This window comes from Vibrio sp. TRT 1302, from assembly GCF_050113875.1.
In the GTDB taxonomy this organism is placed as follows: domain Bacteria; phylum Pseudomonadota; class Gammaproteobacteria; order Enterobacterales; family Vibrionaceae; genus Vibrio.
The window spans coordinates 1-55,926 of the sequence record NZ_JBNJOF010000021.1; the positions used below are offsets into that span (position 1 = coordinate 1).

The window sequence follows — 55,926 nt, forward strand, 5'->3', positions numbered from 1 at the left end:
TACGCGCTGCACCAACACTTGGTTGCGGTACATACGCAGCTCGACCTGTCGATCCACCACTTGGTCTGCGGTTAAGTCATGCCGGCGGCTGGCTAAGGTGATTTGATAACAAAACCCGTAACAAGGTCGATGATGAAACACGCTGGCAGACAAGGACTCTTGCCCTTCGAACTGAGTCACAACCAAGGCATCATCGCCAAGTCCTTCTACATTTATGGTGTACGCTAAAGTGGCCATTTTTTCTCCTAGGGGAAAGGGAGAAAGCCATAACGTTAACGCACAGCACCACTCATGGCGGTTAAAGATTAAGGCTTCCTAGATACCCAACATAGCGAGGGGGACGTGTGAGCACTTTCCCTTGAACGCTTGTCATTTGAATCACACTGATTTTTCATCTTTATGCTGTTGGTTGAGTATCAGGATTGTTTCAATATCAAACAATTTGATCTAAGTCCTATTGCTTGATGAGAAGATAATGGCAATTTAGGAGCGAGTGGTTAACGTAGAAGTGGGTCAACTTACCTTGTTTGGTTGGTTAAGGTACGAATTTTTTACTCTTTCGCGCCAGTAAAACGAATATCTTGTAAGTTAAAACCAAGCTCTATATCCGTTTTCAGAGCGGCTATTTGTTTGCATCGGCGCGCTGACTCTATATGTTCATCGAGTTTTTTTCTGTACTTAGCGGGGAGCTCTTCACTGGCGTAAGCTTGTTCGATATCTTCAAATTGATTCAAGATCTCTTTTGCGGCTTTGGGACCAATGCCTGGTACACCCGGTACCTGACTTGAGCTAATCCCGGTCAATCCCCAGTAATCCGCCAATTGCTTAGATTTAACGCCAAACTCATTCTCAATAAATGGTTCATCTAACCAACGATGTTGGAAGTAGTCACGGATTTGCAGAGTCGGTGAGAGCAACTGACAGTAGCCCTTATCTGTCGATACAATAGTGACTTTCTCATTGTGGTTAGCGACTTTCATGGCGAGTGTCGCTACTAGGTCGTCAGCTTCATCACCATCAGAAAGTAACGAATCGATTCCAATCTTCCACCATGCATCTTGGATCGACTCTAACCCTTTTAGTAAAGGGTCTGGCATTGGTTTCCTATTTTGTTTGTATTCTGGAAGTATTTCCGCTCGCCATCCTCGCTCTTGCAAGTGGTGGTCAAACACAGCGATGATATGCGTCGGTTTGGACTCAGACAATATCCTATGCAGGGTACGAGACGTGGTTGAGATCGTTCTTGCTATATCGTTGGGATCAGGTTGGGCTGAATGGACTCGGCGGATCAGGTTTAGCGCGTCGATAATAACAAGATGAATAGACATACAAATCAAAAAAATAAGGGCACAGGGCCCTTATTGTATCGGATGAAGCTAAGAATGCCAGTCACTAACTACTGGTCTTAATCTGATAGCAAGGTTCGTATGCGGTGCCCCCTGGCAGTTTCATACGGTCTTGCTCAACGAAGTCTCTAAGCAACTTATCCATTTTTTTCATCAGAGTCGCATCGCCATCCAATATAAATGGACCGTGTCGTTCAATCTCTCTGATCCCTTCTGCTTTTACGTTACCAGCCACGATTCCAGAGAAGGCTTGACGCAAGGCTGCGGCGAGATTTTCTGGGCGTTGATTGAGGTGCAGATCAAGGCTCGACATATTGTCATGTGTTGGGTCAAACGGTAACTGAAACTCTGGCTCAATTTTTAGTGACCAGTTGAAGCTGTAGGCGTCACCGGTGTCTTTACGGTGTTGACGGACTTCTGCCATGCTCTGTTTCATGATTTGAGCGACTTTGGCAGGGTCGTCGACAACAATCTGGTAATGCTTTTGAGCATCTGGACCGAGCGTATCCCCAATGAAGCGGTCGATAGAGTTAAAGTATTCTGCGCTCTCTTTTGGCCCTGTGAGTACGATACGCAGAGGTTGATCTGCGTTTTCTGGGTGCATCATGATACCCAAAATGTATAGCAACTCTTCTGCGGTACCTGCGCCTCCAGGGAAGATAACAATACCATGCGCCATTCGTACAAACGCTTCTAAACGTTTTTCGATATCTGGCATGATAACCAGTTCGTTAACGATCGGGTTTGGCGGCTCTGCGGCAATGATCGATGGTTCAGTGAGACCAAGATAGCGTTGATCATAGTAACGTTGTTTGGCGTGTCCAATTGCCGCACCTTTCATCGGCCCTTCCATTGCGCCGGGACCACAACCTGTACAGATATTCAACTCACGTAGACCCAGTTCGTTACCGACTTCACGTGTGTATTGGTACTCTGTTGCATTAATCGAGTGGCCACCCCAGCAGACAACAAGGTTAGGTTCGATACCCGGAGTGAGTGCCCCCGCATTGCGCAGGATACCAAAAACAAGGTTGGTGATATGGCTAGCATTGGTTAAGTTGAGACGCTGATTGTCCGCAAGGTGCATGTTAACGTAGACGATATCACGCAGAACCGAGAACAGATGTTCTTGGATACCTTTGATGATTTCTCCATCTACGAACGCATGTTCTGGAGCGTTACTTAGCTCTAGTTTGATACCACGCTCACGGCGCACCACGTTTACATCAAATGATTTGTACTTATCCAGCAGCTCTTTTGAGTTGTCAGTATGACTACCTGAGTTAAGTACCGCTAGAGTACAGTTACGGTAGAGTTGGTAAAGATCACTCGCAGCAGTTTTCTTAAGGCGCTCAACTTCAAGTTGAGATAGTAAGTCCATACTGCCAGCTGGACTGATATGCGTGATCATAGTGACCTCCTTGAACAGCACTCTAGTTGAGTACATTATCGTTGTTATTCTTGTCCTTATGAGTCGCCAACAAGTCGTTATTGTTCAGCAACGGTCTTTTAAGCTTAGCAGGTTTTTGATGATATGAAAGCTAACTGTTTGATATATATAGATCAATCACAGTTTCATTGTGGCAGGAGAGTTGGAGACAGAAGGTTTAACGCCAAACGAGCTGGTTTTTACCGATGCTTTTCGCTTCGTTCAGGCACAAGTTGATTCGTTCTAGTACTTCTTCTGGAGTGTCAGAATCTTTGAAAGCTGTGCTTGCTGCGGAAAGTGTAATGGTCAAATTACGGTCACGGAATTTGAATGGCAGTTTAGAGACTTGTGTCTGTATCGTCTGAATAAGATTAAATGCGTCAGTGTCTGTGACTTCTGGCAGCAAAAGAATGAACTCTTCGCCAGAAAAACGTGCAACTGTGTCGGTATCTTGCAGCTCTTTCTTGATGGTACGAGCGATGATCTTAAGGGCTTTGTCTCCCGCCGCATAACCAAAACTGTCGTTGATCGACTTAAAGCCATCAATATCCAGCAGTACCACTCGTAAGCAGTGTTGGGCGCGAATCCAGCGTCGATACTCGAGTTCTAATCGATCTGTGAAGGCTGCACGGTTGTACACCTTTGTTAGTGGGTCCAACAGCATGCGTTGAGCTTGATCTTCTAGGCGACGTCGGTAGTCTTGAGTGACTTCAAACAGCGCTTCCAGCTGATTCTTGCCATAGTTCATTCTATCGATTAACGCTTGCTCACGCTGTTCTGCGTGCTTTAGGCGTTCCGTCAAAGAATTGAGTTGAACAAGTAGCGGTGTAACTTGTGATTTCAGCGACTCCAGATTGGTTGCCGACGTCACTTTCGCTTGAGTATCGCTCAGCAGATCGGTTAGTTCACCGTTCATTTCTTGGCGATGTTCAAAATAACTGTGTGATTGCTGGACGTTTTGCGCTGAACTTTTCAGTGTGGATGACAGAGACGCATTGACTTGTTCTAGGAACTGTTCAGAGGTTTTACGCTCATAATGGGTGCCATCAATGACCAACTTGAGAGTTTGAAGCGTCATCTCAAGTAATACGTGGCTATTAACGCCAATAAGCAGTTTAGCTCGGATATCGGCCAGCAGTTCGCCTGATTCACCCTCAAAGTCCAGTTCAGTAATAAGGTGCTGTAACTCTTCAGACAACCTCAGCAGCAATTCACGGTCGGAGCTGCTGGAGATTTTATTAATGCTGAAATCAGGATTAGAAGTGATGATTTTAACAGAGCGTTCATAGAGACTGAGAAGACGCAGAGCTTGTTCTGCTTTTGAGTGCTCAAGACCGCTGGAGTAACTCAGTAGATCACGTAGATCGCGTTTTATCTTAGCGGGTAGCCCAGTAAGACGCAGCAGGGTTTCACCGCTGTGTTTAATTTGCGTGTCTAAGTGCTCTGTTTGTTTTTCCATAGCCAAGCCTTGTTGTTTAAGCAAGCGTTCTAATACCGCGAGTTTCGGTATTAGTGTACTGACGTCTTGTTGTTGCTCGATAGCTTGTTTTAGTTCTATTAGACCCGTCTGAAGTCGAGGGTTTTCACTTTTATAGGCGGCACTGAGCGACGCAATAATGCGTTGGAGTACCTTTTGTTCTCTTTTAAATTTGAACGAGGTATCCCTTTGTGTCAATCGAACCTGTTCCAATTGAGATTTCAGGTTGTGCAGCTGTGACTGAAGATCTTGTTCGAGAACGCCCATGAAAATCTAAACTTAAAGATAGAATCTATATTTATTTATTAATCTGTCGATAATATCAAATAAAACGAGGGCGTCACGACTTACCACGTTTGATTGACGAGCTTTTACTCATCTTTTAGTAGTTTTTTGATGCTGTCCTCATTCTTGAACGAAGAGTGTACTTTTATTAGCCCTTGGTTGATGGAATGCTTGCAAGCCTTGCGGATATTACCAGTGGCTAAACTTGCAGCAGGTGCGTTTTCAATGGCTTTTAAATAGACCCACTGACTTGAATGTTCTTTCATACTCAGTGTGCGAGCGGTACTGGTTGACATCAGTAGCACATCAATTAGTTCCTTATCATTAACCGCAGTGTACGCTCTTGGAAGGAATGGATAGTCTGCCATACCAATACGAATGACGCGGTTAAGAATTCGATCTGGCTTGAATTCCATGATCCATTGTTGGATCTTTTCGAACATGGCCTCTGGATCGGTACTGTCTTTACTATTTGGTTCGATATAAAGCAGATTGGCATCGGAAAAATGGTAAATACGCGCTGGGTGCTCCACTTTTTGTTGTAGATAATCGCCAAAAGCACGTTCTAATTTGAGTCCTTCCTGATAACCATGTTGAAGGTACATATTGCGCAGGAAAGGAACATCAATCATCACAAAACGTAAACGATCATTAAGTGGCTCATGTATCAGTTCCCCGACATGCCATTTTTCAAATTTGTGACTGCTTTCTTCTAGTGAAGCGGGCAATTTCGCATTGAGCATCCGTAGGTTTTTCAGCCCTGAACGAGAATGGGTATAAAGGTCTTCATTAAGTTCATCGAGCTCTTCTTTCTGGACATTGATTACGTGACCACGGCGCAGCAGGAAGATAAACAGTAAGGCGCAGAGAAGAAACAGCGTAAAGGTAATGTTTTGGAACTTACGATATTCGTTGTGTGTTTTCTCCAACTGCTCTTTTTGCCCGTTGAGATGAAGAGTTTGTTCGACGAACTCCTTCTGTTGACGAAATGCGTCTTCGCTGATCAGATCGAGTTGCTGCTGCTCAATGGTCGCCAAGGAGTTGTATTGAACCAGGTATTCGAGAGCAAGCTTATACTCTTTATTGAGTTCGTAGCCGAGGTAAAGCAACTGATACGCTGATTTTTGCGTGCCGATATCCTGCTGCTGTTTGGCAATCTCCAGAGCTTTACGCGCTTTAGTAATTACCTTTTGTGGCTCCTGCTTATGAAGCGCTAAACCGGATTCAAGGAGATACGCATAGGATTTTAAACGTGGAATATCCGCATAAGTCAGTAACTCTTGGGCTCGGTCTAAATACTGCTCAGCCAATGTGTAGTTGACTAGATGCAGGTAGGTAGCCGCAAGAGAGATGCGAATTTCAATCACACTCTCAATATTGTTCTGCATACGTTCATGATCCATTGCATTGAAGTAATGAACTAATGCGAGATTATATTTTGCCTGCTGGAAATAGATGTCCCCCATGCTTTTGAGAATGGGAGCAAGGGCAGGGGAGTTCTGATAGTTGTCAAAAAAGTCTGCCGCCTGTGAATAGTGGTCGTTGGCCTTATCTAATACCTTTCGTTCGTAGAAGAGCTTGCCCAGAGTTCGGTTGACCTCTGCTAGCTGTCGGGCTGAGTCTGTTTCAATCGATTTCCAGTAACTGATGAGGAGTTCAGAGAGTGCTCGATTGTACTTCTTGTTAGCAAGCAGGTGTTGACCTACAGTCGTGTGATACTCGATCCATGTGTGGATTGACTTCGCACTTTCGACATACGGCTTAGCTTCAAGGTAATACTCATCTGCGATGGCAATTTCACCTTCTTTTGACGCAATGGCGGCTTTAAGCATGATGATGTTGTATTTCAATCCACGAGCGAGCTGTTGTGAATTGTCAATCTGGTCAAACTCTTGTTCAACCTTTGATAGCGCGTCTCTTGCTTTGATTGCGTTACCATCAATAAGCCAGTTGAGCCTAAGTTCGTCGAGCTTGGTTTCGATAAGTAAATAAGGTAATCGATAGGTTTGAGCTAAGGTTTTCGCTTCTTGCAGATATTTGAGAGCGCCGTGGACATTACCGATATTAAAGTCTGCTTGAGCCAGTATTCTTAACGCATCGATAGTGCTACCCGGAGTGCGAGTCCGACTGTCGGTTTCATCTCGAGAAATGCCTGAAGGGCTCTGCTCAGTTTTATCAGATAAGGTACGCTGGTTTAGATAATCCGTCGCTAATTGTTTCGCCTGTTTGGGAACAATATTGACCAGACTATTGGCTTCGTTTAGTGATGGAGAAGAATACATCGTACTCGCCATCAGGGGTGAAGACACCATCAGCATCAAAGCGCAGATGCAGTGTTTCCAGCGTATTCTTATCATTCTGAGTATTTCCTATTGGCGAGCCATACGTTGATTATGATTTGGCTGGCTGTTCACATTTGAACGATATGGGTTGATATCCAAACCTCCGCGACGCGTGTAGCGCGCGTAAACGGTCAAGGTTTCAGGCTGACAAAATTCCATTATGTCAGTGAAAATACGTTCAACACACTGTTCATGGAACTCATTGTGTTCACGGAATGAAACGATATAGCGTAGCAGTGCTTCACGATCTATCTGCTTACCCTTGTATTGAATTTCAACGCTGCCCCAGTCTGGCTGGTTGGTGATTAGGCAGTTTGATTTAAGCAGGTGGCTGTGTAGGCTCTCTTCTACCACTTCGCCTGTTGCAGCACCTTGAATCAGTGTTCTGTCGAAGTCATAGCTAGTTATTTCGATGTCCTGCTCATCAATACACTCTCCATCCATAGTGACGATGAGTGAATCAGTGTAGTCGACAACAGAGCGAACGGTGACGGAAACCTCTTCACCAGCGCATTGAGACAGATCTTTGACCAATACACGCTCCACCTCGTCCCAAGATGAAAATTGGGTTTGATTGAAACTATTTAGGTAGAGCTTAAAAGATTTGGATTCGATTAGGTTTGCACTGGTCGCAGGGATTGAAACCTCGCCAATCGCAACTTGTGGCAACCCTTTGTCATTTAACCAAGAGAGTTCGTACAAAGTCCAAATATCACAGCCTTGGAACGGCAGGCTATCGCCAAGCTCAAGATCATCTCGGTTGAGGCTGCGAGGAACCGGTTGCAGTAGGCTCGGGTCATACTGGTTAGAATACTCAGTCTTTTGGCCTAAGGTTAGACCGGCAAGTTCTTTGGCGTCAGAATATTTGCTCATACTTTTGTTCATTTTCTATTAGAATGTCGAGAATTTTACGCAATCCCGCTGTTAAAAGCGAATATTCATGTTGGAGAATCTAATGGCTGATAATGCCTTACAAGCGTTACTCTCATTCAGTGAAAAATATCGTCAGGCACACTTAGATGTATCAGGTCAGTTACCGACGAGCACTGAGCTGGTGGATCTCGTCTCGCCATGCGTTGAGAGAAAGAGCGATGAGGCGGTAGAGTGGCAAGCTTGTCAGCGAGACACTCCTGCGGATTTTACCAATGTTGAAAGCGCGATAGAGCTAAGCCTGCATCAAGATATCAAGACCTTTTACGGTTCTCAATATAGCGCAGATATGGAGGCGACTTGGCAAGGCAACGAACTGACTTTGCTCCAAGTTTGGAGTGACGACGATTTTGTTCGACTACAAGAAAACATCTTAGGGCACCTTGTTACTCAACGCCGCCTAAAACTTAAACCTACGGTATTTATTGCTGCAACGGATGCCGAACTGGACGTGATTTCGATCTGCAACCTTTCGGGTAATGTCATCCTCGAACGCTTAGGGACGGATAAGCGAGATATCTTAGCGCAAGATATCGCTCAGTTTTTAGCGAATCTAGAGCCAGTGGTGTAAGTATGTATGTTGTAGAACTTCAGTTCGAGTGCTTCGATAACACGACCATCTCGGCAGTGGATAAAGCAATTAATGGTTTGATGGATGCGTTTCGTTATAACGGTCAAGTGCTAGGCCGTGAATTTCCAATTGTGATGGGGGATGGCGAGTTTTATGTTCGCGTCGTCTGTCCAGAGCAAGATAGTTTGCACCCTAACTACCACTCTGATTTTGTCAAAGTGTGCCTTAATCGCTTAACTGAAGCTTGTCTGCTGGCACCCAAAATGCGTTTACTTGGACGCGACCTAAACTCGGAAGAGGCGGCGGAACAAGAAGCGCCAAGCTGGCAAGTTTTGTATACCACGTATGTTCATACATGTTCTCCACTGCGTAGTGGTGAAACCCTGCTACCAATCCCACTTTATCGCAATGATCCGACGCTGAATGGTGACCATAAAGCCGTGATTAAGTGGCAGACAGAGTGGCAGGCATGTGACGAAATCCAGATGGCAGGTGGCTGCCGAGCAGAACATGCCGCTTTGCATGAGATTTGCGATACTGACAGCGTTCTATTTAAGCGTGGTTGGGATTTACGTGGTCGGATTGAGTACATCACTAAGATACCCACGTATTACTACCAATACCGTGTGGGTGGAAAAAGTCTTGCGGATGAGCAAGCGCGTAAGTGTCCAAAGTGTGGTGGAGAATGGCTTTTGGACCAACCCTTACACGATATCTTCTATTTCAAGTGCGACGCTTGTCGTATCGTTTCCAATATCTCTTGGGATCACATCAAGTAGTAAGAGACATGATAATAAAAGACCCGCAACTATTGCGGGTCTTTTTCGTTGTGGCTATCGGTTTTACTCTCTGACTCTTTTGTGGAATCAGGCTTCTTGTCCATCTGACCAAACTTCATCTTGGCTGTATATTTTAGTGCGGCAATGTTACCAATGATGACACTCAGAACAATAAAGATGATAACCCAAGGGTTGGTGAGGAGTTCCATCACAATACCTACTGACAAATATTACTAATAAACTGATTGTAGATCGTTTCTAGCTGCGCTAACACCGCTTGCTGACCCAAAATTGGCGCTCTCTCAAGCTGTTGCTTAAGAGTCGAGGGCGTCAATAGTCGCAAGCACTGCTCTGCACTAGAACGATGACTTATGTGCCATGGCTCAAAGGCAACGCCACCAAGGTCTTTTGCATAGGGGAAAAAGAATCCGTGCTGAGCAAGATTCTCTTTCAACCAGAGATAGAACTTAGCTTGATGACCGCTAAGATATTCCCAAGGCTCCAGTTGCAATTGAGTATCGGCTGGCAGGCTGTCTCGGTCAAAAAGATCGAAGTCGGTTCCCCAATGGTGGCGGCTGCCCCCTGGCAGGGCAGACCAGCGTAAAATGGCCATCACTTTTTGCTCTTCAGACAGGCCTCCCACCTCTAAAGGTTGGCTGTTACTGTCTAGAATCATGGTGTTTCCCGACATCTTGTTGTTCCAGATGGTTTTCTGACGCTCAAAGTCGCGAAATCCACTGGCGATGTTGAGATTAAAACCAGCCTGAGCAGCCGACGCTTTGAGGGACAACAGATCATGACTCACCTGTGGATGAACCAAAAAAGCTTTTTGCCCCACCATAGTTTCTACTAAATGGGAGCGGGTTTGTCCGGTTAGCTGCTCAGGTGTCATGATCACGCGAGTAAGTTCTCTAGAGTTTTCTGATACATAGCAGTGAGTTTCTCTAAGTCAGCGATTTTGACGCACTCGTTCACTTTGTGAATAGTCGCATTTACCGGACCTAACTCAACGACCTGACCCCCCATTCTTGCGATAAAACGGCCATCTGACGTACCGCCTGTTGTTAATAGAGCCGGTTTAGTCTGATTAACGGCGTCTACTGCATCAACGACTGCGTCAAGCAGTGCGCCAGTATCAGTCAGGAATGGGTCGCCGTTGAACGTCCATTTAAGCTCGTAATCCAGATCATGTTTATCCAGAGTCTCAGTCACACGCTCAACGATAATCTCGTTGCTAAGTTCAGTACTGAAACGCAAATTAAACTGCACGTTGAATTCACCAGGAATCACATTCGATGCGCCAGTTCCGGCGTGTACGTTAGGGATCTGAAAACTGGTTGGCGGGAAATAAGCATTGCCTTGGTCCCACTCAGTGGTCGCCAATTCATGGATCGCCAGTAGTGATTGATGAACTGGGTTGCGCGCCAAGTGTGGGTAAGCAACGTGACCTTGAATCCCTTTAACCGTGAGATCACCAGTAATAGAACCGCGACGTCCATTCTTGACCACGTCGCCGACCACTTCAGTACTGGATGGTTCGCCCACGATACACATATCGATGGTTTCGCCACGTTCCATGAGAGCTTCAACAACTCTGACCGTGCCGTTAATAAACGGACCTTCTTCATCTGAGGTGATGAGAAAGCCAATTGAACCTTTGTGATTTGGGTTCTCGGCGATGAATTGTTCTACTGCGATAATCATACTCGCTAACGAACCTTTCATATCCGCAGCACCGCGACCATGCAAAAACTCACCTTTAATGGTGGGTTCAAAAGGTGGCGTATCCCAGTGTTCTAGCTTTCCAGCAGGAACAACGTCTGTATGACCAGCAAAGGCAAAGAGTGGCGCTTCGGTGCCACGGCGAGCCCAAAAGTTAGTGGTGTCTTCAAACACCATCACTTCGATATTAAAGCCAAGAGCCTCAAGACGTTTAATCATTACATCTTGGCAGCCTGCATCTTCTGGTGTTACTGATTGACGGCTAATTAAATCTTTTGCGAGAGCCAGAGTCGGGCTGTCTGTCATCCTTGAAATCCTTTACTTATGTTATGAAAAAATAGCGGCGTACTGGTCGGCTTTAAAACCTAGGTGGTAGGTGCCATTGGCTACCAGAATAGGGCGCTTGATCATTGCTGGTTGTTCTACCAACAGTTCAATCGCACTGTGTTGGTCAAGATTGTCTTTTTGCTCTTGAGAGAGTTGGCGAAAGGTTGTGCCGCGTTTATTGACGACGTTCTCCCAGCCAAGTTGCTGACAGAATGTCTCAACCATCGCTTTGTCGATACCTTGTTTGCGGTAATCGTGAAAATGGTATTCCACTCCCTCTGCCTCAAGCCATTTTCTTGCTTTTTTGATGGTGTCGCAGTTAGGGATGCCATACATGGTGATTGTCATACTAGAACCTTCGAAAGTGACTTTTTTAATATGTTTTCTGCATCCTAGCAGGAACTACACAGCGAGACAAAAGTGTGATGGATATATTTCATTGAGCTAAAAAAAGATGTTTCAAACGATGACGATCGTAGAGTTTTTGATCGAACGCAACACACGCCGAGACAAAACAGAAATAATGACTCTAGAAATTTATAGGAGGTATCAATGGAATTGAGTCCTGTCTTTGCAAGGCGCTTGTATCTTGCACTGCTTGTTGAAAACTTAGAGCGCCCAAATGTGCCCAAGCTGATTGAGCAAACAGGCTGGCCGCGTCGTACCATTCAAGACGTGATTAAAGCATTACCGGGGATTGGCATTGAGCTGATGTTTGTCCAAGATGGGAGGCGTCACAACGATGGCTATTATCAATTATCGGATTGGGGACCGTTCGATAGCCAATGGGTTACCGATCGAAGATCGGATATTGCCGCCAGTTTAGGTTTCAGTGCTTAAACGAGGATTATCAACCTAGCGAGTTAATCGCTAGGTTTTTTTATTTCTCAGCATTACTAATCGGGCATATATACGCGTTGCCCATGACGGTGAACGAGGTCACAAAGTCTTGAGGGTGAACTAAGTAAACGGTATTCGCTCCCAGCTCTGAAGCGCGATTTTTGACATCATTTAGCGCTCCTTTAACCATTACGTCATTAGGATAAAACAGGTAACTATACCAGTGCCCTTCGCTGCCAGTGACTTCACCAAGCCAATGACACTCAGCCGCATTGAATTGGCTATCTAGCCTCAAATGCACCGCTGACGCGTCACCATTAATCTGAGTCACTGGCGTTGTACAGCCTGCAAGAAGTAGCGTGGCGAGTGAGGCAAGCAGCCCTTTATTTCTGAGTAACATAAATAAAAAATCCTATCCAACTTACGATGAGTAACAACCACGGAAGTATTGATGATTTAGCCGAAACTGGTTCTTGATCCCTTTGTGGCAATGGCTCTGATTGCTGAGTCGGTTGTTTGGCTTTCTGAACTCTTTTCTTCGCCTTATCTGCCTGACGAGAACGCTCTTTTTGTTGCTTTTTATACTGCGCAATGCCTTTTTCGATCCCTTGAGCAATCAGTTTAGTTTGCTCTTTGGTTTGACCGGGCTTTTGCGTAGCCTTGGCAATTTTCATTGCTTCTTGTTGTGTTTCCTGAGAGGGAACAACTTTGTTTTTCATGTTGATAGGTCTAGCTAGATCAAAGATGCAGATATCCTAACACGTTATAGTTATCAAATGATGATCAAAAGCTTGGGTATGCCAATGAAACGAACCTTGATTGCGAGTTTAATGCTGGCAATACCTTTGTCTTTGTGGTGGCAGGGAGACAAACCATCCCCCTCTGAGCCGATCGAACAAATCACTTCCTCTGATTGGATGAGCTCGTTACAGCAGCAGCTCAAGCAAGATCCCAACCAAGCGGAATTGTGGTTCCAGCTTGGTCATGGTTACATGAACAAGCAGGAGTTTCTATCCGCTCTTACCTGCTTTGACTACACGATACGGCTAAGCGACACACCGTCAGCGAGTCAGTTAGCAGCCAAAGCCAGTGCGCTTTATTATTTAGAAAAACAAGTGATGACTGACGAAGTGGATGCTTTGCTTGCTCAGGCCCTAAACCTTGAACCCAACAATCTCACAGCATTAGCTCTGATAGCGGGCGACCACTTTATTAGTTTGCGTTATCAACAAGCGATCGATATTTGGACACAAATGCTGGATTCTAACAGCACAGATTTAGATCGCGTGTCGATTATTCACTCTTTGAACCAAGCGAAAGCGATGCTCTAAATAGCCCGAATTGAGAGAGTGTTTGAGCCGTGTGAAAGGCTTATAAAAAAACCGGCGTATTTCGCCGGTTTTTTATTTTCATGCTTTAGTTAGTATTTTGATTCACGTGCTTCTGCCGCTTTTTCCCAGTCTGGAACGACGGTTTTGAGGAAGTTTTCTTTCTCAGCATTCATCTTATCCATATCCATACCAAGTGCTTTTTGAGCAGCCGCTTTAGTTGAAATGTCAGGGAGTTCAACTGGCTCTGTGATGCCTTTCTTCGCTAGGAGGCGGACGATCTTAGTACGAGCATCCGCAGCGCGGTCTACCGCAGTACCGAGTACTTCAAGTGCCACTTCAGGTGCGTGCATATGAACACCGTGAGAGGCGATAGCGTAGTCCCAGCGCCACTGAGCATGACGGATATCTTGAAGGATGTCTTTCATTTCCTCTTCGGTTGCACCAGCATCCCACGCAGCGCCTGCTTCAAAGTGAGCCGCGACAATTTGTTTTTCGGCAGTCAGTTTCATGTTTAGTACTTGTGCCTTACGGGTTGAAACGATGTCACGTAGCTGATCTTTAGATTGAGTGTGGCAGTTTGCACAGGTATCTTCAAAGCGGTCAAATGGGTTACCCACTTTGTGGTCTGTGTAGACGGTACCGTCTTCCTTGGTCACTTTAGGCATATGACAATCGACACAAGCGACTTTGTTCTTACCGTGAATACCATCACGCCAAGTTTCGTAACCAGGGTGCTGCGCTTTTAGCATTGGGGCTTTAGATACTTTGTGTGTCCAGTCTTTAAAGCCAAGTGCGTCGTAGTACTCTTCCATTTCGCCAACAGTGGTGCCACGATCCCATGGGAACTTCACAGACTTGTTCGGGCCAGTAAAGTAGTACTCTACGTGACACTGTCCACATACCGAAGCTTGCTGATCCAGGCGAGATTGTTTTTCAAATGGTTTATCGATGGCCTGGAATGCACGTTCAACGTATGGTTTGGCTAATGCAAGCGCAGGTTCACCATTTTTGAACGCTTCGCTACGAGTGTCGTGACAGTCGGCACAACCAATTGGGTTAGCAATCTGATCACCTAGACGCGCCCATTTACCTTGGAAGTAACCATCTTCACCACGCTCGTCAATCACACGACCGACGTCAGGGCTTTTACAGCTCCAACATGCCATTGGCATTGGACCGGAGTTTTCGTCTTGTGGCGCACCCGTACGCAGAGTCTGACGAACATCGTCTAATGCGTAAAAGTGACCACGAGCTTTGTTGTAATCTTTAGCAAAGCCATAACCAGCCCACATGATAACCATGTTGGGGTCTTCTGCTAGCGCGTCTTCAATATGTTCGCTTTCTGACGTCGCTTTCCAAGACTCGTACTGGTCTGGGTGCTGTTGTTGGTAGGCGTCATTACGAGGATCAATTAAGCCTTTTTCGTCGGACGCAGCAAAGCTAGTGACGCTCATTAGTGAGCTAACCACAATTGCTAATGCTGCAGCGGATTTTGGTATCCAATGCAATTTATTCACAGTGCTATCTCCGTATTCTGTTTTTTATTAGCAGCGTTGTGAACTGGCTATATTCCAAACTAAGAACTGGAGAAACTGAAATACATTGTAATAAATAGAAATAAATTAAATAACTTATTAATAATCCATCATTGTTCAAGATCAATTTTGGACAGTGATCCAGTTCAAATTAGTGTTTCCATACCTCTTTAGGGGTATCTATTTGATTGTCTTTACTTAATGAAACTTATTATCATCAATAACTTAGTGCGGGTTGGTGAAAATATATTCGGTGATTCAGATCGAATTTTGAACAGTTTGATGTACCTCTTTAGTGTAGGAAGAGTACTATATTCTTAATAGCGTTGTGGCTTATCCAAAATAAGAATTGATCTCATTTGGTGTGTTTTTTATCGCACATCGAAAGACTTTAATTTTAAACCGTATATCAACTTATTGTTTAATCAGTAAATGGTACGGGAATAAGGAAAGGATAATATGGGCAATATAAAGTTGGCCATAGTCATAATGCTTAAGTCCCTTCTAGCATTTTGCCTCTATGGTTATTCTCTTCATGCCGTTGCCGACACTTCAACTGTGCAGTCTGAAGGAACATCAGCACGTCATGAAGTCACGCTTATCCGTGACAAAGATTACAAATGTATTCAATGTCATAAGGATTCTAAACAAACACTCGCGGGTTCTCATGGCGAAGACGCACTTAAAAAACTGGGACGAGAAGTCAACTGTACTGAGTGCCACAACAATATAGGACCAGACCACCGAGAGGGTGCGCCGCAAGTTACTAAATATTCTAGTGCTCAATCTGCATCGGGAACCGATAAAGTCTTCCTTGATCCAAAAGAGATTCTGAAAGCGAATAGTCAGTGCACCGATTGTCACACACCAGAAAGACTGCGTGATGACAGCTGGACTCATGATGTTCATGCAAAAAATCTCACCTGTTCAAATTGTCATGATGTTCATGCAAACAAAACTAAAGTGTTGGCTCTTGAGAAGAAAGAGCGCATCAAGCTTTGTGTGGATTGTCACGCCGATTTTAACCAGTTGAAGAAGGAGAAGTAGTATGAGTTGTTCTAGACGAAACTTCTTAACCGGCGCAGGCGCTGTGATCTTCACTACAGGTGTGGCAGGAACCGCGGTGTTCAATAGCCGAAAAACGTTGGCGAATGTTGAGCAGGATGGCAACAAGTTATACGGCATGATTCACGATGAAACCGCTTGTATCGGATGTACTGCGTGTACTGAAGCGTGTCGTGAAGTAAACAAGGTTCCGGAAGGTGTATCTCGCCTTGAGATTATTCGCAGTGAACCACAGGGTGAGTTTCCTGATGTTGATTACCGTTTTACTCGCAAATCTTGTCAACATTGTGAAAACCCACCGTGTGTTTATGTTTGTCCAACTGGGGCGGCATACAAAGATGAGAAGACTGGCATTGTTGATGTACACAAAGAGAAGTGTGTCGGTTGTGGCTACTGCTTAGCGGCCTGTCCTTATCAAGTTCGCTTCTTTAATCCTGTAGACCATTCCGCTGATAAGTGTAACTTCTGTCGTGACACAAACTTAGCACAAGGCAAGCTTCCTGCTTGTGTTGAGTCTTGCCCGACGAAGGCGTTGACCTTTGGTGATCTCAATGATCCAAACAGTGAGATAAATCAGGTATTGAACAGTGAAGTTGTGTATCGCGATAAGGTACATCTTGGCACTAAGCCTAAGCTATACAAAGTGCCTCACCAGAAAGGGGAGATCTGATAATGAATGGTTTTGAAAGTGCATTCCACTTTGACTCTCTGGTGTGGGATTGGATCATCGCAATCTATCTATTCCTCGCTGGTATGTCTGCTGGTGCGGTAATGATTTCACTTTATCTAAAACGTAAAGTGATCGAAGGCGATCCGGCTAATAATGGCATTATGAAGGCGATGGCTTGGCTGGCACCATTTGGCATTATCTCGGGACTGACAATTTTGATTTTCCACTTAACCAAGCCTTTGTCGTTTTGGAAAATCATGATTTTCTATAACCCAAGTTCGGTAATGTCGATGGGTGTTATTCTCTTCCAGGTCTACATGATCGTATTGTTCATCTGGATTGGAATCTTATTCCGTCACCAAGTTATCCAATTCTGTGATGGTAAGCTACCGAGTAAATTGCTTGATTTTGCCGATGGCTTCTTGATTAAATCAGGTAAGTTCTCTAACGCTATTGAGCTATTTTTGGGCTTCCTAGCGATTGTTCTAGCGGCGTACACAGGCTTCCTGTTGTCTGCTCTGAAAACCTATCCAATGCTTAATAACCCTGTGTTGCCGATACTATTCTTGTTCTCAAGTTTGTCATCTGGTGCTGCGGCGTGTTTGATGTTTGGCATCTTAGTCTTTAAAGAGTCTGCAACAAGCCCAAGTGTTTCTTGGGTACATAGCTTTGAGCGTCCCGTTGTGATGTTTGAGCTTTTTGTACTGGTCACTTTCTTTACTGGCCTAATTTTTAGCGGTGGTCAAAATGAAGTGGCGGCTTGGAATGCAATTGGAGGCGGTTTTTGGTCCAACTGGTTCTGGTTCGGTGTCGTGCTGATTGGTATGGTGCTGCCGCTAACTCTTAATGCAGTGACACCAAAAGAAACACGTCACAATGGTGGTTATATCTTGATGGTAACCACATTGAGTTTGGTTGGCGTACTGATGTTACGTACTTTTATTCTCTATGCTGGTCAAATGACGGTTGTATAAATATGGTAGGAGAGTTGGGCCATTTGGCACTGGTTTTGGTAACGCTTTCCAGCACGGCTGCTAGTGTTCAATATGCATTGCAAAAGTGGCTTCGCCATGGCAACACACTCTCTTTATCATTCCTTGCAAGGTTCAATGGCGTGGCTGCGTCATTGAGCCTTGTTTTGTTAGCTTACTTATTTATTAGCGACCAGTTTCAGTTTCAGTATGTCGCGTCTCACTCAAATACCGCGCTCCCGCAGTTTTTCAAGGTTGCGGCGGTTTGGGGTGGTCATGAAGGGTCAATGCTGTTTTGGGTGTTCACCTTAGCGGTATGGGCTGGATGTATTTCCTTTATTCGTTCCGCCCCCCATGCGTATCTACAGGATGTACTGTGGATTATGGGGTTGTTTGTTGCCGCTTTTGGTTGGTTTACTCTGATAGCGTCTAACCCATTTAGCTATGCGGAGATCTGGCTTGAACAGGGACGAGATTTGAACCCAATGTTGCAAGATATTGGGCTTATTTTTCATCCCCCTTTGCTCTATTTGGGCTATATCGGATTTTCGACGGTTCTCGCGTTTGCACTTGCCGCTTTGATGCAGCCAAGCTTTTTCCAAAACTGGGTTGAGTTGGCAAAACCTTGGGTTATCTCGGCGTGGGCATTTTTAACCCTTGGCATTGTGGTCGGCTCTTGGTGGGCTTATAACGAATTGGGGTGGGGCGGCTGGTGGTTCTGGGATCCCGTCGAAAATGCTTCTCTACTGCCATGGTTAACTGGGACTGGTTTACTCCACGCTATGTTAGCGGCGCGTCGTTATGAACAGCAGAAACGCGCCGCCTTGATTCTTGCGCTTATCACTTTTAGTCTCAGTATCCTCGGAACGTTTATTGTTCGTTCTGGGGTGCTGACTTCTGTTCATGCATTTGCGGTCGATCCGAGTAAAGGTATCGCTTTACTGGCTATTTTGGCCGTGACATTAATTTGCTCATTCTCACTGCTGTTTGAACGCGGTGAGGTGGTCAAAAGCAAAACTATCAAAGCGATATTCAGCCGTAGCTACTTGGCTACTGCCTCGGTAGGGTTGTTAGCTGTTGCAAGTTTCACCGTGTTTCTCGGTACCTTTTACCCAATGATTTATGAGTTGATTGGCTTAGGTTCCGTTTCGGTAGGTGCACCTTATTTTAATACTTTGTTTCTCCCACTGACGGTCATTGCATTGTTGCTCATGGGTTTTGTTCCGGTTTTGAAATGGCACCATGGCGCCTACTACTCTGTTACTCAGTTGCTGTTAATGCTGACAGGGGCAATGTTGGTTGGCTGTGTGGCGTATTGGGTGCAGGTCGATCAACCTTCACCTTTGCTGTTCCTTATATGGGGACTTGGCGTTTGGGTCGTATTGAGTCATGTGCTTTTTTGGCTGCAACAATCTCGCAGTCTCTTTATGGTACTTGCCCATATCGGACTTGCGATAAGTGCGGTCGGTGCGGTCATGAATGCTGAGCACTCCTATGAAGCGAGTTTTAAGATGGCGGATGGTTCATCAATAACATTTTCCGATTGGAAGGTTGATTACATAGAAACTCGTTGGGCTATTGGCCCCAATTATACGGCGGAGCAGGCATGGCTGCGCTTTTCTAATCAGGACAACAGCTTCGATTTGATTCCGGAGCGTCGCCATTATCCCGTTCGCGTAATGAATATGAGTGAGCCTGCTATTCGGTCTTTTTGGTATGGCGACTACTATGTTACGCTCGGTAGCAAAGTAGATTCTCGCGCCTATGCGGTGAAAATTCAGTACAAAGCTTACATTGGTTGGATATGGGGTGGGGCTTTGATGGCAATGTTGGGGGCGGTTTTCCCATTGTTATCTCTAAGACGCAAAGAGGCAGTACATGGCGTTATCAAGCAGGCATAAAATCGCCGTATTCATTGCAGTTTTAGTTGGTTTTATCGGCTTTCTTATCGCTGGGCTAAACTCACAGCAGCTTGGCTCACAAACCAACCCTGTTGTGCGTGCGTTTCCCAGTATGCCAGTGGAACTGTTGATCAGTGAACAAATCAAACAGAGTCCTGAGCTGTTTACCGACGAATATCAACTGGTGAATGTCTGGGCCTCATGGTGTGGGATATGTCGTCAAGAACATGACTATCTCAATCAGTTGCAAAAGCAAGGTATTCCGATTGTTGGGCTTAACTATCGAGACAATCGTTCGGGAGCCGTTAACTATCTGGCTCAACTCGGCAATCCATACACTGATATTATTTTTGATCCAAAGGGAAAATTATCCTTGGATCTTGGTGTGATAGGCACACCAGAGACGTACCTTGTCACACGCCGCGGTGAGATTGTTTACAAGCATTCCGGACTATTAAGCGAACAAGCTTGGCGCAAACATTTTTCCCTTTATTTCGATCAGAGTAAGAGTTAATGCCCGTTCGGTATCTGCCACTATTTCGTCTGTTATGTTTAACGTTGTGCTCAATGCTGAGTTTTCACGCGTCTGCTGAAGAGCAAGCCCTTTTTGTAGCAGCGACTCATGAGCAAAATGTTCAGGTTGAGCTGTTTGAGTTCGAGACACCTCAATTGCAAAAGACCGCCATTGAGCTAGCGAAATCACTGCGCTGTCCACAGTGTCAGAATCAGAATTTGATAGAGTCTAATTCACCAATTGCCAAAGATTTAAGGCTGATTGTGTTTCAAAAAATCAACCAAGGGGAGAGTGAGCAGGAAGTAGTGAACTTTATGACTGCCCGCTACGGTGAGTTTGTTTTATATAAACCATCATTCAGTTCGTCGAACGCACTCTTGTGGCTTGCGCCAGTCCTACTGCTGGTTCTATTTCTTGTTGTATCTATGATGCGTGTCCGCCGTTCATCAGCGAGCGGTGAGAGTTAGAGCGGATCTCTGGTGTAAGACGACGAGTAAAGATGACAATTTACTGATAGAAAATTCTGCTCATTGGTATAGAGTGGGGTTTGTATTCATAGCAGTAGTTAGATATCAGTGCGTTACGCAATAGAACAATATGACCAACACGGTTTTCTCAAAGCCCCAAGACTTCTTTGGTTAGGCTGGTTGTTTATGGCCAAGGCTTGGGTAGTATTTGTTGTAGCCGGAGCCAGTCGTGACAGTGGGAGTAAGATTCTATCCATCGTTTATCCTGATCACAGCATGCTTTATCTCGGGCTGGCGATGGGAGTGCCTAGCATAGCCCTGATGTGGATGATTAGCTTACGCAGTCCGGAGCGGAGTTGGATCAACCAAATCGTCTCATGGGGAAGAAGTGTGACTCTGGTGACAGCAAGCGCGCAGTTGGCACAAACGTTCTATCATGTCTACCTCACTCACGGGGCCTTCAGCTGGGCTAATGGTGCAGTGATGCTACTCCTGCTATGGTTTATTCTCTACGTAGCGAAAAGTCGTAGTGTAAGAGACTGCTTTCACAACCCTGCTACACAGTGATCGTTCGAAGCGATGATCGTTGTCAATATATTGAAATCAAAACGAAATACACTGAGCAAAAAATAATAGTGAGGAAATAAAAATGTCATACCCTCAAAGTGCAATCCTTCCTGAAGCTGGACCATTCGCACAATACACCTTGCTCAAGGTGACTCAAAATCCACAACACGTTTTAGAACAGTTAAAAGCGCTCCCAGCATTGGTTGAACAGCTTAACGATCAGCAACCTGGTGCGGAACTGACACTCTCCATTGGTTTTACTAAAGCGTTCTGGAGCAAGCTAGATGTTACTGTGCCAGCAGAACTGATCGATTTCCCACAACTGGGTGAAGGGGATGTCGTCGCACCAAGCTCAGACGTTGATGTGTTGATTCATTGCCACTCAAACCGTCATGATTTGCATTTTTACCTACTTCGTAAGTTCTTTGCTGAAGTGTCTGAACAGGTTTCGGTTGTCGATGAGACCTACGGTTACCGCTATCTAGACTCTCGTGATATGACCGAATTTGTTGATGGGACCGAAAACCCGAAAGAGGCCCAGCGAGAAGAAGTGGCTATCATTCCACAAGGTGAGTTTGCGGGTGGTAGTTACGTAATGGTGCAGCGCTTTATCCATAACCTTCCTTCTTGGAATCGCCTCAATGTGTCGGCACAAGAGAAAGTGATTGGCAGAACTAAGCCGGACTCCGTTGAGTTAGATGATGTGCCAGCGGCGTCACACGTTGGTCGTGTCGATATCAAAGAAGAAGGCAAAGGCCTTAAGATTGTTCGCCACAGCTTGCCGTACGGTAGTGTTTCTGGTGAGCATGGATTGCTATTTATTGCCTACTGCAACACCTTACACAACTTCAAAGCGATGCTAGAAAGTATGTATGGCGTAACGGATGGCAAAACAGACCAGCTGCTGCGCTTTACTCATGCCGTGACAGGCGCTTACTTCTTCGCTCCTTCAGCTCAAATGTTGGCAGATCTGAAGTTAAAGTAGTCAGGCATAAGCCGTTATTAGTTAATCAGTTAAAGCCGAACCTAAGGGTTCGGTTTTTTATTTTTTTATTAAAGAAAACCTCAGATTGCCGATAAAGAGAGTAACCCGAAAGAGGACAACGCAACTTTATGACAATCACGGTGAATACGAACGTCTCAGCAATGACAGCGCAACGACACTTGTCGAAGGCGACCGAACTGCTGAATCAATCTCTGGAGAGACTCTCTTCAGGGAATCGTATTAATAGCGCTAAAGATGATGCAGCAGGGTTGCAGATTTCCAATCGCCTTGAGTCACAGATGAGAGGGTTAGATGTCGCGATGCGTAATGCCAATGACGGTATTTCGATTATGCAGACGGCAGAAGGTGCGATGAACGAAACCACCAACTTGCTTCAGCGCATGCGTGACCTCTCCCTTCAATCCGCGAATGGTTCAAATAGTCGAGCTGAGCGAGATGCCTTGCAAGAGGAAATGAGCGCTTTAAACGATGAATTGAACAGAATCGCCGAAACCACCTCTTTTGGTGGTCGAAAATTGCTCAACGGTTCGTTTTCGTCTTCTTCTTTTCAAATTGGTGCCAGTTCAGGTGAAGCGGTACAAGTTTCACTCAAGAATATGCGTTCAGACAGTTTGGACATGGGCGGCTTCAGCTACATTGCTGCGGGTAAAGCAGACCGTAACTGGCAAGTCGCTCAGGGCAATAATAAATTGGTGATGCAATACACCAATGCTCAAGGTCAGCAAGAGACCATCAATATTACCGCTAAAGTGGGTGACGATATCGAAGAACTTGCCACTTATATCAATGGGCAAACCGATAAAGTCTCCGCGTCAGTTAATGAAGAAGGCCAACTGCAAATCTTTATGGCAGGTAAGCAAACTTCAGGAACCGTTTCTTTCTCAGGCAGCTTAGCGAATCAACTCAGCATGAATCTGGCTGGTTATGAAGCGGTTGATAATATTGATATCTCACAAGCTGGCGGTGCCCAACGCGCGGTATCGATTATTGATACCGCTTTAAAGTATGTTGATAGTCACCGTGCCGAACTTGGTGCAATGCAGAACCGTTTTAACCATGCGATTAATAACCTTTCCAACGTCAACGAGAATCTATCGGCTTCCAATAGCCGAATTAAAGATACTGACTACGCGAAAGAGACAACCCAAATGGTTAAGCAACAGATCTTACAACAAGTCAGTACTTCAATACTGGCTCAAGCTAAACAGCAGCCAAACTTGGCGCTGACGCTATTAGGCTAATTCTCAAAAAAGAGAATATTATCGACAGGCCTAAAAGAAGCTTTAGCGAAAAAATGACTTTTTTTACTCTTTTTATCTCTTAGTCACGTTTTTATCGCCAAATGTATTTTTTTTAAGAAAAAACGAAAAAAATACTCAAGGTTTTCGAAACCGCGCCGTTAATAAAAGTAACTTTTGAGAGAACTACAAACTTTGGTTTTCCGAGACGTCGGAAACCGGATACATCGGAAAATCAAACGGAGAAATCACCATGGCAGTGAATGTAAATACTAACGTAGCAGCAATGACAGCACAGCGTTACCTAAACAGCGCAAACAACGCACAACAAGTTTCAATGGAGCGTTTGTCATCTGGCTCAAAGATCAACAGCGCTAAAGACGATGCAGCGGGTCTACAAATCTCGAACCGCTTAAACGTTCAAAGCCGTGGTCTTGATGTTGCAGTACGTAACGCTAACGACGGTATCTCTATCGCGCAAACTGCTGAAGGTGCGATGAACGAGACAACGAACATCCTGCAACGTATGCGTGACCTATCGCTACAATCTGCGAACGGTTCAAACTCGAAATCAGAGCGTGTTGCAATCCAAGAAGAAGTGACAGCACTTAACGATGAACTAAATCGTATCGCTGAAACTACGTCATTCGGTGGTAACAAGCTACTAAACGGCACTTACGCGACTAAGTCATTCCAAATCGGTGCTGACAACGGTGAAGCAGTAATGCTAACTCTGAACGACATGCGTAGTGACAACATCGGCATGGGCGGTACTAGCTACCAAGCTGCGAACAGCAAAGATAAAGACTGGACTGTTCAAGCGGGTGCTAATGACCTAACAATCACACTGACTGAAAAAGACGGTGCTGAGCAGACAATCAACATTTCTGCTAAAGCTGGCGACGACATCGAAGAGCTAGCGACTTACATCAACGGTCAAACTGACATGGTTAAAGCGTCAGTAAACGAAGATGGTCAGCTACAAGTGTTCGCTGGTAACAACAAAGTTGAAGGCGCAGTAAGCTTTGCTGGTGGTCTAGCGGGTGAGCTAAGCATGGGTGAAGGTAAAGCAGTAACTGTTGATACTATTGACGTAACATCTGTAGGTGGCGCGCAAGAATCTGTAGCGATTGTCGATGCAGCACTGAAATACGTAGATAGCCACCGTGCAGAACTTGGTGCGTTCCAAAACCGTTTCAACCACGCGATTAACAACTTAGACAACATCAACGAAAACGTGAATGCGTCTAAGAGCCGTATCAAAGATACAGACTTCGCGAAAGAGACAACTGCACTAACCAAGACTCAAATTCTGTCTCAAGCTTCAAGCTCTATCCTTGCACAGGCAAAACAGGCGCCAAACTCGGCACTAAGCCTACTAGGTTAATTGAGACCTTGATCAAAAAATCCAGCTTCGGCTGGATTTTTTTGTTTCTACTAACCTATTGATCTCTAAGGTAAATGTTACGCCGTGCGTTAAAAGTTTAAAAAAAGGCGAAATTTATTTCTAAAGGTATTTTTTAGCGGGCCGTTAAAGGATTGAGAGAAATGAGATGTATCAAAGCGAGGTGAGAGACGCTGAGATGCATCGCCCTAATGCCTAAGGAGATCAAATATGGCAATTAACGTAAACACGAACGTGTCTGCGATGACTGCTCAGCGCTACCTTAATGGTGCGACTGATGGCATGCAGAAATCGATGGAGCGTCTATCTTCGGGGTACAAAATTAACAGTGCCCGTGATGATGCTGCTGGACTACAAATCTCAAACCGCTTGAACTCGCAAAGCCGTGGCTTAGACATGGCCGTAAAAAATGCGAATGACGGTATCTCTATTGCACAGACAGCTGAAGGTGCAATGAATGAGACGACCAACATTCTGCAACGTATGCGTGATTTGGCACTTCAATCTTCGAATGGTTCTAACTCTCGTTCAGAGCGTATTGCTATTCAAGAAGAAGTAACCGCTCTTAACGACGAATTAAACCGTATTGCAGAAACGACCTCTTTTGGTGGTAATAAACTGCTTAACGGTACATTCGGCAGTCAATCTTTCCAAATTGGTGCGAGCTCAGGTGAAGCTGTTCAACTATCGATGGGGAATATGCGTTCTGACACCATAGATATGGGTGGTAAAGCGTACATTGCTCAAGATGGCAAAGCATCGGATTGGACCGTCTCTTCAGGGGCGACTGATCTTACCCTAGGCTATACTGATGTACATGGTGAGGCAAAAGAGCTCACGATTAATGCTAAAGCTGGCGACGATATGGAGCAGTTGGCAACGTACATTAATGGTCAGAGTGACGATGTAAAAGCTTCGGTAGGTGAAGAAGGTAAACTACAACTGTTTGCGGCTTCAAATAAGGTTGCCACAGACGTCACAATCGGTGGTGGTTTAGGTTCAGAAATCGGTTTCGGTGCTGCTCAAGAGAGAACAGTTGCCGATGTTGACGTTACTTCAGTAGCAGGTTCTCAGCTTGCTGTTTCTGTTATTGATGGCGCTTTGAAAACGGTTGACAGTCAACGTGCTGAACTGGGTGCATTCCAGAACCGTTTTGGACACGCAATCAGTAACCTAGACAACATCAATGAGAACGTTAATGCTTCTCGTAGCCGGATTGTTGATACAGACTATGCGAGAGAAACTACTGCGATGACTAAATCGCAAATTCTTCAGCAAGCGAGTACATCTGTCCTAGCGCAAGCTAAGCAGTCCCCGTCGGCAGCACTTAGCTTATTAGGTTAATCGATAGGTTCGACAGGAGCTTATTGGTACAACATTATGTTGTGACCTGCTAAGGTGGAAGGGAGATCGTTATGGAAATACCATCCTACACATCGAACATCCAGCCTTATGGCTCAGAAAGTGGCACTAAACTTGCTTCTAAGTACGATGGTGTACAGCAAGTTTCCTCGCAAAAGGAGCAGGTCTCTACAACTGAGGTAAGCGAAAAAGCGTCTCAAACTGTTGAAAAAGCAATCGAAGCCTCGCAAGAGAGGGAGAAGCTAAACAGGGCGGAGCGTGAAAGGATTGTTGAGCAGATGAATGATTTCATATCATCTATCAATAAGGGCTTATCCTTCAGGGTGGACGAAGAGTCCGGTAGAGATGTTGTAACGATATATGAAGCGGATACTGGTGATATTATTCGTCAGATACCCGATGAGGAAATGTTAGAGATCTTACGACGCCTGAGGGAACAGACGGCCCGATATTCATCGGGACTTGTTAACCAAACGGTGTAATCGTACTTGAGGTGAGTGAATGAGTTTTGGCCCTATAGGCATGAATTCTGGCATGGATATCAATTCTATGGTCAGCAAAATTGTGGATTCGGAGCGTGTTCCCAAACAGCAACGTATCGACAGTGAGCGCACCCAAATTGATTCCAGTATCAGTGCTTATGGCCGGCTCAGAGAGTCGCTGGATACGATGAAAAACTTGATGGCGAGCTTTCGTCAGGAGAAAGCTTTCGCCGCAAGAACAGTGGCGTCAACAGACGACACTGTCGTATCCGCGACGGCAACCACTGATGCTATCGCTGGTCGATATGCTATCGATGTGTTGCAACTTGCCCAAAGTCACAAAATTGCGTCTGATGTTTTGCCAGAAGACGCGAAATTTGGACCGGGCAAGTTGCAGATTTCACTGGGTGAAAAAAAATTCTCTATTGATGTACAAGAGAATTCTAAGCTCGTTGATATCGTTCGCGGTATCAACGGCAGTAAATCTAATCCGGGTGTCCGAGCGGCAATCATTAACGATGTCGATGGTCCCCGTCTTATTGTTGCCTCGAACGTATCCGGTGGCGACAATGAAATCTCCATGCAAGCGGATGCCCAGCCGGGTAACTCGCTCAAACAACTCGAATACAAAACGCTAGAGCAACGAGTCAAAGATCTTGAACGCGCACGTGCTGCGGCTCAGGAATTGATTGCCCCTCTCACTCCTGCAGAGAAAAAAGTTGCCGATAAAGTCGCTCAAAAAATCATCGACGCGGCAAAGGTTGTCGATCAAGAGATTGCCGATACCTCAAAGCAAGCGGCAATTAATGCAGATCCCAACGCAGCCAAAGAGGCAACGCCCGACAATGAAATGTCTAAAGCTGCAACGACAGCGGCAGCAAATGCGGGGATTGAAGCCAACAAGTATCTTAAACCAGAAGAGCGTATTCCAGGGTGGAGTGAAACCGCTTCGGGCACTTTGCTCGACTCTTACTGGGAACCAGAACCTCAACTAGATGCGAAAGCGAAAGAGAAAGCGCCAGACGTACCAGGCTGGTCAAATACGGCATCGGGAACCCTAACTGATTCGTACGTCACACCAAAAGAAGCGCAAGCTAAACTGGATGCCGAAAAAGCCCGTATCGAGAAAAAAGTGGCCGATGAACAGTCTGCACTGGCTCAGCGTGTTGCTTCTGGTGAGTTGACACCTGAACAAGCCAAACAGATGGAACGCGCCAAGTTGCCGCAGGAAGAGCGTGAGTACCTTGAGCGTATCGATCAAGCGCAAGCTGATCTCGAGGCAGCACAGCGTTCATTTGATACTTATCGTGGTATGACGGAAGTACAGTCTGCGCAAGATGCAAAAGTGTTACTTGATGGCGTTGCTCAACTTTCCAGCAACAACAACATTATCGAAGATGCAATTGATGGTGTTGACCTGACTCTAAAAGGGCGAACTGAAAAAGGTAAGCCGATTTCCGAAATCGATATAGAGTATGACCGACAAGGCGTGCGCGAAGATATTGAACAGTTCGTTGCTGCTTACAATCAGTTCTATCAAGTGACGAAGGAGCTATCGGGTGTTGATCCTCGGACTGGAATGGCAGGGCCGCTGGCCGGCGACAGCATTGTCCGTAGCGCAGATTCGCGTTTAAAAGCCGTATTCTCTTCCCGTGTCGAGCCAGCCCCAGAGGATTTAAAGACCCTTACCGAATTTGGTATTACGACGACCAGACAGGGTAATTTGGAAATCAACTACGAAATGTTAGATCGTCAGTTGAACAATAACTTTAATAAACTCGAAGAATTTTTTGGCGGTAATCAGGGGTTCGCTAAGAAAGTCGAGGATGCGATTCAAGGTCTGACAGGCGTTACTGGTTCGATTCGGAACCGCGAGCGCAGTATGGTCGAGCGTACGTACCGACTACAAGATGACCAAGCGGCACTTGACCGTCGAATGGATAACTTGGAAAAACGCACTCACGCCAAATTTACGGCAATGCAAGACGCGACCAGCAAGATGCAGTCTCAATTAGCGGGGATGATGAATGCCCTCGGATAGAGACTTTGAGCAACGTCTCAATGAATTGTGTGAAGTTGATCAAATAATTAGTGAAACCCTTACAGCGATTGAACTATCGACTGAAGAAATCGTTAAGCTGGTCGATACAAGGGAACAGATATTGCAAAGTTTATTGGCAGCGATTCATTCGTCTCCAGAACTTGCCAAGTTACAACAGTGGCACGACGCGGTTGAAAGAACGCAAACTGTTGTAGAGTTAATGAGTAGTAAAACTGCTGAACTAGGTGTGGCGCTGCAAAAGTATCGTCACGGTAAACGATCAGTTCAGCAGTATCAAAAATTTTTATAAATTTAAGAGGGTTGTTATGCGTGGTTCACTACAGGCTTACAAGAAGGTATCGGTTGATAGCCAGCTCAGTGCGGCCTCCCCGCATAAAATTGTTCAAATGCTAATGGCTGGCGCTATTGAACGTTTGATTCAAGGCAAAGCGGCGATGCAAGCGGGCAATATTCCTGTCAAAGGCGAGCGCCTAGGTAAAGCGCTGGACATTATTATCAGCCTGCGTAGCTGTCTTTCAATGGATGACGGTGGGGACATTGCTCAAAACCTAGATCAGCTCTATGAGTTTATGATCACTCAGATTACAGATGCGAATCATCGCAATGATCCACAGCCGATTGATGATGTAATTGAAATCATAAGAGAAATTAAGTCCGCATGGGATCAGATTCCGAACGAATATCACAACCTCACAGCGGGTGATGTCGGAATCTAGCGTTAAGCGAATGTTTGCATACATTTTGTATAGAAATGTGTGATGAATGAAATAATATGACTTATTAGCTTTTGGCTGAACGTCACATCAAGTAATTGCTTGGTTGCCTTATTTTTTTTATCAAATAGAATAGAAGCCACTAACGGACCAGTGGCTTTTTTTGTTGCTGATATTTGTCAATTGTCTGATGTATCTGATCTATAGTTACAAATGACGTTAGAAATAATTATCCAGCCACAACGTTTTACAATAAAGGCAAACAATCTCACCTATGCAAGGTTTAGCGAAACTACTTGTGATTGAAGATGATGTGCAAGCACGTATCAATCTAAGTAATATTTTAGAATTTGTTGGAGAACAGTGTGAGGCCATCAGTTCTGATCAACTCGATGATCTGGATTGGTCACGAGTGTGGGCCGGCTGTATTCTAGGTTCTCTTAACGACAAGAAGTTATCTACCAAGCTGAGTGACAAGCTATCCAAGGCCAACCATATACCGTTGCTGATTGCAGGAAAGCATTCCTATCCAGTAGAAGATCTGACAAATTATGTCGGCGATCTGGAGTATCCCCTAAATTATCCGCAATTAAGTGAAGCCCTGCGCCACTGTAAAGATTTTCTTGGTCGTAAAGGGGTTAACGTACCTTCTTCGTCACGTAAAAATACACTTTTCCGCAGTTTGGTCGGCCAAAGTCATGGCATCAAAGAAGTTAGACACCTTATAGAGCAAGTCTCAGGTACTGAAGCTAACGTATTGATCCTCGGCGAGTCTGGTACTGGTAAAGAGGTGGTGGCGCGCAATATCCATTACCATTCAGCGCGTAGAAACGGACCATTTGTACCGATTAACTGTGGTGCTATTCCACCAGACTTATTGGAAAGCGAATTATTCGGACATGAGAAAGGGGCATTTACTGGTGCGATTACATCACGTAAAGGCCGTTTTGAACTTGCTGAAGGCGGAACCCTGTTTTTGGATGAAATTGGCGATATGCCAATGCCTATGCAGGTTAAGCTGTTACGTGTACTTCAAGAGCGCTGTTTCGAACGCGTTGGCGGTAACACGACGATTCGTGTGGATGTACGCGTTATTGCTGCAACTCATCGTGATCTCGATACGATGATCAATGATGAGTCTTTCCGTGAAGACCTCTACTACCGTCTCAATGTTTTCCCTATTGAGATGCCAGCGTTACGTGACAGAAAAGATGACATTCCGCTGTTGTTGCAAGAGTTGATGACTCGAATGGAGTCTGAAGGTGCGCAACCTATCTGCTTTACGCCTCGTTCGATTAATTCATTAATGGAACATGAGTGGCCAGGTAACGTACGCGAACTGGCGAATCTGGTTGAACGTATGATTATCCTCTATCCAAATAGTCTGGTTGATGTGAACCATCTTCCAACTAAATATCGATACAGTGATATTCCAGAGTTCCAGCCAGAGTACAACAATATGGATTCGGTTGAAGAGCTAGAACGCGATGCGTTACAGGATATCTTTGCTGAAGATTTTAGTTTTGAATCCAATGACTTATTCCATGACCACGAAAACGCGCCACAGAGTTTGCCGCCAGAAGGTGTGAACTTGAAAGAGATGCTTGCCGACCTTGAAGTTAATATGATTAACCAAGCGCTAGAAGCACAAGGTGGTGTTGTGGCACGAGCTGCGGATATGCTCGGCATGCGTCGCACGACTTTGGTTGAGAAAATGAGAAAGTACAATCTACAGCGTTAGAAACGTTTAACTATTGACTGTCAAATTTTCGACCTGACATTAAGTTTTTGAAAAATAAATAAAATAGCCTGGCTTGCTTTTTGCATGGCAGGCTATTGTAGTTTTTAAGGCAGAAATACGTCATGCATTCAACTTCTTCAACGGATAATCCAATGCCGTTGGGCACATTAGAACAACAAGTCGAACGCTACCAGCAGGTCCTCGATGTTATGCCGGCGGGAGTGATCTTGCTCGATACTCAGGGCGTGGTTCAGGAAGCCAACCCTGAAGCGCAAAGATTGTTAGAGCTTTCACTGGTTGGTGACAAGTGGTTTGAAGTCATTCAACAGGCGTTTGCGCCACGTGAAGATGATGGTCATGAAATATCGCTGCGAAACGGGCGCAAAGTGAGATTAGCGATCTCCGCATCCGCAACGGGGCAGCTTATTCTGATCACTGATTTGACTGAAACGCGTTTATTGCAGTCACGTGTCAGTGATCTGCAACGACTCTCTTCTTTGGGACGTATGGTTGCATCTTTAGCACATCAGGTTCGGACACCACTTTCCAGCGCGATGCTTTATGCCTCTAACCTCGCAGCGCCCAATTTGCCTCCAGCAACCAAAGAACGCTTTCAGAGCAAGCTGATGGACAGGCTCCATGACTTAGAAAAGCAAGTCAATGATATGTTGCTGTTTGCAAAAGGTGGAGACAATAAGGTTGTTAAACCGTTTACGATTGAACAACTTGTTAGCGAGTTCTCACCTATGGTTGAGACTGCACTTAAAAACAACCAAATCGATTATTATCTTGAAGTAGAGCAAGAGCAAACTCAGTTGTTGGGGAATGCGAACGCGATTGCATCGGCGCTGAGCAATTTGGTCATGAATGCGATTCAGATTGCCGGAAAACAGTCACAGGTTGATGTCTTTTTCAGACCTGTGAATGGTGAGCTCAAAATTTCAGTTCAGGACAGTGGTCCTGGAGTGCCGAAAGAGCTGCAAAACAAGATAATGGAACCTTTCTTCACCACTCGTTCTCAGGGAACGGGACTTGGGTTGGCTGTCGTACAAATGGTATGTCGTGCTCATGATGGAAGGTTAGAACTCATTTCAGAACAGGGTGACGGGGCGTGTTTTACTATGTGTATCCCGCTTGACGAAACCTCGAATGCTGACCAACAAGCTATGACTGGAGAAGGATAATGGCTCAAAGTAAGGTACTGATTGTAGAAGATGATGAAGGCCTACGCGAAGCACTGGTCGATACGCTAGCTTTAGCTGGCTATGAGTGGCTTGAAGCGGACAGCGCCGAGGATGCCCTAGTTAAGCTCAAAGCCAATAATGTCGACATTGTTGTGTCTGATGTTCAAATGGCAGGCATGGGTGGCTTGGCTTTGTTAAGAAGCATTAAGCAGCACTGGCCAAATCTTCCTGTGTTGTTGATGACGGCTTATGCCAACATTGAAGATGCCGTTTCAGCGATGAAAGACGGTGCGATCGACTACATGGCGAAACCTTTTGCGCCAGAGGTACTACTTAATATGGTCAGCCGTTACGCGCCGGTTAAATCCGACGATAACGGTGATGCCGTAGTGGCTGACGAGAAAAGTATCAAGCTGCTGGCATTAGCCGATAAAGTGGCTAAAACTGACGCAAGTGTGATGGTTCTGGGGCCAAGTGGCTCAGGTAAAGAAGTCATGTCACGCTATATTCACAATGCTTCTCTTCGCAAAGATGGCCCTTTTGTCGCAATAAACTGTGCGGCTATTCCAGATAACATGCTGGAAGCGACCCTTTTTGGTTATGAAAAAGGCGCGTTTACTGGGGCGGTACAGGCGTGTCCGGGTAAATTCGAACAGGCGCAAGGTGGAACCATTCTACTTGATGAAATTAGTGAGATGGATCTTAGCCTTCAAGCGAAGCTATTGCGTGTCCTTCAAGAAAGAGAAGTTGAACGTCTGGGGAGTCGTAAGAGCATAAAGCTGGATGTTCGTGTGCTGGCAACCAGTAACCGAGATCTTAAAAGCTACGTCCAAGAAGGCAACTTCCGTGAAGATTTATACTACCGCCTTAACGTGTTCCCAATCGCATGGCCAGCACTGTGCGAACGTCCGGGAGATATCGAGCCGTTGTCAAAGCATCTGATTGAGCGACATTGCCAAAAATTGGGTATGCCAGTACCGACTTTGACGGCAAGCGCGACGGATAAATTGATGTCTTATTCATGGCCTGGGAATGTTCGCGAGCTGGATAACGTGATGCAGCGAGCTTTGATATTAAGCGACAACGCAGTCATCGACAGTGAACAAATTCTGTTAGAAGGGCTTGATTGGCAAGATGCGTCGAGTCTGCAAGTGGCCGTTGAAACCGGTGTGTGTCAAGTTCCAGATGTTAAACCGGTTGCAGAAGCGACCAGCAGTTTGGCGTCTGGCTCTGGTTTAGGTGGCGAACTGCGTGATCAGGAATACGCGATTATTCTTGAGACATTAGAAGAGTGTAACGGCCGTCGAAAAGAAATGGCTGAAAAATTAGGCATTAGTCCACGAACTTTGCGCTACAAGTTAGCAAAAATGCGTGATGCCGGGATTGATATTCCGAACTAACGTGCTATTTTTTGTCAGTCGAATTGACGTGGCACGAGGATTGCAGCGTCATAAGTCCAGCACTATGTTTAGTCAAAGAGTTGACTACTGAGGTTTTGATGAGAATTGATGGTTTTCAAAGCGAAATGCAAGCGATGATGTTTGAAGCGGGCGGCACAAAGCCAGCGGCGACAGGGCAAACTGTAAGCGCAGACTTTGGGCAAATGCTAAATAGTGCCATCAATAACGTCAATGGCCTTTCTAAGACATCTAGTGATTTGCAAATGCGATTTGATCGCGGTGACGCAGATGTGTCTTTGTCTGATGTAATGATCGCTAGAAACAAATCTAGCGTTGCATTCGATGCGACAATTCAAGTACGCAACAAGCTGGTTGAAGCGTACAAAGAATTGATGAATATGCCGGTTTAAGTTTTAGGTAAAGTCTGTGGCAGAGCAAAATCAATCAACCGATCTGGCGTTATCTGATAGCAGTGCTGACAGCACTATGTTAAGTACGTCTGATCTCGATACGGGCATTCAAAACCCAGATTTGGATGAGAAAAGCAGTTCTAAATTTGACATGGCTGTCGGTGATTTAGACCTGCTTCGTCAAGTTGTTCTCGTTCTGTCGATATCTATCTGTGTCGCTTTGATTGTGATGCTGTTTTTCTGGGTTAAAGAGCCAGAAATGCGTCCACTAGGCGTTTATGAAACGGAAGAACTGATCCCAATTCTCGACTACCTCGATCAGCAAAAACTCGATTACCAACTAGATGGCAACACCATTTTGGTTCCTGCGAGCGATTTTAACTCGCTTAAACTGGGAATGGTCAGAGCCGGTCTTAACCAAGAGAAACATGCAGGCGATGACATCCTGCTGCAAGACATGGGTTTTGGGGTTTCTCAGCGCTTAGAACAAGAACGCTTAAAGCTAAGCCGTGAACGTCAGCTATCTAAGGCGATAGAAGAGATGAAACAAGTGCGCAAAGCACGAGTTCTATTGGCGTTACCGAAACAAAGCGTATTTGTTCGACACAATCAAGAAGCGTCAGCTTCAGTATTCCTTACTCTCAAAACCGGAGCTAACCTCAAGCAAGAAGAGGTAGACTCTGTGGTAGACATGGTTTCAAGCGCCGTTCCTGGTATGAAACCGAACCGCATTACGGTTACCGATCAACATGGCCGCCTGCTAAGTTCGGGTAGCCAAGACCCAGCATCGTCTGCGCGTCGTAAAGAACATGAACTTGAGCGTAAACAAGAACAGGCTCTGCGCGATAAAATTGATTCGGTTCTTATCCCAATTCTTGGCTTTGGTAACTATACCGCTCAAGTGGATATCGAGCTGGACTTCAGTGCTGTAGAGCAGACTCGTAAGAGCTTTGACCCTAATACCCCATCGACTCGTAGCGAATACACGCTAGAAGACTACAACAATGGCAACGTCGTCGCGGGTGTGCCTGGTGCTTTAAGTAATCAGCCGCCGGCGGATGCATCAATTCCTCAAGATGTTGCCCAGATGAAAGATGGCACAACGCTTGGTCAAGGATCAGTCCACAAAGAAGCAACTCGCAACTTTGAACTGGATACCACCATTAGTCATGAACGTCGTCAGACTGGAGTGGTCAATCGTCAGACAGTTGCTGTTGCGGTTAAAAATCGCTCAGTGGTCAATCCCGAAACAGGGGAAACCAGTTACCAACCAATCTCAGACGCTGAGCTAAACTCTATTAGACAGATGCTGATAGGTACGGTTGGCTATAGCGAGGCTCGTGGAGACTTGCTAAATGTCTTGAGTATGCAGTTTGCTGAACCAGAAACAGAAACCATCGCAGATGTGCCAATTTGGGAACATCCTAACTTTAATGACTGGATTCGTTGGTTCGCAAGTGCGTTGGTTATCATTGTGGTGGTGTTAGTCCTTGTCCGCCCAGCAATGAAAAAACTTCTCAACCCTGCGTCTGATGATGACGATCAACTTTACGGACCGGATGGTCTACCTATTGGGGTTGATGGCGAAACCAGCTTAATCGGCGGTGACTTAGATGGTGGTGAGTTGTTTGAGTTTGGCTCAAGCATAGACTTACCTAACCTACACAAAGATGAAGATGTGCTGAAAGCGGTACGTGCTCTAGTAGCAAACGAGCCTGAGCTAGCGGCACAAGTAGTGAAGAATTGGATGCAGGATGCCTAACGAAATAGTTCCACAGGAAGCGGGCGGTGAGGTAGCAGAAAACACCGTGGATATATCAACAATCCCGGGCGAAGAGCGCGCGGCGATTCTCTTACTCAGTCTGAATGAGGAAGACGCTGCGGGTATTATTCGCCATCTAGAACCAAAGCAAGTTCAACGAGTGGGTAGCGCTATGGCGCGAGCTTCCGACCTAAGTCAAGAGAAGGTGGGTGCCGTTCACCGCGCCTTCTTAGAAGATATTCAGAAGTACACCAACATTGGTATGGGCAGCGAAGACTTTATGCGTAATGCATTAGTGGCCGCCTTAGGTGAAGACAAAGCGAATAACCTTGTTGACCAGATCCTGTTGGGTACCGGTTCTAAAGGTCTTGATTCATTGAAATGGATGGACCCACGTCAGGTGGCGAGCATTATTATCAATGAGCACCCTCAGATTCAAACGATTGTACTTTCATATCTTGAGCCAGATCAGTCCGCTGAGATTCTTTCTCAGTTTGCAGAGCGTGACCGCCTAGACCTAATGATGCGTATCGCCAACCTTGAAGAAGTTCAGCCTTCCGCGCTAGCAGAACTGAACGAAATCATGGAGAAACAGTTCGCAGGTCAAGCGGGTGCTCAAGCTGCCAAGATTGGCGGCCTGAAGGCAGCTGCAGAAATCATGAACTACATGGACAACAACATCGAAGGTATCTTGATGGAGCAAATTCGCGATCAAGACGAAGATATGGCGACTCAGATTCAAGATCTGATGTTTGTCTTCGAGAACCTTATCGAAGTCGACGACCAAGGTATTCAGAAACTATTGCGCGACGTTCCACAGGATGCGCTTCAGCGTGCGCTTAAAGGTGCCGATGATGCCTTGCGTGAGAAGATCTTCAAGAACATGTCTAAGCGTGCTGCTGAGATGATGCGTGATGACCTTGAAGCAATGCCACCAATTAAAGTGTCTGACGTTGAAGCAGCGCAGAAAGAAGTTCTGGCTATCGCCCGACGCATGGCTGACTCTGGTGAGATCATGCTGGGTGGTGGTGCCGACGAGTTCTTATAATTTAAGTAAGTAGGGTGTCTATGTCTGGGGAACGAAAACGCGGCTTTTTACGTCTTGATAACGACGATTTGGTAGAAAAACCAGAGCGATGGGGTATGCCTGATTACACGGCGCAAACCCATAAACAGGCGAAAGAGACAGCGATGAATTACGACCCTAGCTGGATGCCTATTGCTGAGCCTGTTGTCGAAGAAACGCCGAAAGCACTAACCGAAGAAGAGATCGAACTGATCAAGCAGCAAGCTTATCAGGAAGGCCTGCATCAAGGCCAAGAAGCGGGCTTTAAGCAAGGCTATGATAAAGGCAAAGAGCAGGGCTTACAGGAAGGTCATCAGGAAGGTCTTGAATCCGGAAAGATTGAAGGTGTCGCCGCTGGACAAGAGTTTATTCAGCAGCAAGTCGAAACTTTTATTGGCTTAGCCAACCAGTTTGCTCAACCATTGGAGCTGATGAATGCTCAGGTGGAAAAGCAATTGGTCGACATGGTACTTACGCTTGTCAAAGAAGTGGTTCACGTCGAAGTTCAGACTAATCCTCAGGTCATCCTCGATACCATCAAGCAATCGGTAGAATCTCTGCCGATATCTGGCCATGCCATCACCTTAAAGCTCCACCCAGATGATGTTGACATCATTCGTTCTTCTTACGGAGAGGAACAACTGAGTTTTCGCAATTGGACTTTAATGAGCGAACCCGCCCTCAATCGTGGTGATGTTCAGATTGAGGCTGGAGAGTCGAGTGTTAATTATCGTCTTGAAGATCGCATTCGCAGCGTAATCCAAAGCTTCTGTGGGGTGAATCGCCACCAAGGTGGTGAGTAGTGCTGGCTCTTGCAGAACGCTTATCTCAATACAAAACCAAAGGCCTGACTTGCCGCCCGGTTGCATCAGGTAAGTTGGTGCGAGTGGTTGGCCTTACGCTGGAAGCCACGGGATGTAGAGCGCCGATTGGGAGCTTATGTAAAGTTGAGACTATGCACGGCGAAATGGAAGCCGAGGTAGTGGGCTTCTCAGGTGATAATCTCTTCTTGATGCCTAGCGAGCAGATCACAGGTGTGCTACCTGGAGCTAAAGTGACACCGATGACGAGCGAAACGGGTCTGCCTGTAGGGATGGAGTTGCTCGGTCGGGTTATTGACGGCGTAGGTAACCCACTGGATGGTTTAGGGCCAATCTACACCGAAAAACGCGCCTCCTTCAATGCGGATCCCATTAACCCATTAGCACGTAAACCGATTTCTGAACCTCTTGATGTCGGCATCAAAGCCATTAACGGATTACTCACCGTTGGTAAAGGCCAGCGTATCGGTCTATTCGCTGGTTCCGGTGTGGGTAAGTCGGTAACACTAGGCATGATGACGCGAGGCACGACGGCTCAAGTTGTGGTCGTGGGATTGATTGGTGAGCGTGGACGAGAAGTTAAAGAATTCATCGAAGAAATCCTCGGTGTCGATGGTCGACAGCGTTCTGTCGTTGTCGCCGCGCCAGCCGACTCGTCTCCACTAATGCGTTTGAAAGGATGTCAGACCGCGCTAACCATTGCTGAGTATTTTCGTGATCAGGGCTTAGACGTCCTGTTGCTGATGGACTCATTAACTCGTTTTGCGCAGGCACAACGTGAAATCGCGTTATCGGTAGGAGAACCTCCGGCAACCAAAGGTTATCCACCTTCCGTGTTTGCCAAATTGCCTGCTTTGGTCGAGCGAGCGGGTAACGGTAGTCCGGAGCAAGGCTCGATTACCGCATTCTTTACCGTTCTGACCGAAGGGGACGACTTGCAAGATCCAATCGCAGACGCCTCACGAGCCATTTTGGATGGTCACGTGGTGTTGTCGCGTGAGATGGCGGACGCAGGGCACTACCCAGCGATTGACGTTGAAAAATCGGTCAGTCGTGTAATGCCACAGATCACTTCTGAAGAACATGTCCTAATGTCGAAAGCGGTGCGCCAAGTTCTCTCTATCTGTCGTAAGAATCAAGACCTAGTATCGATTGGTGCATACAAGCCGGGTACCGATCCGGCGATTGATGGTGCGTTCACTCTCAAGCCTAAGCTTGATATCTACTTGCAACAAACAATGAAAGAGACCGTACCTTATGACATGTGTATCAATATGCTACGTGGTCTGCTGCAGGGTGATTAACGCTTATGGATAATGCACTGGAGTTTTTGTTAGAGCAGGCCAAAGAGCGCGAAAAACAAGCAGTATTGGCGTTAAACCAAGCTCGCAATGAGCTTGATAGCTACTATCAGCAGCTCGAGCAAATTGAAAAGTATCGCCTTGATTACTGTCAGCAGTTGGTTGACCGTGGACAACAAGGTTTGACCGCTAGTCAGTACTCGCATTTAAACCGTTTTTTAACCACTTTAGATGAGACTTTGTCTAAGCAGAAGCAGGCCGAGTCGCATTTCAAAGGTCAGGTTAATAACTGCGAGCATAACTGGTTAGAGAGTCGAAAGCAGCGTCGTTCATACGAATGGCTTATTGAGAAAAAACAAACCGAAAAGCAGCGTCTGCAAAATATTAGAGAGCAAAAGCAGATGGATGAATTTTCTACCCTTCAGTACTCACGTCGAATTTCGAACTAACCTCTCACTTCTGTGAGCGCAGTCATTCTCTGATTCTCGTTGGCGTGTTTCTTGCAAATATCTATTCCAACTTGTATGCAATGAATCGGCGTCTTTGCCGCGTAGAGCCTTCTCGGCGTGAAGCAACTGAGAGTGAACCTGGTATGAATATCAATTTATCATCGGTATCGGAAAGTCCAAAAGTGACTAAGACCACCACTGACGGTGGTGACGCGAGTGTCGAAAGCTCCGAGTCTGGCGGTTTCTTTGCCAAATTAGCGGCGTTAATAAAAGGTGAGACTAGCACCAAAGAGAGCGCAGGCAAGGTAGAGGGTGGAGAGACTAGTGCTGAGCAAACGTCGGTATCTCAAGGAGAGTCGGGCGTTAGCGATGTCAAAGCGCAAGCGACAGAGAGCCAAAGTGTCGATGAACTTCTCGTGTCTGATGAAAGTGAGGCGGAAGACGCTGACACAGCTGCGGTAACTAAAGACGCTGCTCAAAGTGCCAAGACAGAGATCTCACAACAAGACGAAAACTCTCATTCAGCGGCGAAAATTGTCTCTGAAAATGACGAAGTACTGCAGCGACTTGATACTGCGAATAAAGCGCTACAACCGGCTGACGGCAAAGAGTTGCCACAGGATCAGGTTGATACTCAACACCATGTCTCACAAAAAATCTCGGCAGAGGAAGAGCAACAAAACGTCTCTTCTGACGCCACTAAAGTGATTGCAACTGACAGTCAGTCTAGACAAGAGATAGCCACGAGTGATGAACCCATCTCAAAAGTCAGTGAGAGTGATCGCCTAAAAGAGCAAGTTGTAATGAAGGCGGACGGTGAAGAAGTTATCGTACCCGCTTCAGCACAAAAGTTTATTCAGCAAGACAGTCAGGTAGTTGCTGAAGAAGAGCACAGCAGTCAGTTGGCGCAAGAAGCCACAGTGGTAAGTGCCTCTGTTGCTAAGGTTAACAAAGACAAAGCGTTACCACAGCAATCGGCAGAACTGTCCGCTGTTGCGCTTGATGAGACAGCGCTCAGCGCAGAAGTCACGACGAAACAGAGCCCAGCAGACGGCTCTGAAGAAGAAAATGATGCCTCAGCTAAAGATGTGGGGCTGGCGGCAGGGGCTATTGCCGCTAGCACAGTGGCGGCGGCCAAGGTGACAGATAAGCCAAGTAAATCTTTAGCCACCGCAATAGACAGTGCACAGCCAAGCAACCAAGTGATGATGTCAGCGAGTGATGTGGCCAGTGAAGCGCCGGCGGATGTAACCATTGCTGCTGCGGCTGTTACAGCAGGAGCGATTCCTTGGGCTTCCGCCAATGAACCCGCGTTAACTGATGACGTGTCGATCAAGCCAGATACGCCACCAAAAGCGCAACAAGCGGTGGTGGCTCAGTCGGTTCATCAGGCACTTACCACACAGCAAGCTCAAGCCCAAATGGCCCAGACTGCAGCACAAATGTCGCAACAACAATCCGCGGTTTCTGCCATGCCAACGGACTTGATGGCAAGCCAGATGCAACAAGTGGCAGCAACGCCTCACGCGGCGCTTACACAGGATCAGGCAGTGCTTAAAGCTGCACTGGGTGCAAAAGCAGCAGGTTCGCTCGGTAAGCTAGTCGGCGGTAAAGATGGTGGTCAGCCCGCCTCGGAGTCGAGTTCGGCTTTTGCTCAGCAACTCGCGCAGGCATCAGGGCAGCAAGGCCCTAACTCGTTAGGTCAGATACGCGCAGAGCAAGCGGCGGCACAAGTGCCATTGCAACTGACGCGAGAAATGGCTGGAGAACAAGTGGCAGAACGAGTTCAGATGATGATGTCGAAAAACCTAAAGAACATCGACATTCGCTTAGATCCCCCTGAATTAGGTCGTATGCAAATTCGTATGAATATGAATGGAGATGCCGCCACGGTTCATTTTACCGTCGCCAATCAGCAAGCTCGCGATGTGATTGAACAATCAATGCCAAGATTGCGTGAGATGCTTGCCCAGCAGGGTGTACAATTAGGTGACAGCTCAGTTCAGCAGCAGGCTTCCGGTCAGCAGCAGAGACGCTATGCAGATAACGGACAGGGTAATTCTGGTCAGGGAAGCAGCGGTCAGGGCTTGTTTGGTGAAGAAAACCTTGAACCAGACATCAATCTTGATTTGAATGTCGCTGCAAAGCGTGATGGAATTAGCTATTACGCTTAAACTGTAAAAAACAAAGAGATAGAGAACGTTAAGTTATGGCAGTTGAAGAAATCGAAACGGAAGCGCCCAAAGGCAAAGGTAAGCTGATCATTATCATCATTGCTGCCGTGGTATTACTCGCGGGTGGCGGTGGTGCTGCATTTTTCTTGATGGGTTCGGATGATTCTGCGGAAACCGCTCAGACCACCCAGCAGCAAGTGGCTGCGCCTGTCGATCCTGTCGCTTACGTTAATATTCCCCAACCGTTTTTATTTAATGTCACAGGCGACAAAAAAGATCGCTTAGTACAGATTAAGGTACAGTTGATGGTTCGTGGTTCAGAGAACGAAAATCTCGCCCGCTACCACTCTCCTTTGATTGAAAGTTCATTATTGAGTACGTTTGCGTCGGCGACCGTTGATCAATTACGTACTGCCAATGGCCGTGTCGAACTGCGAGAAAAAGCGACCGACGACATTAAAGCAAGCTTGAATCGCGCGGTAGGTCAACCAGTGATTGAACGTGTGCTATTTACCGATTTTGTAATGCAGTAGGTGATGCGTGACTGATCTATTAAGCCAAGACGAAATTGATGCCCTGCTCCACGGAGTCGATGACGTTGATGATATAGAAGACGAATCGCCCGAGTCGGATGCCAGTGCTGTAGACTTCGACTTCTCCTCGCAAGACCGCATTGTTCGTGGTCGTATGCCAACGCTCGAATTGATCAATGAGCGTTTTGCCCGCCATTTGCGGATTAGCCTGTTTAACATGCTAAGGAAGACGGCAGAAGTCTCTATCAACGGCGTTCAGATGATGAAGTTTGGTGAGTACCAAAATACGCTGTATGTGCCGACCAGTCTTAATATGGTGCGCTTTAGACCGTTAAAAGGTACGGCGCTGATTACCATGGAAGCACGTCTAGTCTTCATTCTAGTAGAAAACTTTTTTGGTGGTGATGGCCGCTTCCATGCCCGTATCGAAGGCCGGGAGTTTACACCGACCGAGCGTCGAATTGTGCAGCTATTGCTGAAGATCGTTTTTGAAGATTACAAAGAAGCTTGGTCTCCAGTCATGGGGGTCGAGTTTGAGTACCTCGATTCGGAAGTGAACCCGAGTATGGCTAACATTGTTAGCCCGACAGAGGTGATCGTCGTCAGTTCATTCCATATTGAGGTTGACGGTGGTGGCGGTGACTTCCACGTGGTTATGCCGTATTCGATGGTTGAGCCAATTCGTGAGTTGCTCGATGCCGGTGTTCAGTCTGACAAAATGGAAACAGACGTTCGTTGGAGCACGGCTCTTCGTGAGGAAATCATGGATGTGCCAGTCAACTTCCGTGTCGATTTACTAGAGCAAGATATCTCATTGCGTGACTTGATGGAGCTACAACCGGGTGACATCATCCCGATCAATATGCCAGAACACGCTGTGATGTTTGTTGAAGAACTGCCAACATTCCGAGTGAAAATGGGGCGCTCAGGTGAGAAATTAGCAGTTCAGGTATCAGAGAAAATTAAACGCCCTGATGTGGTTAAAACGGATATCGCCTTCCTCGGAAAAGATGTTATTTCTGAGTTAGAAGAAGACGATGGCGAAATCGAAGATTAAGAGAATAAATAGGTAACAGGTATGGAACCGAGTGACGACCAAAAACTGGCGGACGAATGGGCTGCGGCATTAGGTGAAGATCCGAATGCGCCAGATATTGATGTAGATGAAGTGATGTCTGCTCAGCTTGATGAGCTAAAGGACACTTCTTCGCCAATCTCAGACGATGAGCGTCGCAAGCTGGATACGATCTTAGATATACCAGTGACGATTTCCATGGAAGTGGGTCGCTCTCAAATCAGTATTCGTAACTTACTCCAGTTAAACCAAGGTTCAGTTGTTGAGCTAGAGCGCTTGGCCGGTGAGTCATTAGATGTATTGGTGAACGGTACTCTAATTGCGCACGGTGAAGTGGTTGTGGTTAACGATAAGTTTGGTATTCGTTTGACCGACGTAATCAGTCAGACAGAGCGTATCAAGAAACTGCGATAATGTTAGGTAACGTATGACTTTCAAAGTTAGAGAGTACTTACTTTACTCTCTCAGTGTACTTTCTCCTTCCGCACTGGCTGCCGCTCCAGGCAGCCAACTAGACTGGGCGACCACTTTTGGGTCGCTCGTGTTCGTTGTGGCCTTTATTTTGTTGCTAGCTTGGCTATTAAAACGCATGCGAGTCCCCGCGTTGATCAATCAGAAAGGTCTAAGCGTTGTGCGCCAAATTGCGGTTGGGCATCGAGAAAGGATTGTGATTGTTCAAGCGGGTGAAGAGCAGTTTTTAGTGGGGGTGACGCCTCAATCGATTCAACTTATCTCAAAGCTGGATAAACCTTTGTCTCAGGAGGAGATGGCTAACGGTCCGTTTGCAAGTCAACTGACTCAGCTGTTGAAGAAGAATGATAAAAACAACTAATTTGGCGACCATTGTTCTGACGTTTGTACTGACCCTTTTTTCTGGGTTAGCGTTAGCGCAGCAAGAGATAGATACCCCGGTTCCTGCCAATATTGCTCCGAGTGACTCGGTGACTGTAACGGCAATGGAAAAAGAGCAGGGCGCGTCTAAAACCATCTCAACCGGCAGTTTTACGGGCGGTGGCGGCGGAATTCCAGCCTTTACCATGACCACCAATGCGGATGGCAGCGAAGACTACTCAATCAACTTGCAAATCTTAGCGTTGATGACCATGCTCGGCTTCCTGCCAGCCATGGTTATTTTGATGACGTCGTTCACGCGTATTGTCGTGGTGATGTCTATTTTGCGTCAGGCCATGGGTTTGCAACAGACCCCATCCAACCAAGTGATCATAGGTATCGCCATCTTCCTAACCTTTTTCATCATGTCTCCAGTATTGAGCAAGATTAATGATGATGCGATTCAGCCTTACATCAATGAGCAGATAACCGCGCGACAAGCGTTTGACTTGGCTCAAACGCCAATGAAAGACTTTATGCTCAAGCAGACTCGGGTAAAGGACTTAGAAACCTTTGTTAATATTTCTGGTTCGACAGCGACAGCGCCGGAAGATGTGTCAATGGCGGTATTAATTCCAGCTTTCATCACCTCTGAGCTCAAAACTGCATTCCAAATTGGTTTTATGCTGTTTTTACCATTCTTAATCATTGACCTTGTGGTGGCTTCGGTTCTCATGGCAATGGGTATGATGATGCTATCGCCAATGATTGTCTCGTTACCTTTTAAATTGATGCTGTTCGTGTTGGTCGACGGCTGGAACCTGATATTGTCGACGTTAGCCGGCAGTTTCGCTTTGTGACGGGAGGAAAACAATGACTCCTGAAATGTTTGTGGAGCTGTTTCGTGAATCGCTATGGATGGTTCTCATCATGGTGTGTGCGATCATTATTCCCAGTCTACTGATTGGTTTAGTGGTCGCTATCTTTCAAGCCGCAACGTCGATTAACGAACAAACACTGAGCTTCTTGCCACGTTTGATTGTGACACTACTCGCTTTGATGCTGTTTGCTCACTGGATGACGCAGATGCTGATGGAGTTTTTCTTTAGCATGATCGAGCGTTTGCCTCAGGTTCTCTACTAGGTCTGACTATGGAGTATCCGACTAGCCTAGTTTTAGATTGGATCGCCAATTACTTTTGGCCCTATACCCGCATTGCTGCCATGCTGATGGTGATGTCGGTGACGGGAGCGCGATTTGTGTCTACTCGGGTACGTCTCTATCTAGGTTTAGCGATCACTTTTGCTGTGATGCCCGCTATCCCCGCGGTACCAGACAATATTGAACTCGTCTCTTTTGCGGGTTTTATGACCTTGCTCGAACAGATCATTATCGGTGTCGCGATGGGGACTGTGACCCAATTTATGATTCAAACCTTTGTTATTCTTGGTCAGATCCTAGGTATGCAGTCGAGTTTGGGTTTTGCCTCAATGGTTGACCCAGCAAACGGTCAAAACACCCCGTTGCTTGGTCAATTGTTTATGTTCCTTGCAACCATGTTTTTCCTCGCGACCGATGGTCATCTTAAAATGATCATGCTGGTGGTGATGAGTTTCAAATCGATCCCAATTGGAACGGGCTCATTAACGACGGTGGATTTTAGAGAACTGGCGTTATGGCTTGGCATCATGTTTAAAGTTGCGCTGAGTATGTCATTGTCTGGAATTATTGCGTTGCTAACGATCAACTTATCCTTCGGCGTAATGACACGTGCCGCCCCGCAGTTGAATATTTTCTCACTCGGCTTCGCCTTTGCTTTGATGGTGGGTTTATTGCTTTGTTGGTACATCATCGCCGGACTCTACAACCACTATGAGCTATTCTGGTTGCAAGGTGAACAGCAGATCTGTTCCTTTATCAGGCTGAATTGTTAGGAGGCTGAATGGCAGAGTCAGACGGTCAAGAACGCACAGAAGACGCCACGCCCAGACGCTTGCAACAGGCTCGAGAAAAAGGGCAGGTTGCAAGGTCTAAAGAGTTGGCGTCGGTTTCAGTACTGGTAATTGGTTCAGTTGCACTGATGTGGTTTGGAGAGAGCTTAGCTCGCGCTCTATTTACTGCAATGGGGCGATTGTTTACTTTGTCACGTGAAGAGATATTTGATCAGGTTAAGCTGTTCGATATTGCGCTCGGATCATTGTCGAATCTGATTCTTCCCCTTCTGTTGATCCTGATAACACTATTTGTGGCTGCGCTGGCTGGAGCCGCAGGGGTCGGTGGCATCAACTTTTCAGTTGAAGCGGCGATGCCCAAGTGGTCGAAGATGAATCCACTGAGTGGTCTCAAACGCATGGTCGGCCTACAAAGCTGGGTAGAACTGATTAAGTCTATTCTCAAAGTGGCTTTAGTGTCTGGGATGGCCTTTTATCTTATTAACGCCGCCAAAGAAGATTTGTTCCAACTCAGTATGGATGTTTACCCACAGAACATCTTTCACGCGCTAGATATCCTGCTTAATTTCATATTGCTGATTAGCTGTACCTTGCTGCTTGTGGTAGCGATAGATATCCCATTCCAGATTTGGCAACACGCCAACCAACTTAAAATGACCAAGCAAGAGGTTAAAGACGAGTACAAGGAAACAGAGGGTAAGCCGGAAGTGAAAGGCCGTATTCGTATGCTCCAGCGTGAAGCAGCCCAACGTCGTATGATGGCCGAAGTGCCTCAGGCCGATGTTATCGTCACCAACCCCGAGCATTTCTCTGTGGCATTGCGATATAAACAAGATAGTGACCGAGCGCCAATCGTTGTCGCGAAAGGTACGGATCACATGGCACTCAAGATTCGTGAAGTGGCACGTGAACACGATATCTACGTGATTCCAGCGCCGCCTCTTGCGCGTGCTCTATACCATTCAACCGAATTAGAGCAGGAAATACCGGATGGCTTGTTTACTGCGGTGGCACAAATTCTTGCCTACGTATTCCAATTAAAACAGTATCGAAAACGCGGTGGACAAAGGCCAAACCTTAAAACCTCCGAGCTACCTATTCCTCCAGAACTGAGAAAGTAGCCGGTTAGAACAACGGACTACTTTTCGGGTATAGAGAGGAGTACCAACAGAGCGCCATCTCCACCGAACTCGAGTGGAGCTTGATGGAAAGCCATCACATCTGGGTGCTGAGCAAGCCACAGTGGTGCTTTTTGTTTGAGTATGTGTTTACCGATGCCGTGTTGAACACACGCACAGGAAATTTCGTTCTTTATACAGTAGGCGATCATAGCCCCCAGTTCGCGTTTGGCTTCCTGTTGATTCATTCCGTGCATATCGAGAAAAACGTCAGGGACATAAACACCTCGACGTAGTCTTTTTACTTCATACTGTGACACGTCATCTCGAGCATAACGCGTTGGTCCTTCTTCATTCAAAAGTGGAACAAACTCGTCAGAGAAATAGAACTCAGCATCGCTCGCTTCTCTAGAAGTTCGCTTAATTTCTTTTTGCTTAGTATTTTTTTTTGGCTGCTGGACTATGGTATCCTGTGACAACTTTTTTACGCCTTGTACTGCATCCCTAAAAAGGGCGAAGTCATCATCCATATCGGTGTCTTTTTTGCTCATGGGATTAATCATTAATACTTTAAAATGTAATGAGCAGTATTGTAGCGCTTTTCGGAGGCAATTTTGGATAAGATTTTTGTAGAAGAAGCGGTGTCAGAACTTCATACGCTTCAAGATATGATTCGTTGGACCGTCAGTCGTTTCAACGCCGCAAACCTATTTTATGGTCACGGTACTGACAACGCATGGGATGAAGCGGTACAGCTAATCCTGCCAACATTGTACCTGCCAATCGATGTGCCTCCGCATGTATTGAACTCGCGCCTGACCACCAGTGAGCGTATGCGTATCGTTGAGCGCGTGGTTAAGCGTATCAATGAGCGTACTCCTACAGCCTACCTAACTAACCGTGCTTGGTTCTGTGGCTTAGAGTTTTTCGTTGATGAACGTGTACTCGTACCTCGTTCGCCAATCGGTGAGTTGATTCAGGCTGAATTCCAACCTTGGTTGATCGAAGAACCGACACGTATCATGGATCTTTGTACGGGTAGCGGCTGTATCGCCATCGCCTGTGCACATGCGTTCCCTGAAGCGGAAGTTGATGCAATCGACATCTCTACTGACGCACTACAAGTTGCTGAGCTTAACGTTCAGGATCATGGTATGGAGCAGCAAGTTTTCCCAATCCGTTCAGATCTGTTCCGTGATCTACCAAAAGAGAAGTACAACCTGATTGTCTCCAACCCACCGTACGTTGACCAAGAAGACATGAATAGTCTGCCAGAAGAGTTTACCCATGAGCCGGAGTTAGGCCTAGCTGCGGGTACTGATGGGCTTAAAATTGTTCGCCGTATCCTAGCGAATGCGCCAGATTACTTAACGGACAACGGTATTCTTATTTGTGAAGTGGGTAACTCTATGGTTCACATGATGGAACAGTACCCACATATTCCATTTACTTGGATTGAGTTCGAGAACGGTGGTCACGGGGTATTCATGCTAACTCGCGAACAGATGCTAGCCGTCAAAGATGAGTTCTCAATCTACCGAGATTAATGCTTAAAATTTAAGCAAAACTTCAATAGCGCCAAGTGGTTTGATCTTTGAGTCACGACTTGGCGTTTTTTTATGCGCGTAAAATGGCCTTTAGGGGTTTACATCAAACCGCAATAAGGCGACTATGAAATAACTAATAATTGAAGTGTAAAGCTCTGTATACAAGGGCGAAACAAATTTGAGGAAGTAATGGCAGGAAACAGTATCGGACAACATTTTCGAGTGACAACATTCGGAGAAAGTCATGGTATCGCACTAGGATGTATTGTCGACGGATGCCCTCCGGGTCTTGAAATCACCGAAGCAGATATTCAAATCGATTTGGACCGCCGTCGACCAGGCACTTCTCGTTATACCACCGCTCGTCGTGAACCAGACGAGGTGAAAATTTTGTCTGGCGTATTTGAAGGTCAAACCACAGGGACTTCTATCGGTCTTTTGATCGAAAATACCGACCAGCGTTCGAAAGATTATTCGGAAATCAAAGATAAGTTCCGCCCAGGGCACGCTGACTACACTTACCATCAAAAATATGGTGTTCGTGATTATCGTGGTGGTGGCCGTTCATCTGCCCGTGAAACCGCGATGCGTGTTGCGGCGGGATCAATCGCTAAGAAATACCTGAAACAAGAATTTGGGGTAGAGATCCGTGCTTATCTATCGCAAATGGGCGATGTGGCGATTGATAAAGTGGATTGGGATGAAATAGAAAACAATCCATTTTTCTGTCCTGATGTTGATAAAGTTGAAGCTTTTGATCAACTGATCCGTGACCTAAAGAAACAAGGCGATTCAATCGGTGCAAAACTGCAAGTAGTCGCAACAAATGTTCCTGTTGGTCTGGGTGAACCTGTATTCGACCGCCTAGATGCGGACATTGCGCATGCACTTATGAGTATTAACGCGGTGAAAGGTGTAGAGATTGGTGATGGCTTTGATGTTGTTCGTCAAAAAGGCAGCCAGCACCGAGATGAACTGACACCAAGTGGCTTTGCGAGTAACCACGCTGGCGGTATCTTAGGTGGCATCTCAACAGGGCAAGATATTGTAGCCAACATTGCTCTCAAGCCAACCTCAAGTATTACTGTGCCTGGTGAAACTATCACTAAGCAAGGTGAACCGACTCAGTTAATTACTAAAGGTCGCCACGATCCATGTGTTGGTATTCGTGCTGTACCGATTGCAGAAGCGATGCTGGCGATTGTTGTACTCGACCATTTGTTGCGCCATAGAGGCCAAAACCACGGCGTGACGACAGAGACGCCGCAGATATAAGCTCTGATTGATAAAAGCCCCGACACGCGAGTCGGGGTTTTTTTATGCCATGAGGAAATGGTAAAAATCGAGCTGGTTACCGTTGTGTCTATCGAGTAGCAGGACACGAATATTGCGTTTAGTGGCGGCATCAATGGCGAGTGCGGCAAGGTCAGTAATCTCAGATTGGCAGTGGCTTTCGAGCTTAACGGTTTGGCCTTGATGCTGGACGGTGATGATTTCTAGCTTTGGGCAGACAAAAGCATAGCGTGGCTGTGTTTGACTCATAAATCTCATTATTAGTGTTATTTTTGTCAATTCCATCATCTCTTGCTTATCAGTACAAAGTTTTGTTGGTAAGCGCATGTAATTATTGAGCTTACATATGCTTACCTTTGCGGCAAAGGGAATCTGCTATAGTGCCGCGACACAAGGAGGTATGCAGTGGAATTAGAGTCGATTTATTCTGCACAGATGGATTCCATTCAGAATTTGGTTCGCTATCAAGCACATGGTTTTGTTTATGGCGTCTATCAGGACAAGACTTTTTACAGTGTATTCCAGCCGATCGTAGATCGTTTTGGTTCTGTCTTAGCGTTTGAAGGATTAGTGCGGATTCATGACCAACAAGGGCGTGTCATCAATCCTGGTGATTACTTTTCTGCGATGATCCCCGGTGATGAAGCGAGCGTCATGACGACGTTGTTGTGTGGTAAGTTACACTCCATCAACCTTGCCCATACCCGTTATCGTCATAGCAAACTGTTTATCAACGTTTCACCTTCTGTGTTTTCGCTGCTCGCTAATCAGCGCCAATCCATTGAACATCTAATGTATCGCCTACGCTGTTTGCGCTTAGTAAGTTCGCAAATCATTTATGAGATTACTGAGTTTGAAGAGTCGGACCTCGCCGGTATTTTGCAAGGCAAAGCCTATTTGGAGCACTACGGTATCAAGACGGCATTAGATGACTATGGGGCATGTTATTCTACTCGTGAGAGAGCAATAAAAATCCGACCAACGTATCTGAAAATTGATCGAAGTTATGTCAGTGATGAAGATTTTGTTGAGCAGGCGGTCGCAGTGGCAAAACAGATTGGTGCGTACACTATCGCTGAAGGGATCGAGACTCGAGAGCAGTTTGAGATGTGTTGTGGTGTTGGTGTGGACTATTTTCAGGGTTATTGGATAGCAAAACCGATGACAAGCCAAAGGTTAGAACAGTATCAACCTTTGGCTATCGAGTCTCTGGCGTGATCAGTGCAATGAGCCTTCAGCTTCAAGGTTGAATGAAGGTAAGCGCCATTTGAAACGCACCGCAGCCATACGAAGTACATAACCAACAACGAGAGTTGAAATGGTCGCAGTCACATCATCAATGCCAAGCTCTAAAAGTCCTAAATACAAACCAGAAGCAACGAGAGCCACAGATGCGTACAGTTCCTCATGCAATACAAGTGGTGTTTGACGACAGATTAGGTCACGCAGTAGGCCACCAAACACGCCAGTGACGAGTGCTGATACCATACAAATCAAGGCATGATGCCCCATACCCATTGCCACTTTGGTACCAATGATACTAAAAACGATCAGTCCTAGCGCATCCAATCGAATGAACAGGCCTTTAAGTTTAATGACCCACTTAGCTAGCCCTGTTGTCAGTACGCCAGCGATACAAGTGATCGCAAGAAACTCGGGATTCTTTACCCAGCCTAGTGGGTAATGACCGAGAAGAATATCGCGCACCGTGCCGCCACCTATGGCCGTAGCACTTGCAACCAGCATGACTCCAAACCAATCCATTTTTCGACGACCCGCACTTAGTGCTCCCGTCATCGCTTCCGCTGTGATACCAATAATATATAAAACACTGAGCAGCATAATGAATTCTCAAGAAGTGGCCGTAAATGCTCGGCAATGAAGATAAAATTTAAGGCGTGAGTGTAGTGGGAAATGTGATCTATGACGAATGAGTTTTTATGAATACGAAAACGTTTTTCAGATTACTATTTCTAATATCAATACATTAAGTAGGGTTTTGCATTTTTCAGCAAAAATGAGAGAATGCAGACCGCGATAGTACCAGCCCGTTAATTTAGCTATGACCCACGAGTATCAAGACTTAATCAATATCTTTAACACGACTTTTTTTCACTCATACAACACCAAGTTGGAGTTAGGGGGAGATGAGCCAATTTACCTTCCTGCTGACGATGACTACCCCTATCATCGCATTATTTTTGCTCGTGGTTTCTATGCGTCAGGAATGCATGAGATTGCCCATTGGTGTGTGGCTGGGCCAGAGCGTCGCTTAGTGGAAGATTTTGGTTATTGGTACGAGCCTGACGGGCGCACTCAAGCCGTGCAAGCTGAATTTGAGAAAGTAGAAATCCGCCCGCAAGCATACGAATGGATTTTATCCGTCAGTGCAGGCTTTCCGTTCACGGTCAGTTGTGACAATCTCAATGGTAGCTTTGAACCGGATCGTCTGGCGTTTATGGCCAAAGTTCACGCTGAGGTGATGTCAATTCTTCAGGTGGGATTACCGCTCAGAGTTCAAATGTTGTCTGATGCGCTACGTGAATTCTACAGTATCGCGGAACTCACGCCTGCGCAGTTTGAAGTTAAGTAGCCTAACGCTACTGAATAAGCCAAGTATTCTCTTTCTGGCCGCTGTAGTCGAATGTGTAGACGAGTGGGGTCTGATCTGGCTCCATCACCCAAATTACGGCAATCAGTGAGTCGCAATGATTGACTACCCTTAAATCGAATTCTGCCAGCCCTGCAGTTAACGATGATTTGACCAAACAGCTCTCGTAGTCGACGAGGTCAGAATCACCCTGAGCGGAGCTATTGTCGCATATCGATATATAGGCTTGCTTGTCAGCCAGTTGGTTCAGAATGACATCGACATCAACGCTATAGACAGATTCGAGACTGTTGTCATAACTGATGTTTAAGTTTTCAAGGGTTTGTATTTGGACAGAAGCCGCCGCTGTTGTCGGGGTTGATGTAGCGCCGCTTGAACCTGTGCTCCCTGATCCACCTTCATCGCCACCGCCTCCGCCCCCACAACCTGTTAAAAGAGTCAAGCTAGCGAGAGTAGAGCCGATAAACTGTGTTACTGATTTGATGTTCATTGTCTTATCCTCGCTAGTCGACGTAAATTTTGTTGTTGTTAGCTTCCACATACCAATCGGCTTCAGTTAACCCTTGTGGATCTTGGGCGAAGTCCCCGAATCTTGGATAGGCGTCGAGTATGGTGATCTGTTCCAACGGGTGCTGCCAGTTGAGCGGGATTTCAATCGCCCATGGTAGACCATTGCTGGTGTGATAATGGGTATTACCACTGGAGGCATCCTCGCCGAGAGCAAGATAACGGGTATCGAATTTTGCCGTAGGCGGGTTGTTTTTAAGATGGATTTCGAGTCCACGTCCGGGATAGCCCCCTGTCAGTTGATAACCAATATCTCCATAGTAATGACCTGGCGCGGCAAAGATGAAAGGGTCATATGGAAACTCGGGCATGACGCTTGTTGCTGGTGCATTGGCAAAGGAGAACTGTAAGCTCCAACTTGGGCGATATGCGGTGCCACAGTTCACCTGTGTACGGAACATGGTGCAGTTTTCTGCTTCACCCGCCTCGGTGATGTCCCACAAGTCTTGCTGGATGATAAATACGGCATCAGTTGTGCCTAGTTCCAGTACCTCTGAGGATTGGGTTTGACCATTCACAGTCAGAACAACAGAATCAGACTTGATGTCTTCCCTTGCAATGTTAGGTAAGCGAATGGCAAAACCAGAGTGATTATCTCCACCAAGAGCCGCAATTTGACCCTCAATTTTGACTCGAATTACCTGACTATTGAGATGATATTCCGTGTATTTTACATTCATCAAAACATCATTCATGTCATAGTCACCTTGAAGTGGGTACTGATCTTCATAGGCAAATGTGGTGTAGCTTCCACCTAGTGGGTAGTTCTCGGTCGATACGCCACTTTCGGTAATGTCGATAGGATAATCCTCAACCTCTCCCTGTGGCACACCACCGCTTGGTCCAATCCCTGAAGTGTTGCTGATACGGAATCTTGCCCAACTCTCACCACTGACCGCCCAAGTAGGTACAGTGAAAAATACTGACTGTGTTCCATCACTCACCGAGAGATCAGTGATGATGATTTCCTCACTATCGAAGGTGCCGTCGCGGTCAAAGTCCATCCAAGCATTGAGCACGCTTTCCGAAGTGGCACCATTAACTGTGATTTGGACCATAGAAGTATTTCCAACTTGAATTGGCACTGGGAACTCGACACCGTCGTCATCGTCAATATTGTCGGAAGTATCATCGCTATAAGGCGGTGGATTACCTTCGGTTTCACCATCGACAATTGCTCCAAGTCGCAAGCTAGAAGTGTCTTCTAAAGCTCCTATGCCGTGTCGCGCACCAGACTGAGCATAGGTCGTCTGATAGCTGTCTGGTGCGTCGCCAAAGTCGGTCAACTCTGCGGCTTCGACAGGCGCTGACGCACATCGAGCCCCATCATTCGAATTACTTGATGGACCGTAAGCCGTCAGGATCGCACTAGGCTGCCAAGACGAGTAGTCTGACGTCCCAGGTGTATGAGGATTGTCTAGGGCGACTTTGAAAATATAGCCATTGCTGTTGTTGCTGGCGTAGAGGTATCCATCCACATCAAAGTAAATTGCACCGAAGGTAAAGTTGAAACCAAGTTGAGCTTCATTGAGCACCTGATTCTTACGCGTGGCAGTACCTTGTGTAACATCTACGACCCAGAGATAACCGTCGGCGTCTAGGCTATAGGCAAGGTTATTGTTGGCGTCTGGGTGAAAGGCGAAGTCATGAATGTTGGGTTTAGAAAATTGAGAAGGCGGCGCGACTAGCGTCATCTCTAGCGTGTCTAGGTCGACTTTATACAACCCGTCGTTTGGGCGGTAACCATACCAAGCGTTTTCGTTGAGTGACACGTCGCCGACATAGAAACGATCGGGTGTACCCGCAGGCATGATAAGCTCAAGTCGCGTTTTATCGAAGTTGGCGTCGATGCGAGCAAGCGTTCCGAGTTCGCCATTAACACCATAGTCCCAGCCATAAATGAATCGGTCATGTTCACTAAAACCTAGCCCATTTAGCTTGGCTAAACCCAGAGTCGAGGGCATGACGCGATAACTGCCTAAATCGATGTTAACCCCAAATGCGACGGGAGTTCCTGTGGGGTTTTGGATAAGGAATGCCTCAGTGGGACATTCACCAAAGCTGACGTCTCCAGCATGGCTGGATGGCGCGTAATAAATGCTGTAGCTGCAACATGCAAAGAGTAGTAGGAAGCGCTGATTTATACGTTTTAATTTCATTGTCATTCCCTATTTTGGCTGAGCGATATAAGGGAAATTGCATTGTCCATGCCACACTATCAGGCCTTGCTGTATATAGGGTTTGCGTTGAAATTCTCAATGTGAGAAGCTTGGCGCTCTTTTTGAGAAGCAAACTGATTAGGCGACATCGCAAAATGATTATTGAATTTGAAGAGCAGCTACTTGAGCTAATAGATGCACGTATTTCGACGGCGTCAGATGATGAACTTTTTGCTGGTGGTTATCTGCGTGGTCATATTTCGCTTTCTGCCGCTTCGTGCGAAGAAGATGGCATTAATGATGTGGAAACATTAAAGAGTCGTATTCAGGAAAGTTTGGATGCAGCACGCTCGGAGCTGACTCCGGCGGACCGTATTATCGTCAATGATTTGTGGTTAGAGTTGGTTAACAACGCTTAACCAACGGCGGCATCAATCTATCGCTTAAGAGGTTGTTCGAATTTTTCGAACAACCTCTTTGTATTTTTGCGCTTGTTGCGTGATTGGCTGCTCGATATTCTAGTGCTCATACCGAGACACAACAGGATAGCAGTTATGAGAATCGTAGCATTTGGTGCATCAAACAGTTCAACATC

General features: G+C 46.1%; 60 protein-coding genes and 1 pseudogene (1 of these 61 only partly in view). 43 read left to right on the forward strand and 18 right to left on the reverse strand.

Going from position 1 to position 55,926, the window contains the following annotated elements; all coding sequences use genetic code 11:
• The 6 genes and pseudogenes from ACQEXP_RS17885 to queF all read right to left on the reverse strand — a co-directional run.
• Positions 1-237, reverse strand: a pseudogene (locus ACQEXP_RS17885) (type VI secretion system tip protein VgrG); the annotation flags it as partial.
• Positions 238-551: 314 nt separating this feature from the next.
• Complete coding sequence (gene xni, locus ACQEXP_RS17890) at positions 552-1,328, reverse strand: flap endonuclease Xni (RefSeq protein WP_269377898.1); 777 nt, start codon at positions 1,326-1,328, stop codon at positions 552-554.
• A gap of 64 nt (positions 1,329-1,392) precedes the next feature.
• A complete protein-coding gene (gene ppnN, locus ACQEXP_RS17895; RefSeq protein ID WP_331427376.1) occupies positions 1,393-2,757 on the reverse strand; it encodes a nucleotide 5'-monophosphate nucleosidase PpnN in 1,365 nt (454 codons plus the stop codon).
• Between the two features lie 196 nt (positions 2,758-2,953).
• Positions 2,954-4,519 carry a GGDEF domain-containing protein gene (locus ACQEXP_RS17900; RefSeq protein ID WP_269377896.1) on the reverse strand — a complete coding sequence of 522 codons (1,566 nt, stop codon included), beginning with the start codon at positions 4,517-4,519 and terminating at the stop codon, positions 2,954-2,956.
• 104 nt (positions 4,520-4,623) lie between these two features.
• The gene (locus tag ACQEXP_RS17905; RefSeq protein ID WP_426971128.1) at positions 4,624-6,894 is read right to left on the reverse strand and encodes a tetratricopeptide repeat protein; all 2,271 of its coding nucleotides are present in this window, start codon (positions 6,892-6,894) and stop codon (positions 4,624-4,626) included.
• 12 nt (positions 6,895-6,906) lie between these two features.
• Positions 6,907-7,752, reverse strand: coding sequence for an NADPH-dependent 7-cyano-7-deazaguanine reductase QueF (gene queF, locus ACQEXP_RS17910; RefSeq protein WP_269377894.1), 846 nt, complete (start codon positions 7,750-7,752; stop codon positions 6,907-6,909).
• Between the two features lie 82 nt (positions 7,753-7,834).
• Here queF and syd point away from each other — a divergent pair, with 82 nt between their 5' ends.
• Both syd and ACQEXP_RS17920 read left to right on the forward strand, forming a co-directional pair.
• The gene (gene syd, locus ACQEXP_RS17915) at positions 7,835-8,380 is read left to right on the forward strand and encodes a SecY-interacting protein (protein WP_426971129.1); all 546 of its coding nucleotides are present in this window, start codon (positions 7,835-7,837) and stop codon (positions 8,378-8,380) included.
• Positions 8,381-8,382: 2 nt separating this feature from the next.
• The gene (locus ACQEXP_RS17920) at positions 8,383-9,159 is read left to right on the forward strand and encodes a Zn-ribbon-containing protein (RefSeq protein WP_426971130.1); all 777 of its coding nucleotides are present in this window, start codon (positions 8,383-8,385) and stop codon (positions 9,157-9,159) included.
• A 29-nt stretch (positions 9,160-9,188) separates the two neighbouring features.
• Here the strand turns inward: ACQEXP_RS17920 and ACQEXP_RS17925 are convergent, their stop codons facing one another.
• Genes ACQEXP_RS17925 through ACQEXP_RS17940 form a run of 4 tightly spaced genes read right to left on the reverse strand, consistent with a single transcriptional unit; the run spans position 9,189 to position 11,556 of the window.
• Positions 9,189-9,368: a DUF2897 family protein gene (locus ACQEXP_RS17925; RefSeq protein ID WP_269377891.1), complete on the reverse strand. Its 180-nt coding sequence runs from the start codon at positions 9,366-9,368 to the stop codon at positions 9,189-9,191.
• Positions 9,369-9,376: 8 nt separating this feature from the next.
• On the reverse strand, positions 9,377-10,051 hold the full coding sequence (locus ACQEXP_RS17930) for a M15 family metallopeptidase (RefSeq protein ID WP_426971150.1): 675 nt from the start codon (positions 10,049-10,051) through the stop codon (positions 9,377-9,379).
• Between the two features lie 2 nt (positions 10,052-10,053).
• Positions 10,054-11,187, reverse strand: a complete 1,134-nt coding sequence (dapE, locus tag ACQEXP_RS17935) for a succinyl-diaminopimelate desuccinylase (protein ID WP_426971131.1) — start codon at positions 11,185-11,187, stop codon at positions 10,054-10,056.
• A 21-nt stretch (positions 11,188-11,208) separates the two neighbouring features.
• Positions 11,209-11,556, reverse strand: coding sequence for an ArsC family reductase (locus ACQEXP_RS17940; protein WP_426971132.1), 348 nt, complete (start codon positions 11,554-11,556; stop codon positions 11,209-11,211).
• A 204-nt stretch (positions 11,557-11,760) separates the two neighbouring features.
• Here ACQEXP_RS17940 and ACQEXP_RS17945 point away from each other — a divergent pair, with 204 nt between their 5' ends.
• Complete coding sequence (locus ACQEXP_RS17945; protein ID WP_138973720.1) at positions 11,761-12,048, forward strand: winged helix-turn-helix domain-containing protein; 288 nt, start codon at positions 11,761-11,763, stop codon at positions 12,046-12,048.
• A 40-nt stretch (positions 12,049-12,088) separates the two neighbouring features.
• Here the strand turns inward: ACQEXP_RS17945 and ACQEXP_RS17950 are convergent, their stop codons facing one another.
• Positions 12,089-12,448: a DUF4156 domain-containing protein gene (locus ACQEXP_RS17950; RefSeq protein ID WP_269377888.1), complete on the reverse strand. Its 360-nt coding sequence runs from the start codon at positions 12,446-12,448 to the stop codon at positions 12,089-12,091.
• Positions 12,432-12,767 (reverse strand): DUF2956 domain-containing protein, encoded by a 336-nt coding sequence (locus ACQEXP_RS17955; RefSeq protein ID WP_269377887.1) that lies wholly within the window; start codon positions 12,765-12,767, stop codon positions 12,432-12,434. Before ACQEXP_RS17955 ends, ACQEXP_RS17950 begins: the two co-directional genes overlap by 17 nt.
• Before the next feature lie 60 nt (positions 12,768-12,827).
• On the opposite strand from ACQEXP_RS17955, the gene ACQEXP_RS17960 reads away from it, so the two are divergent.
• The gene (locus ACQEXP_RS17960; protein WP_426952079.1) at positions 12,828-13,379 is read left to right on the forward strand and encodes a TPR domain-containing protein; all 552 of its coding nucleotides are present in this window, start codon (positions 12,828-12,830) and stop codon (positions 13,377-13,379) included.
• 89 nt (positions 13,380-13,468) lie between these two features.
• Here the strand turns inward: ACQEXP_RS17960 and nrfA are convergent, their stop codons facing one another.
• Positions 13,469-14,833 carry an ammonia-forming nitrite reductase cytochrome c552 subunit gene (gene nrfA, locus ACQEXP_RS17965; RefSeq protein ID WP_426971151.1) on the reverse strand — a complete coding sequence of 455 codons (1,365 nt, stop codon included), beginning with the start codon at positions 14,831-14,833 and terminating at the stop codon, positions 13,469-13,471.
• 540 nt (positions 14,834-15,373) lie between these two features.
• On the opposite strand from nrfA, the gene nrfB reads away from it, so the two are divergent.
• The 33 genes from nrfB (at position 15,374) to flhB (ending at position 47,157) form a co-directional block, all read left to right on the forward strand.
• Complete coding sequence (gene nrfB / locus ACQEXP_RS17970) at positions 15,374-15,961, forward strand: cytochrome c nitrite reductase pentaheme subunit (protein ID WP_269377885.1); 588 nt, start codon at positions 15,374-15,376, stop codon at positions 15,959-15,961.
• A gap of 1 nt (position 15,962) precedes the next feature.
• A complete protein-coding gene (gene nrfC / locus ACQEXP_RS17975; protein ID WP_269377884.1) occupies positions 15,963-16,649 on the forward strand; it encodes a cytochrome c nitrite reductase Fe-S protein in 687 nt (228 codons plus the stop codon).
• A gap of 2 nt (positions 16,650-16,651) precedes the next feature.
• Positions 16,652-17,623 carry a cytochrome c nitrite reductase subunit NrfD gene (gene nrfD, locus ACQEXP_RS17980; protein ID WP_269377883.1) on the forward strand — a complete coding sequence of 324 codons (972 nt, stop codon included), beginning with the start codon at positions 16,652-16,654 and terminating at the stop codon, positions 17,621-17,623.
• A 2-nt stretch (positions 17,624-17,625) separates the two neighbouring features.
• Positions 17,626-19,521 (forward strand): heme lyase CcmF/NrfE family subunit, encoded by a 1,896-nt coding sequence (locus ACQEXP_RS17985; protein ID WP_426971133.1) that lies wholly within the window; start codon positions 17,626-17,628, stop codon positions 19,519-19,521.
• Complete coding sequence (locus ACQEXP_RS17990) at positions 19,499-20,035, forward strand: DsbE family thiol:disulfide interchange protein (RefSeq protein ID WP_426971134.1); 537 nt, start codon at positions 19,499-19,501, stop codon at positions 20,033-20,035. Before ACQEXP_RS17985 ends, ACQEXP_RS17990 begins: the two co-directional genes overlap by 23 nt.
• 53 nt (positions 20,036-20,088) lie before the next feature.
• Positions 20,089-20,502 carry a heme lyase NrfEFG subunit NrfF gene (nrfF, locus tag ACQEXP_RS17995; protein WP_269377880.1) on the forward strand — a complete coding sequence of 138 codons (414 nt, stop codon included), beginning with the start codon at positions 20,089-20,091 and terminating at the stop codon, positions 20,500-20,502.
• 108 nt (positions 20,503-20,610) lie between these two features.
• Positions 20,611-21,069: a DUF2919 domain-containing protein gene (locus tag ACQEXP_RS18000; protein ID WP_269377879.1), complete on the forward strand. Its 459-nt coding sequence runs from the start codon at positions 20,611-20,613 to the stop codon at positions 21,067-21,069.
• An 82-nt stretch (positions 21,070-21,151) separates the two neighbouring features.
• On the forward strand, positions 21,152-22,054 hold the full coding sequence (locus ACQEXP_RS18005) for a Dyp-type peroxidase (protein ID WP_426971135.1): 903 nt from the start codon (positions 21,152-21,154) through the stop codon (positions 22,052-22,054).
• Positions 22,055-22,182: 128 nt separating this feature from the next.
• Positions 22,183-23,316 carry a flagellin gene (locus ACQEXP_RS18010; protein ID WP_269377877.1) on the forward strand — a complete coding sequence of 378 codons (1,134 nt, stop codon included), beginning with the start codon at positions 22,183-22,185 and terminating at the stop codon, positions 23,314-23,316.
• Between the two features lie 250 nt (positions 23,317-23,566).
• Positions 23,567-24,700 (forward strand): flagellin, encoded by a 1,134-nt coding sequence (locus tag ACQEXP_RS18015; RefSeq protein WP_269377876.1) that lies wholly within the window; start codon positions 23,567-23,569, stop codon positions 24,698-24,700.
• 228 nt (positions 24,701-24,928) lie between these two features.
• On the forward strand, positions 24,929-26,062 hold the full coding sequence (locus tag ACQEXP_RS18020; protein WP_269377875.1) for a flagellin: 1,134 nt from the start codon (positions 24,929-24,931) through the stop codon (positions 26,060-26,062).
• A 71-nt stretch (positions 26,063-26,133) separates the two neighbouring features.
• Positions 26,134-26,562, forward strand: coding sequence for a flagellar protein FlaG (flaG, locus tag ACQEXP_RS18025; protein ID WP_269377874.1), 429 nt, complete (start codon positions 26,134-26,136; stop codon positions 26,560-26,562).
• 19 nt (positions 26,563-26,581) lie between these two features.
• The gene (fliD, locus tag ACQEXP_RS18030; protein ID WP_269377873.1) at positions 26,582-28,603 is read left to right on the forward strand and encodes a flagellar filament capping protein FliD; all 2,022 of its coding nucleotides are present in this window, start codon (positions 26,582-26,584) and stop codon (positions 28,601-28,603) included.
• On the forward strand, positions 28,590-28,913 hold the full coding sequence (locus ACQEXP_RS18035; protein ID WP_269377872.1) for a flagellar protein FliT: 324 nt from the start codon (positions 28,590-28,592) through the stop codon (positions 28,911-28,913). The genes fliD and ACQEXP_RS18035 overlap by 14 nt, the downstream gene beginning before the upstream one ends.
• A 16-nt stretch (positions 28,914-28,929) precedes the next feature.
• A complete protein-coding gene (fliS, locus tag ACQEXP_RS18040; protein WP_138973737.1) occupies positions 28,930-29,340 on the forward strand; it encodes a flagellar export chaperone FliS in 411 nt (136 codons plus the stop codon).
• Between the two features lie 271 nt (positions 29,341-29,611).
• Complete coding sequence (locus ACQEXP_RS18045; RefSeq protein WP_269377871.1) at positions 29,612-31,078, forward strand: sigma-54 dependent transcriptional regulator; 1,467 nt, start codon at positions 29,612-29,614, stop codon at positions 31,076-31,078.
• Positions 31,079-31,200: 122 nt separating this feature from the next.
• Complete coding sequence (locus tag ACQEXP_RS18050; protein ID WP_426971136.1) at positions 31,201-32,262, forward strand: sensor histidine kinase; 1,062 nt, start codon at positions 31,201-31,203, stop codon at positions 32,260-32,262.
• A complete protein-coding gene (locus ACQEXP_RS18055) occupies positions 32,262-33,662 on the forward strand; it encodes a sigma-54-dependent transcriptional regulator (RefSeq protein ID WP_269377869.1) in 1,401 nt (466 codons plus the stop codon). The genes ACQEXP_RS18050 and ACQEXP_RS18055 overlap by 1 nt, the downstream gene beginning before the upstream one ends.
• Positions 33,663-33,760: 98 nt before the next feature.
• Positions 33,761-34,072 (forward strand): flagellar hook-basal body complex protein FliE, encoded by a 312-nt coding sequence (gene fliE / locus ACQEXP_RS18060; protein WP_269377868.1) that lies wholly within the window; start codon positions 33,761-33,763, stop codon positions 34,070-34,072.
• 16 nt (positions 34,073-34,088) lie between these two features.
• Positions 34,089-35,834 carry a flagellar basal-body MS-ring/collar protein FliF gene (fliF, locus tag ACQEXP_RS18065; RefSeq protein WP_269377867.1) on the forward strand — a complete coding sequence of 582 codons (1,746 nt, stop codon included), beginning with the start codon at positions 34,089-34,091 and terminating at the stop codon, positions 35,832-35,834.
• Positions 35,827-36,882 carry a flagellar motor switch protein FliG gene (gene fliG / locus ACQEXP_RS18070; RefSeq protein ID WP_269377866.1) on the forward strand — a complete coding sequence of 352 codons (1,056 nt, stop codon included), beginning with the start codon at positions 35,827-35,829 and terminating at the stop codon, positions 36,880-36,882. Before fliF ends, fliG begins: the two co-directional genes overlap by 8 nt.
• Positions 36,883-36,902: 20 nt before the next feature.
• Entirely contained in the window at positions 36,903-37,703 is an 801-nt protein-coding gene (gene fliH / locus ACQEXP_RS18075; protein WP_269377865.1) for a flagellar assembly protein FliH, read from the forward strand.
• Positions 37,703-39,025, forward strand: coding sequence for a flagellar protein export ATPase FliI (gene fliI, locus ACQEXP_RS18080; protein WP_138973745.1), 1,323 nt, complete (start codon positions 37,703-37,705; stop codon positions 39,023-39,025). The genes fliH and fliI overlap by 1 nt, the downstream gene beginning before the upstream one ends.
• Positions 39,026-39,030: 5 nt before the next feature.
• Entirely contained in the window at positions 39,031-39,471 is a 441-nt protein-coding gene (gene fliJ, locus ACQEXP_RS18085; RefSeq protein ID WP_426971137.1) for a flagellar export protein FliJ, read from the forward strand.
• A 143-nt stretch (positions 39,472-39,614) separates the two neighbouring features.
• On the forward strand, positions 39,615-41,645 hold the full coding sequence (locus ACQEXP_RS18090) for a flagellar hook-length control protein FliK (protein WP_426971138.1): 2,031 nt from the start codon (positions 39,615-39,617) through the stop codon (positions 41,643-41,645).
• 35 nt (positions 41,646-41,680) lie between these two features.
• Positions 41,681-42,178, forward strand: a complete 498-nt coding sequence (fliL, locus tag ACQEXP_RS18095; protein ID WP_269377861.1) for a flagellar basal body-associated protein FliL — start codon at positions 41,681-41,683, stop codon at positions 42,176-42,178.
• Between the two features lie 7 nt (positions 42,179-42,185).
• Positions 42,186-43,235, forward strand: coding sequence for a flagellar motor switch protein FliM (gene fliM, locus ACQEXP_RS18100; RefSeq protein WP_269377860.1), 1,050 nt, complete (start codon positions 42,186-42,188; stop codon positions 43,233-43,235).
• 21 nt (positions 43,236-43,256) lie between these two features.
• Positions 43,257-43,667 (forward strand): flagellar motor switch protein FliN, encoded by a 411-nt coding sequence (fliN, locus tag ACQEXP_RS18105; RefSeq protein ID WP_138973750.1) that lies wholly within the window; start codon positions 43,257-43,259, stop codon positions 43,665-43,667.
• Positions 43,668-43,680: 13 nt separating this feature from the next.
• Positions 43,681-44,085 (forward strand): flagellar biosynthetic protein FliO, encoded by a 405-nt coding sequence (gene fliO / locus ACQEXP_RS18110; RefSeq protein WP_138973751.1) that lies wholly within the window; start codon positions 43,681-43,683, stop codon positions 44,083-44,085.
• Entirely contained in the window at positions 44,069-44,944 is an 876-nt protein-coding gene (gene fliP / locus ACQEXP_RS18115) for a flagellar type III secretion system pore protein FliP (protein ID WP_426971139.1), read from the forward strand. The genes fliO and fliP overlap by 17 nt, the downstream gene beginning before the upstream one ends.
• Positions 44,945-44,957: 13 nt before the next feature.
• The gene (gene fliQ, locus ACQEXP_RS18120) at positions 44,958-45,227 is read left to right on the forward strand and encodes a flagellar biosynthesis protein FliQ (RefSeq protein WP_138973753.1); all 270 of its coding nucleotides are present in this window, start codon (positions 44,958-44,960) and stop codon (positions 45,225-45,227) included.
• 8 nt (positions 45,228-45,235) lie between these two features.
• Positions 45,236-46,018 carry a flagellar biosynthetic protein FliR gene (gene fliR, locus ACQEXP_RS18125; protein ID WP_269377858.1) on the forward strand — a complete coding sequence of 261 codons (783 nt, stop codon included), beginning with the start codon at positions 45,236-45,238 and terminating at the stop codon, positions 46,016-46,018.
• Positions 46,019-46,026: 8 nt separating this feature from the next.
• A complete protein-coding gene (gene flhB, locus ACQEXP_RS18130; protein WP_426971140.1) occupies positions 46,027-47,157 on the forward strand; it encodes a flagellar biosynthesis protein FlhB in 1,131 nt (376 codons plus the stop codon).
• 17 nt (positions 47,158-47,174) lie between these two features.
• On the opposite strand, the gene smrB is transcribed toward flhB, so the two are convergent.
• Positions 47,175-47,705, reverse strand: a complete 531-nt coding sequence (smrB, locus tag ACQEXP_RS18135) for an endonuclease SmrB (RefSeq protein WP_269377856.1) — start codon at positions 47,703-47,705, stop codon at positions 47,175-47,177.
• Between the two features lie 63 nt (positions 47,706-47,768).
• On the opposite strand from smrB, the gene prmB reads away from it, so the two are divergent.
• Positions 47,769-48,701, forward strand: coding sequence for a 50S ribosomal protein L3 N(5)-glutamine methyltransferase (prmB, locus tag ACQEXP_RS18140; protein ID WP_426971141.1), 933 nt, complete (start codon positions 47,769-47,771; stop codon positions 48,699-48,701).
• Between the two features lie 189 nt (positions 48,702-48,890).
• Positions 48,891-49,976, forward strand: coding sequence for a chorismate synthase (gene aroC, locus ACQEXP_RS18145; RefSeq protein WP_269377855.1), 1,086 nt, complete (start codon positions 48,891-48,893; stop codon positions 49,974-49,976).
• 42 nt (positions 49,977-50,018) lie between these two features.
• Here aroC and ACQEXP_RS18150 read toward each other — a convergent pair whose 3' ends face one another.
• A complete protein-coding gene (locus ACQEXP_RS18150) occupies positions 50,019-50,243 on the reverse strand; it encodes a hypothetical protein (RefSeq protein WP_269377854.1) in 225 nt (74 codons plus the stop codon).
• A 156-nt stretch (positions 50,244-50,399) separates the two neighbouring features.
• On the opposite strand from ACQEXP_RS18150, the gene ACQEXP_RS18155 reads away from it, so the two are divergent.
• Complete coding sequence (locus tag ACQEXP_RS18155; protein WP_426971142.1) at positions 50,400-51,212, forward strand: EAL domain-containing protein; 813 nt, start codon at positions 50,400-50,402, stop codon at positions 51,210-51,212.
• Here the strand turns inward: ACQEXP_RS18155 and ACQEXP_RS18160 are convergent, their stop codons facing one another.
• Positions 51,213-51,836 carry a trimeric intracellular cation channel family protein gene (locus tag ACQEXP_RS18160; protein WP_269377853.1) on the reverse strand — a complete coding sequence of 208 codons (624 nt, stop codon included), beginning with the start codon at positions 51,834-51,836 and terminating at the stop codon, positions 51,213-51,215.
• A 220-nt stretch (positions 51,837-52,056) separates the two neighbouring features.
• Between ACQEXP_RS18160 and ACQEXP_RS18165 the strand changes: the two genes are divergently transcribed.
• Entirely contained in the window at positions 52,057-52,587 is a 531-nt protein-coding gene (locus ACQEXP_RS18165) for an elongation factor P hydroxylase (RefSeq protein ID WP_426971143.1), read from the forward strand.
• Positions 52,588-52,594: 7 nt separating this feature from the next.
• On the opposite strand, the gene ACQEXP_RS18170 is transcribed toward ACQEXP_RS18165, so the two are convergent.
• Both ACQEXP_RS18170 and ACQEXP_RS18175 read right to left on the reverse strand, forming a co-directional pair.
• On the reverse strand, positions 52,595-53,095 hold the full coding sequence (locus tag ACQEXP_RS18170) for a hypothetical protein (protein WP_426971144.1): 501 nt from the start codon (positions 53,093-53,095) through the stop codon (positions 52,595-52,597).
• Between the two features lie 13 nt (positions 53,096-53,108).
• Positions 53,109-55,331, reverse strand: coding sequence for an LruC domain-containing protein (locus tag ACQEXP_RS18175; protein ID WP_426971145.1), 2,223 nt, complete (start codon positions 55,329-55,331; stop codon positions 53,109-53,111).
• 155 nt (positions 55,332-55,486) lie between these two features.
• Between ACQEXP_RS18175 and ACQEXP_RS18180 the strand changes: the two genes are divergently transcribed.
• Positions 55,487-55,750 carry a YfcL family protein gene (locus ACQEXP_RS18180; protein ID WP_138973761.1) on the forward strand — a complete coding sequence of 88 codons (264 nt, stop codon included), beginning with the start codon at positions 55,487-55,489 and terminating at the stop codon, positions 55,748-55,750.
• A 135-nt stretch (positions 55,751-55,885) separates the two neighbouring features.
• Positions 55,886-55,926 carry the 5' end (the start) of an NADPH-dependent FMN reductase gene (locus ACQEXP_RS18185; protein WP_269377849.1) on the forward strand. The gene runs 484 nt beyond the window's last position, so only the first 41 of its 525 coding nucleotides appear in the window; it begins with the start codon at positions 55,886-55,888; its stop codon lies beyond the right edge, outside the window.

Excerpts from the sequence above, each read along its gene's own strand:
- xni (WP_269377898.1), bottom strand. The coding sequence starts at position 1,328 with ATGTCTATTCATCTTGTTATTATCGACGCGCTAAACCTGATCCGCCGA.
- ppnN (WP_331427376.1), bottom strand. The coding sequence starts at position 2,757 with ATGATCACGCATATCAGTCCAGCTGGCAGTATGGACTTACTATCTCAA.
- ACQEXP_RS17900 (WP_269377896.1), bottom strand. The coding sequence starts at position 4,519 with ATGGGCGTTCTCGAACAAGATCTTCAGTCACAGCTGCACAACCTGAAA.
- ACQEXP_RS17905 (WP_426971128.1), bottom strand. The coding sequence starts at position 6,894 with ATGATAAGAATACGCTGGAAACACTGCATCTGCGCTTTGATGCTGATG.
- queF (WP_269377894.1), bottom strand. The coding sequence starts at position 7,752 with ATGAGCAAATATTCTGACGCCAAAGAACTTGCCGGTCTAACCTTAGGC.
- syd (WP_426971129.1), top strand. The coding sequence starts at position 7,835 with ATGGCTGATAATGCCTTACAAGCGTTACTCTCATTCAGTGAAAAATAT.
- ACQEXP_RS17920 (WP_426971130.1), top strand. The coding sequence starts at position 8,383 with ATGTATGTTGTAGAACTTCAGTTCGAGTGCTTCGATAACACGACCATC.
- ACQEXP_RS17925 (WP_269377891.1), bottom strand. The coding sequence starts at position 9,368 with ATGGAACTCCTCACCAACCCTTGGGTTATCATCTTTATTGTTCTGAGT.
- ACQEXP_RS17930 (WP_426971150.1), bottom strand. The coding sequence starts at position 10,051 with ATGACACCTGAGCAGCTAACCGGACAAACCCGCTCCCATTTAGTAGAA.
- dapE (WP_426971131.1), bottom strand. The coding sequence starts at position 11,187 with ATGACAGACAGCCCGACTCTGGCTCTCGCAAAAGATTTAATTAGCCGT.
- ACQEXP_RS17940 (WP_426971132.1), bottom strand. The coding sequence starts at position 11,556 with ATGACAATCACCATGTATGGCATCCCTAACTGCGACACCATCAAAAAA.
- ACQEXP_RS17945 (WP_138973720.1), top strand. The coding sequence starts at position 11,761 with ATGGAATTGAGTCCTGTCTTTGCAAGGCGCTTGTATCTTGCACTGCTT.
- ACQEXP_RS17950 (WP_269377888.1), bottom strand. The coding sequence starts at position 12,448 with ATGTTACTCAGAAATAAAGGGCTGCTTGCCTCACTCGCCACGCTACTT.
- ACQEXP_RS17955 (WP_269377887.1), bottom strand. The coding sequence starts at position 12,767 with ATGAAAAACAAAGTTGTTCCCTCTCAGGAAACACAACAAGAAGCAATG.
- ACQEXP_RS17960 (WP_426952079.1), top strand. The coding sequence starts at position 12,828 with ATGATCAAAAGCTTGGGTATGCCAATGAAACGAACCTTGATTGCGAGT.
- nrfA (WP_426971151.1), bottom strand. The coding sequence starts at position 14,833 with ATGAGCGTCACTAGCTTTGCTGCGTCCGACGAAAAAGGCTTAATTGAT.
- nrfB (WP_269377885.1), top strand. The coding sequence starts at position 15,374 with ATGGGCAATATAAAGTTGGCCATAGTCATAATGCTTAAGTCCCTTCTA.
- nrfC (WP_269377884.1), top strand. The coding sequence starts at position 15,963 with ATGAGTTGTTCTAGACGAAACTTCTTAACCGGCGCAGGCGCTGTGATC.
- nrfD (WP_269377883.1), top strand. The coding sequence starts at position 16,652 with ATGAATGGTTTTGAAAGTGCATTCCACTTTGACTCTCTGGTGTGGGAT.
- ACQEXP_RS17985 (WP_426971133.1), top strand. The coding sequence starts at position 17,626 with ATGGTAGGAGAGTTGGGCCATTTGGCACTGGTTTTGGTAACGCTTTCC.
- ACQEXP_RS17990 (WP_426971134.1), top strand. The coding sequence starts at position 19,499 with ATGGCGTTATCAAGCAGGCATAAAATCGCCGTATTCATTGCAGTTTTA.
- nrfF (WP_269377880.1), top strand. The coding sequence starts at position 20,089 with ATGCTGAGTTTTCACGCGTCTGCTGAAGAGCAAGCCCTTTTTGTAGCA.
- ACQEXP_RS18005 (WP_426971135.1), top strand. The coding sequence starts at position 21,152 with ATGTCATACCCTCAAAGTGCAATCCTTCCTGAAGCTGGACCATTCGCA.
- ACQEXP_RS18010 (WP_269377877.1), top strand. The coding sequence starts at position 22,183 with ATGACAATCACGGTGAATACGAACGTCTCAGCAATGACAGCGCAACGA.
- ACQEXP_RS18015 (WP_269377876.1), top strand. The coding sequence starts at position 23,567 with ATGGCAGTGAATGTAAATACTAACGTAGCAGCAATGACAGCACAGCGT.
- ACQEXP_RS18020 (WP_269377875.1), top strand. The coding sequence starts at position 24,929 with ATGGCAATTAACGTAAACACGAACGTGTCTGCGATGACTGCTCAGCGC.
- flaG (WP_269377874.1), top strand. The coding sequence starts at position 26,134 with ATGGAAATACCATCCTACACATCGAACATCCAGCCTTATGGCTCAGAA.
- fliD (WP_269377873.1), top strand. The coding sequence starts at position 26,582 with ATGAGTTTTGGCCCTATAGGCATGAATTCTGGCATGGATATCAATTCT.
- ACQEXP_RS18035 (WP_269377872.1), top strand. The coding sequence starts at position 28,590 with ATGCCCTCGGATAGAGACTTTGAGCAACGTCTCAATGAATTGTGTGAA.
- fliS (WP_138973737.1), top strand. The coding sequence starts at position 28,930 with ATGCGTGGTTCACTACAGGCTTACAAGAAGGTATCGGTTGATAGCCAG.
- ACQEXP_RS18045 (WP_269377871.1), top strand. The coding sequence starts at position 29,612 with ATGCAAGGTTTAGCGAAACTACTTGTGATTGAAGATGATGTGCAAGCA.
- ACQEXP_RS18050 (WP_426971136.1), top strand. The coding sequence starts at position 31,201 with ATGCATTCAACTTCTTCAACGGATAATCCAATGCCGTTGGGCACATTA.
- ACQEXP_RS18055 (WP_269377869.1), top strand. The coding sequence starts at position 32,262 with ATGGCTCAAAGTAAGGTACTGATTGTAGAAGATGATGAAGGCCTACGC.
- fliE (WP_269377868.1), top strand. The coding sequence starts at position 33,761 with ATGAGAATTGATGGTTTTCAAAGCGAAATGCAAGCGATGATGTTTGAA.
- fliG (WP_269377866.1), top strand. The coding sequence starts at position 35,827 with ATGCCTAACGAAATAGTTCCACAGGAAGCGGGCGGTGAGGTAGCAGAA.
- fliH (WP_269377865.1), top strand. The coding sequence starts at position 36,903 with ATGTCTGGGGAACGAAAACGCGGCTTTTTACGTCTTGATAACGACGAT.
- fliJ (WP_426971137.1), top strand. The coding sequence starts at position 39,031 with ATGGATAATGCACTGGAGTTTTTGTTAGAGCAGGCCAAAGAGCGCGAA.
- ACQEXP_RS18090 (WP_426971138.1), top strand. The coding sequence starts at position 39,615 with ATGAATATCAATTTATCATCGGTATCGGAAAGTCCAAAAGTGACTAAG.
- fliL (WP_269377861.1), top strand. The coding sequence starts at position 41,681 with ATGGCAGTTGAAGAAATCGAAACGGAAGCGCCCAAAGGCAAAGGTAAG.
- fliN (WP_138973750.1), top strand. The coding sequence starts at position 43,257 with ATGGAACCGAGTGACGACCAAAAACTGGCGGACGAATGGGCTGCGGCA.
- fliO (WP_138973751.1), top strand. The coding sequence starts at position 43,681 with ATGACTTTCAAAGTTAGAGAGTACTTACTTTACTCTCTCAGTGTACTT.
- fliP (WP_426971139.1), top strand. The coding sequence starts at position 44,069 with ATGATAAAAACAACTAATTTGGCGACCATTGTTCTGACGTTTGTACTG.
- fliQ (WP_138973753.1), top strand. The coding sequence starts at position 44,958 with ATGACTCCTGAAATGTTTGTGGAGCTGTTTCGTGAATCGCTATGGATG.
- fliR (WP_269377858.1), top strand. The coding sequence starts at position 45,236 with ATGGAGTATCCGACTAGCCTAGTTTTAGATTGGATCGCCAATTACTTT.
- flhB (WP_426971140.1), top strand. The coding sequence starts at position 46,027 with ATGGCAGAGTCAGACGGTCAAGAACGCACAGAAGACGCCACGCCCAGA.
- smrB (WP_269377856.1), bottom strand. The coding sequence starts at position 47,705 with ATGAGCAAAAAAGACACCGATATGGATGATGACTTCGCCCTTTTTAGG.
- aroC (WP_269377855.1), top strand. The coding sequence starts at position 48,891 with ATGGCAGGAAACAGTATCGGACAACATTTTCGAGTGACAACATTCGGA.
- ACQEXP_RS18150 (WP_269377854.1), bottom strand. The coding sequence starts at position 50,243 with ATGAGTCAAACACAGCCACGCTATGCTTTTGTCTGCCCAAAGCTAGAA.
- ACQEXP_RS18160 (WP_269377853.1), bottom strand. The coding sequence starts at position 51,836 with ATGCTGCTCAGTGTTTTATATATTATTGGTATCACAGCGGAAGCGATG.
- ACQEXP_RS18165 (WP_426971143.1), top strand. The coding sequence starts at position 52,057 with ATGACCCACGAGTATCAAGACTTAATCAATATCTTTAACACGACTTTT.
- ACQEXP_RS18170 (WP_426971144.1), bottom strand. The coding sequence starts at position 53,095 with ATGAACATCAAATCAGTAACACAGTTTATCGGCTCTACTCTCGCTAGC.
- ACQEXP_RS18175 (WP_426971145.1), bottom strand. The coding sequence starts at position 55,331 with ATGAAATTAAAACGTATAAATCAGCGCTTCCTACTACTCTTTGCATGT.
- ACQEXP_RS18180 (WP_138973761.1), top strand. The coding sequence starts at position 55,487 with ATGATTATTGAATTTGAAGAGCAGCTACTTGAGCTAATAGATGCACGT.